Origin of the sequence: Streptomyces sp. M2CJ-2, from assembly GCF_016757295.1 — a bacterium.
In the GTDB taxonomy this organism is placed as follows: Bacteria; Actinomycetota; Actinomycetes; order Streptomycetales; family Streptomycetaceae; genus Streptomyces.
The window spans coordinates 1-56,439 of the sequence record NZ_JAESIF010000031.1 but is presented as its reverse complement, the minus strand read 5'-3'; the positions used below and the strand labels follow the sequence as shown (position 1 = coordinate 56,439).

General features: G+C 72.2%; 52 protein-coding genes, 2 pseudogenes and 1 riboswitch (1 of these 55 only partly in view). Of the genes and pseudogenes, 17 read left to right on the top strand and 37 right to left on the bottom strand.

Annotated elements, in window-relative coordinates; translation table 11 throughout:
• The 4 genes from JL475_RS22535 to JL475_RS22520 form a co-directional block, all read right to left on the bottom strand.
• Positions 1-354, bottom strand: partial view of a 2-hydroxyacid dehydrogenase gene (locus tag JL475_RS22535; RefSeq protein ID WP_202279663.1) — the 5' end (the start) only. It extends 642 nt beyond the left edge of the window; only the first 354 of its 996 coding nucleotides appear in the window; the start codon lies at positions 352-354; its stop codon lies off the left edge, out of view.
• 88 nt (positions 355-442) lie between these two features.
• Positions 443-1,141 (bottom strand): response regulator transcription factor, encoded by a 699-nt coding sequence (locus JL475_RS22530; protein WP_202279631.1) that lies wholly within the window; start codon positions 1,139-1,141, stop codon positions 443-445.
• A complete protein-coding gene (macS, locus tag JL475_RS22525) occupies positions 1,138-2,403 on the bottom strand; it encodes a MacS family sensor histidine kinase (protein ID WP_202279630.1) in 1,266 nt (421 codons plus the stop codon). The genes JL475_RS22530 and macS overlap by 4 nt, the downstream gene beginning before the upstream one ends.
• A 36-nt stretch (positions 2,404-2,439) precedes the next feature.
• Positions 2,440-3,204, bottom strand: a complete 765-nt coding sequence (locus JL475_RS22520) for a 1-acyl-sn-glycerol-3-phosphate acyltransferase (RefSeq protein ID WP_202279629.1) — start codon at positions 3,202-3,204, stop codon at positions 2,440-2,442.
• 241 nt (positions 3,205-3,445) lie between these two features.
• Here JL475_RS22520 and JL475_RS22515 point away from each other — a divergent pair, with 241 nt between their 5' ends.
• Positions 3,446-4,243 (top strand): carboxylesterase, encoded by a 798-nt coding sequence (locus JL475_RS22515; RefSeq protein ID WP_202279628.1) that lies wholly within the window; start codon positions 3,446-3,448, stop codon positions 4,241-4,243.
• Complete coding sequence (locus JL475_RS22510) at positions 4,236-4,865, top strand: hypothetical protein (protein WP_202279627.1); 630 nt, start codon at positions 4,236-4,238, stop codon at positions 4,863-4,865. The genes JL475_RS22515 and JL475_RS22510 overlap by 8 nt, the downstream gene beginning before the upstream one ends.
• Positions 4,866-4,897: 32 nt before the next feature.
• On the opposite strand, the gene JL475_RS22505 is transcribed toward JL475_RS22510, so the two are convergent.
• The 7 genes from JL475_RS22505 to JL475_RS22475 form a co-directional block, all read right to left on the bottom strand.
• On the bottom strand, positions 4,898-5,656 hold the full coding sequence (locus JL475_RS22505; RefSeq protein ID WP_202279626.1) for an endonuclease/exonuclease/phosphatase family protein: 759 nt from the start codon (positions 5,654-5,656) through the stop codon (positions 4,898-4,900).
• A 5-nt stretch (positions 5,657-5,661) separates the two neighbouring features.
• Positions 5,662-5,841 (bottom strand): hypothetical protein, encoded by a 180-nt coding sequence (locus JL475_RS22500; protein ID WP_202279625.1) that lies wholly within the window; start codon positions 5,839-5,841, stop codon positions 5,662-5,664.
• A gap of 432 nt (positions 5,842-6,273) precedes the next feature.
• Positions 6,274-7,227 carry an ROK family glucokinase gene (locus tag JL475_RS22495; RefSeq protein ID WP_202279624.1) on the bottom strand — a complete coding sequence of 318 codons (954 nt, stop codon included), beginning with the start codon at positions 7,225-7,227 and terminating at the stop codon, positions 6,274-6,276.
• Between the two features lie 101 nt (positions 7,228-7,328).
• A complete protein-coding gene (locus JL475_RS22490; protein ID WP_202279623.1) occupies positions 7,329-7,880 on the bottom strand; it encodes a DUF5304 domain-containing protein in 552 nt (183 codons plus the stop codon).
• 57 nt (positions 7,881-7,937) lie between these two features.
• Positions 7,938-9,152, bottom strand: a complete 1,215-nt coding sequence (locus JL475_RS22485) for an ArsA family ATPase (protein WP_202279622.1) — start codon at positions 9,150-9,152, stop codon at positions 7,938-7,940.
• Positions 9,153-9,209: 57 nt separating this feature from the next.
• Complete coding sequence (locus JL475_RS22480; RefSeq protein ID WP_202279621.1) at positions 9,210-9,689, bottom strand: SRPBCC family protein; 480 nt, start codon at positions 9,687-9,689, stop codon at positions 9,210-9,212.
• Positions 9,690-9,850: 161 nt separating this feature from the next.
• Positions 9,851-10,648: a metallophosphoesterase gene (locus JL475_RS22475; RefSeq protein ID WP_237407942.1), complete on the bottom strand. Its 798-nt coding sequence runs from the start codon at positions 10,646-10,648 to the stop codon at positions 9,851-9,853.
• Between the two features lie 299 nt (positions 10,649-10,947).
• Between JL475_RS22475 and JL475_RS22470 the strand changes: the two genes are divergently transcribed.
• On the top strand, positions 10,948-12,744 hold the full coding sequence (locus JL475_RS22470; RefSeq protein ID WP_202279620.1) for a long-chain fatty acid--CoA ligase: 1,797 nt from the start codon (positions 10,948-10,950) through the stop codon (positions 12,742-12,744).
• Positions 12,745-12,876: 132 nt separating this feature from the next.
• On the opposite strand, the gene JL475_RS22465 is transcribed toward JL475_RS22470, so the two are convergent.
• On the bottom strand, positions 12,877-14,019 hold the full coding sequence (locus tag JL475_RS22465; RefSeq protein ID WP_202279619.1) for a glycosyltransferase family 4 protein: 1,143 nt from the start codon (positions 14,017-14,019) through the stop codon (positions 12,877-12,879).
• A gap of 152 nt (positions 14,020-14,171) precedes the next feature.
• On the opposite strand from JL475_RS22465, the gene JL475_RS22460 reads away from it, so the two are divergent.
• Entirely contained in the window at positions 14,172-15,410 is a 1,239-nt protein-coding gene (locus JL475_RS22460; RefSeq protein WP_202279618.1) for a glycosyltransferase 87 family protein, read from the top strand.
• 56 nt (positions 15,411-15,466) lie between these two features.
• Here the strand turns inward: JL475_RS22460 and JL475_RS22455 are convergent, their stop codons facing one another.
• The 5 genes from JL475_RS22455 to JL475_RS22435 form a co-directional block, all read right to left on the bottom strand.
• Positions 15,467-16,657 carry a nuclear transport factor 2 family protein gene (locus JL475_RS22455; protein ID WP_202279617.1) on the bottom strand — a complete coding sequence of 397 codons (1,191 nt, stop codon included), beginning with the start codon at positions 16,655-16,657 and terminating at the stop codon, positions 15,467-15,469.
• Between the two features lie 33 nt (positions 16,658-16,690).
• Positions 16,691-17,698, bottom strand: a complete 1,008-nt coding sequence (locus JL475_RS22450) for an NlpC/P60 family protein (RefSeq protein WP_202279616.1) — start codon at positions 17,696-17,698, stop codon at positions 16,691-16,693.
• Positions 17,699-17,958: 260 nt separating this feature from the next.
• Positions 17,959-19,044, bottom strand: a complete 1,086-nt coding sequence (locus JL475_RS22445; protein ID WP_202279615.1) for a C40 family peptidase — start codon at positions 19,042-19,044, stop codon at positions 17,959-17,961.
• A gap of 330 nt (positions 19,045-19,374) precedes the next feature.
• Positions 19,375-20,724: an NYN domain-containing protein gene (locus tag JL475_RS22440; RefSeq protein WP_202279614.1), complete on the bottom strand. Its 1,350-nt coding sequence runs from the start codon at positions 20,722-20,724 to the stop codon at positions 19,375-19,377.
• Between the two features lie 65 nt (positions 20,725-20,789).
• Positions 20,790-21,029: a hypothetical protein gene (locus JL475_RS22435; RefSeq protein ID WP_109377913.1), complete on the bottom strand. Its 240-nt coding sequence runs from the start codon at positions 21,027-21,029 to the stop codon at positions 20,790-20,792.
• 157 nt (positions 21,030-21,186) lie between these two features.
• Here JL475_RS22435 and JL475_RS22430 point away from each other — a divergent pair, with 157 nt between their 5' ends.
• The 3 genes and pseudogenes from JL475_RS22430 to JL475_RS40180 form a co-directional block, all read left to right on the top strand.
• Positions 21,187-21,921: a rhomboid family intramembrane serine protease gene (locus JL475_RS22430; RefSeq protein WP_202279613.1), complete on the top strand. Its 735-nt coding sequence runs from the start codon at positions 21,187-21,189 to the stop codon at positions 21,919-21,921.
• A complete protein-coding gene (locus JL475_RS22425; protein ID WP_202279612.1) occupies positions 21,918-22,199 on the top strand; it encodes an Lrp/AsnC family transcriptional regulator in 282 nt (93 codons plus the stop codon). Before JL475_RS22430 ends, JL475_RS22425 begins: the two co-directional genes overlap by 4 nt.
• A gap of 16 nt (positions 22,200-22,215) precedes the next feature.
• Positions 22,216-22,498: pseudogene (locus tag JL475_RS40180) on the top strand (glycerate kinase); the annotation flags it as partial.
• On the opposite strand, the gene JL475_RS22420 reads toward JL475_RS40180, so the two are convergent.
• The 6 genes from JL475_RS22420 to JL475_RS22395 all read right to left on the bottom strand — a co-directional run bounded on the left by JL475_RS22420 (position 22,453) and on the right by JL475_RS22395 (position 29,758).
• The gene (locus tag JL475_RS22420) at positions 22,453-23,871 is read right to left on the bottom strand and encodes an aminotransferase class V-fold PLP-dependent enzyme (RefSeq protein ID WP_202279611.1); all 1,419 of its coding nucleotides are present in this window, start codon (positions 23,869-23,871) and stop codon (positions 22,453-22,455) included. The pseudogene JL475_RS40180 and the gene JL475_RS22420 overlap by 46 nt on opposite strands.
• Positions 23,872-24,093: 222 nt before the next feature.
• Positions 24,094-24,210: riboswitch (SAM riboswitch) on the bottom strand.
• A 135-nt stretch (positions 24,211-24,345) separates the two neighbouring features.
• The gene (gene trpD, locus JL475_RS22415; protein WP_202279610.1) at positions 24,346-25,410 is read right to left on the bottom strand and encodes an anthranilate phosphoribosyltransferase; all 1,065 of its coding nucleotides are present in this window, start codon (positions 25,408-25,410) and stop codon (positions 24,346-24,348) included.
• 149 nt (positions 25,411-25,559) lie between these two features.
• Positions 25,560-27,212, bottom strand: a complete 1,653-nt coding sequence (locus JL475_RS22410) for a ubiquinol-cytochrome c reductase cytochrome b subunit (protein WP_202279609.1) — start codon at positions 27,210-27,212, stop codon at positions 25,560-25,562.
• Positions 27,209-28,258: a ubiquinol-cytochrome c reductase iron-sulfur subunit gene (locus tag JL475_RS22405; RefSeq protein ID WP_202279608.1), complete on the bottom strand. Its 1,050-nt coding sequence runs from the start codon at positions 28,256-28,258 to the stop codon at positions 27,209-27,211. Before JL475_RS22405 ends, JL475_RS22410 begins: the two co-directional genes overlap by 4 nt.
• The gene (locus JL475_RS22400) at positions 28,255-29,067 is read right to left on the bottom strand and encodes a c-type cytochrome (protein ID WP_202279607.1); all 813 of its coding nucleotides are present in this window, start codon (positions 29,065-29,067) and stop codon (positions 28,255-28,257) included. The genes JL475_RS22405 and JL475_RS22400 overlap by 4 nt, the downstream gene beginning before the upstream one ends.
• A 79-nt stretch (positions 29,068-29,146) precedes the next feature.
• Positions 29,147-29,758: a heme-copper oxidase subunit III gene (locus JL475_RS22395; RefSeq protein WP_202279606.1), complete on the bottom strand. Its 612-nt coding sequence runs from the start codon at positions 29,756-29,758 to the stop codon at positions 29,147-29,149.
• A gap of 200 nt (positions 29,759-29,958) precedes the next feature.
• Between JL475_RS22395 and JL475_RS22390 the strand changes: the two genes are divergently transcribed.
• The gene (locus JL475_RS22390) at positions 29,959-30,360 is read left to right on the top strand and encodes a response regulator transcription factor (protein WP_202279605.1); all 402 of its coding nucleotides are present in this window, start codon (positions 29,959-29,961) and stop codon (positions 30,358-30,360) included.
• A gap of 56 nt (positions 30,361-30,416) precedes the next feature.
• Here JL475_RS22390 and JL475_RS22385 read toward each other — a convergent pair whose 3' ends face one another.
• From JL475_RS22385 to coxB, 4 genes are all read right to left on the bottom strand, one after another.
• Entirely contained in the window at positions 30,417-31,676 is a 1,260-nt protein-coding gene (locus JL475_RS22385) for an Ig-like domain-containing protein (RefSeq protein WP_202279604.1), read from the bottom strand.
• Between the two features lie 129 nt (positions 31,677-31,805).
• A complete protein-coding gene (locus tag JL475_RS22380; protein WP_202279603.1) occupies positions 31,806-32,204 on the bottom strand; it encodes a cytochrome c oxidase subunit 4 in 399 nt (132 codons plus the stop codon).
• Entirely contained in the window at positions 32,201-33,937 is a 1,737-nt protein-coding gene (ctaD, locus tag JL475_RS22375) for a cytochrome c oxidase subunit I (RefSeq protein WP_202279602.1), read from the bottom strand. Before ctaD ends, JL475_RS22380 begins: the two co-directional genes overlap by 4 nt.
• On the bottom strand, positions 33,934-34,851 hold the full coding sequence (coxB, locus tag JL475_RS22370) for a cytochrome c oxidase subunit II (RefSeq protein WP_202279661.1): 918 nt from the start codon (positions 34,849-34,851) through the stop codon (positions 33,934-33,936). Before coxB ends, ctaD begins: the two co-directional genes overlap by 4 nt.
• A 437-nt stretch (positions 34,852-35,288) precedes the next feature.
• Here coxB and JL475_RS22365 point away from each other — a divergent pair, with 437 nt between their 5' ends.
• Positions 35,289-36,680, top strand: a complete 1,392-nt coding sequence (locus tag JL475_RS22365; RefSeq protein WP_202279601.1) for a cysteine desulfurase/sulfurtransferase TusA family protein — start codon at positions 35,289-35,291, stop codon at positions 36,678-36,680.
• A 34-nt stretch (positions 36,681-36,714) separates the two neighbouring features.
• Here the strand turns inward: JL475_RS22365 and JL475_RS22360 are convergent, their stop codons facing one another.
• Complete coding sequence (locus JL475_RS22360; RefSeq protein WP_202279600.1) at positions 36,715-37,689, bottom strand: carbohydrate kinase family protein; 975 nt, start codon at positions 37,687-37,689, stop codon at positions 36,715-36,717.
• Positions 37,690-37,819: 130 nt separating this feature from the next.
• Here JL475_RS22360 and JL475_RS22355 point away from each other — a divergent pair, with 130 nt between their 5' ends.
• Together JL475_RS22355 and JL475_RS22350 are read left to right on the top strand one after the other, a co-directional pair.
• Positions 37,820-38,029: a hypothetical protein gene (locus JL475_RS22355; protein ID WP_202279599.1), complete on the top strand. Its 210-nt coding sequence runs from the start codon at positions 37,820-37,822 to the stop codon at positions 38,027-38,029.
• Between the two features lie 808 nt (positions 38,030-38,837).
• Positions 38,838-40,514, top strand: a complete 1,677-nt coding sequence (locus tag JL475_RS22350) for a hypothetical protein (RefSeq protein WP_307825128.1) — start codon at positions 38,838-38,840, stop codon at positions 40,512-40,514.
• Between the two features lie 116 nt (positions 40,515-40,630).
• On the opposite strand, the gene JL475_RS22345 is transcribed toward JL475_RS22350, so the two are convergent.
• Positions 40,631-40,987 (bottom strand): iron-sulfur cluster assembly accessory protein, encoded by a 357-nt coding sequence (locus JL475_RS22345; RefSeq protein ID WP_109377461.1) that lies wholly within the window; start codon positions 40,985-40,987, stop codon positions 40,631-40,633.
• A gap of 361 nt (positions 40,988-41,348) precedes the next feature.
• On the opposite strand from JL475_RS22345, the gene nadA reads away from it, so the two are divergent.
• Positions 41,349-42,533: a quinolinate synthase NadA gene (gene nadA / locus JL475_RS22340; RefSeq protein WP_202279598.1), complete on the top strand. Its 1,185-nt coding sequence runs from the start codon at positions 41,349-41,351 to the stop codon at positions 42,531-42,533.
• Positions 42,534-42,607: 74 nt separating this feature from the next.
• Here nadA and JL475_RS22335 read toward each other — a convergent pair whose 3' ends face one another.
• The 5 genes from JL475_RS22335 to JL475_RS22315 form a co-directional block, all read right to left on the bottom strand.
• Positions 42,608-45,748 (bottom strand): efflux RND transporter permease subunit, encoded by a 3,141-nt coding sequence (locus JL475_RS22335; RefSeq protein WP_202279597.1) that lies wholly within the window; start codon positions 45,746-45,748, stop codon positions 42,608-42,610.
• Between the two features lie 179 nt (positions 45,749-45,927).
• Positions 45,928-46,614: a response regulator transcription factor gene (locus JL475_RS22330; protein ID WP_202279596.1), complete on the bottom strand. Its 687-nt coding sequence runs from the start codon at positions 46,612-46,614 to the stop codon at positions 45,928-45,930.
• A gap of 24 nt (positions 46,615-46,638) precedes the next feature.
• Positions 46,639-47,862 (bottom strand): sensor histidine kinase, encoded by a 1,224-nt coding sequence (locus tag JL475_RS22325; protein ID WP_202279595.1) that lies wholly within the window; start codon positions 47,860-47,862, stop codon positions 46,639-46,641.
• 121 nt (positions 47,863-47,983) lie between these two features.
• Complete coding sequence (locus tag JL475_RS22320; protein WP_109377634.1) at positions 47,984-48,265, bottom strand: hypothetical protein; 282 nt, start codon at positions 48,263-48,265, stop codon at positions 47,984-47,986.
• A 59-nt stretch (positions 48,266-48,324) separates the two neighbouring features.
• On the bottom strand, positions 48,325-49,119 hold the full coding sequence (locus JL475_RS22315; RefSeq protein WP_202279594.1) for a PspA/IM30 family protein: 795 nt from the start codon (positions 49,117-49,119) through the stop codon (positions 48,325-48,327).
• Positions 49,120-49,311: 192 nt separating this feature from the next.
• Here JL475_RS22315 and JL475_RS22310 point away from each other — a divergent pair.
• Together JL475_RS22310 and JL475_RS22305 are read left to right on the top strand one after the other, a co-directional pair.
• A pseudogene (locus JL475_RS22310) lies at positions 49,312-50,011 on the top strand (DUF3043 domain-containing protein).
• Positions 50,012-50,148: 137 nt separating this feature from the next.
• Complete coding sequence (locus JL475_RS22305; protein ID WP_202279658.1) at positions 50,149-50,862, top strand: bifunctional 2-polyprenyl-6-hydroxyphenol methylase/3-demethylubiquinol 3-O-methyltransferase UbiG; 714 nt, start codon at positions 50,149-50,151, stop codon at positions 50,860-50,862.
• Positions 50,863-50,936: 74 nt separating this feature from the next.
• Here JL475_RS22305 and JL475_RS22300 read toward each other — a convergent pair whose 3' ends face one another.
• Positions 50,937-51,161 (bottom strand): hypothetical protein, encoded by a 225-nt coding sequence (locus JL475_RS22300; protein WP_202279593.1) that lies wholly within the window; start codon positions 51,159-51,161, stop codon positions 50,937-50,939.
• 162 nt (positions 51,162-51,323) lie between these two features.
• On the opposite strand from JL475_RS22300, the gene JL475_RS22295 reads away from it, so the two are divergent.
• Complete coding sequence (locus JL475_RS22295; RefSeq protein WP_202279592.1) at positions 51,324-52,523, top strand: bifunctional adenosylcobinamide kinase/adenosylcobinamide-phosphate guanylyltransferase; 1,200 nt, start codon at positions 51,324-51,326, stop codon at positions 52,521-52,523.
• A 14-nt stretch (positions 52,524-52,537) separates the two neighbouring features.
• Here JL475_RS22295 and JL475_RS22290 read toward each other — a convergent pair whose 3' ends face one another.
• Complete coding sequence (locus JL475_RS22290; protein WP_202279591.1) at positions 52,538-53,656, bottom strand: class I SAM-dependent methyltransferase; 1,119 nt, start codon at positions 53,654-53,656, stop codon at positions 52,538-52,540.
• A 249-nt stretch (positions 53,657-53,905) separates the two neighbouring features.
• Here JL475_RS22290 and cobT point away from each other — a divergent pair, with 249 nt between their 5' ends.
• Positions 53,906-54,973 carry a nicotinate-nucleotide--dimethylbenzimidazole phosphoribosyltransferase gene (cobT, locus tag JL475_RS22285; protein ID WP_202279590.1) on the top strand — a complete coding sequence of 356 codons (1,068 nt, stop codon included), beginning with the start codon at positions 53,906-53,908 and terminating at the stop codon, positions 54,971-54,973.
• 126 nt (positions 54,974-55,099) lie between these two features.
• On the opposite strand, the gene JL475_RS22280 is transcribed toward cobT, so the two are convergent.
• Complete coding sequence (locus JL475_RS22280) at positions 55,100-55,846, bottom strand: hypothetical protein (RefSeq protein ID WP_202279589.1); 747 nt, start codon at positions 55,844-55,846, stop codon at positions 55,100-55,102.
• Positions 55,847-55,906: 60 nt separating this feature from the next.
• Here JL475_RS22280 and JL475_RS22275 point away from each other — a divergent pair.
• Positions 55,907-56,439: adenosylcobinamide-GDP ribazoletransferase (locus tag JL475_RS22275; RefSeq protein ID WP_202279588.1), on the top strand; the 533-nt coding region annotated here is incomplete at its 3' end.

Sequence of the window (56,439 nt, the reverse complement as noted above, 5' to 3'; positions counted from 1 at the left end):
ACGGCGGTTGACCGCCATGGCGAGGGTCCAGGCGAACTCGGCGACCGAGTGGGGCGAGTAGTACGACACCCGGGCGACCGTCAGGCCGAGCCGCTCGGCGGTCTTCAGGTCGACGTTGTTGAAGCCGGTGGACCGCTGGGCGATCATCCGGGTGCCGCCGGCCGCCAGGTTCTCCAGGACCCCGGCGCCGAGGTCGCAGTTGACGCTGGTGGAGATCACCTCGTGGCCGGTCGCGATGAGGGCGGTGTCCTCGTTGAGGAAGACGTCCAGGCCGTGTACCTCGTGGTGACCTCGGAACGCCTGTTCGATCATGGGCTTCTCGTCGGACTGCACACCGAACGCGAGGATCTCCACGGGGTCCCTCCGGGGGTCGTGCCGGGATTGCTGCCGCATGCGTGAATATACGGGTCCGGAAAGGGATCGCGCTGGGGCCGGACGGGCCCTACTCGTCGTCGAGGCCGCGTTCTATGGCGTAGCGGACGAGTTCCACGCGGTTGTGCAGCTGGAGCTTGCCGAGGGTGTTCTGGACGTGGTTCTGCACCGTGCGGTGGGAGATGACGAGCCGTTCGGCGATCTGCTTGTAGCTGAGGCCCTTGGCGACCAGACGCAGCACCTCGGTCTCCCGGTCGGTCAGCCGGGGCGCCTTGGTTCCGCCGCTCTCCGGGACGGGTGCCGGATCGGAGGCCAGTCGGCGGTACTCGCCGAGGACCAGCCCGGCCAGGCCCGGGGTGAACACCGGGTCGCCGGCCGCCGTACGGCGCACCGCGTCCTGGAGCTCCTGGGTCGAGGCCGACTTCAGCAGATAGCCGGTGGCGCCCGACTTCACCGCTTCCAGGACGTCGGCGTGCTCACCGCTCGCCGAGAGCACCAGCACACGCAGGGCGGGGTTCGCGGCGACGACCTCCTTGCAGACCTGGACACCGGGCTTGCCGGGCAGGTTCAGGTCGAGGACGAGGACGTCGGGGGTGGCGGCCCTGGCGCGGCGCACGGCCTGGTCGCCGTCACCGGCGGTGGCGACCACCTCGAAGCCGGACTCGGACAGGTCGCGGGCGACGGCGTCGCGCCACATGGGGTGGTCGTCGACCACCATCACCCTGACCGGGCCCCGGCCGGGTTCCCGTTCGGCTGCCGTGTCCGTCATCGCTGCTCCGCCTTCCCCCGCGGGTCGTCCGCTTCCCTCGTGTCCTTGGGCACCCTCAGCTCGACCTCCGTGCCCTGGCCCGGCACCGAGATCAGTTCCGCGCTGCCGCCGAGGTCGCGCAGCCGTCCGCGGATCGACAGGGCCACCCCGAGCCGTCCCTCGCCCTCGGCCTGGGCGAGTCGGCCCTCGGGGATGCCGGGCCCGTCGTCGCGGACGGTGACGATCACCTCGTCCGGTTCGTCCTCGACCAGGATCCAGGCCCGGGCGTCCGGCCCGGCGTGCTTGCGCACGTTGTCCAGGGCCGCCCCGACGGCGGCGGCGACCTCCCGCGCGGCGGCCGGCGCGAGCGGCACCGGCGCCCCGGGTTCGGCGAGGTTGACCAGGGCCCCGGCGTACGGGGCGAGCAGGGCACGCAGGTCGACGGGGCCGTCCCCGGTGTCGCTCTCCGGGCCGCCCCCGGCCGCACCGGCGGTGTCGCCCACGGCGCGTACGGCCCCTCCCCCGGCCGTGTCCCGCGGGGTCCTGGGTACGGGCACCGGGCCGCCGGAGACCAGGGTGCGCAGCGCCACCTCCTGCTCGCCGGCCATCCGGCCCAGTTCGGCCGCCTCGCCGCCGATCACCGCGCCGCGCCGCTGCACCATCGCGAGCACCTGGAGCACGCCGTCGTGGATGTCCCGCGCGAGCCGCTCCCGTTCCCTCGTCGCGGCCTCGATCTCCAGGGCGCGGGCGAGGGTGCGCTCGGAGGCGCGGGCGACCTCGACGACGTAGCCGATGGCGATGGCGGCGACCCAGACGAGGATCACGTTGTGCACGGTGTCGCGGGCGGGGCTGCCACGCTCGACCAGGTTGGCGACGGCGACCAGGGTGGAGGCGAGGGCCGCCCAGCGCCAGCCGCCCTTGATGGCGAAGGCGAGCACCGAGCCGGCGGTCCAGATCGAGGGCATGGTCGGGCCGCCCGCCTGGACCCGCTCGTGGGCGTCGGCGACGGGGGTGAGCAGGATGCCGACGAGTGCGACGGTCAGGTCGGCGGTGAGGAAGGGCTTGGTGCAGCGGGCGGCGTTCGCGATCCTGGGCAGGGTGGTCAGGGTCCACACGGCCAGCACGGCGAAGTAGGCCACGGCGAGCCAGGGGCGCTCGAACTCGTCGTGGGCGGTGGCGAACAGGCCGACCGCGTAGACCATGGCGAGGACCCGGTAGCCGGTGAGCGCGCGCCACAGCGGCTGCTCGACCGACATCCTCATGACTTCCCCGCCCCTGGGCATGTCCTCCCCCACTCCCGCCCCGGACCCGCTGACGGACTACCGGGGATCGGACCGCCGCTGCTCGGCGGCCTCGTCCCGCTGTGCCTTCTGCTCCGCCTTCTGCGCCTTCTCCGCTTCCTTGTCGGCCTTGGCCACGTCCGCGAGCTGCCGCTTCATGGCGGTCGCGTAGATGTCGACGTACTCCTGGCCGGAGAGCTGCATGATTTTGTACATGACCTCGTCGGTCACCGCGCGGAGCACGAAACGGTCGTGCTCCATACCGTGGTAGCGGCTGAAGTCCAGCGGCTTGCCTATGCGGATGCCCGGCCGGATCAGCTTCGGGACGACCTTCCCGGGCGGCTGGACCTTCTCCGTGTCGATCATGGCGACGGGTATCACGGGCGCGCCGGTGGCCAGCGCCACGCGCGCGAGACCGCCGGGCTTGCCCCGGTAGAGACGCCCGTCGGGCGAGCGGGTGCCCTCGGGGTAGATGCCGAACAGCTCACCGCGTTCGACGACCTCTATACCGCTCCTGATCGCCGCCTCGCCCGCGCCGCGCGCGCCCGAGCGGTCGACCGGGAGCTGACCCACACCTTTGAAGAAGGCGGCCGTGAGCCGGCCTTTGACACCCGGGCTGGTGAAGTACTCGGCCTTGGCGATGAAGGTGACCTTGCGGTCGAGCACGGCCGGCAGGAAGAAGGAGTCGGAGAACGACAGGTGGTTGCTGGCCAGAATGGCCGGCCCGTCGGCGGGTACGTTCTCCAGGCCGTCCACCCAGGGCCTGAAGGCGAGCTTCAGCGACCCTCCGATGGTGAACTTCATCGCGCCGTACAACAACCGAGTGCCTTCCTGTGCGTGTGGGTCAGACCATATCCCGGGGCACCGTCAATGGCTCCGACGGCCCTGGTCGGTGTCAGTGCGGTCGCGTACGGTGAAGGTCCTGCAACTCGTGTGCGGGCGCGCCCCATGACACCCGTGTCCTGACCGTCATGGCGTACAGCCCCTTTGTACGACTGCTGCACGACTCCTACGACTCCTACGACTTTCAGACCGGGAGGCCAAGGTGCCGCTCCTGACCGGAGCCGAGCCGTATCGCCATGAGGGCGGGGAGACCGCGGTCCTCCTCTGCCACGGCTTCACCGGTTCGCCGCAGTCGCTGCGCCCCTGGGCGGAGCATTTCGCCGAGCACGGCCTGACCGTCTCGCTGCCCCTGCTCCCCGGGCACGGCACCCGCTGGCAGGACCTGCGGGTGACCGGCTGGCAGGACTGGTACGCGGAGGTGGACCGCGAGTTGCGGCTGCTGCGGGACCGGTGCGCGCGGGTGTTCGTGGCCGGCCTGTCCATGGGCGGCGCGCTCGCCCTGCGGCTGGCCGCGCGGCACGGCGACGCGGTGAGCGGCGTCATGGTCGTCAACCCGGCGAACAAGGTGCACGGACTGACCGCGCACGCGCTCCCCGTGGTCCGCCACCTGATCCCGACGACGAAGGGGATCGCGAGCGACATCGCGGACCCGTCGGTCACGGAGCTCGGGTACGACCGGGTGCCGCTGCACGCGGCGCACTCCCTGCGCGCCTTCCTGCGTCTGCTCGACGGCGAACTGCCCCAGGTCACCCAGCCGCTGCTGCTGCTGCGCAGCCCGCAGGACCATGTGGTGCCGCCCGCGGACTCGGCCCGGATCCTCGGCCGGGTCTCCTCGCTCGACGTGACGGAGATCCTGCTGGAACAGAGCTACCACGTGGCGACGTTGGACCATGACGCGGAGCGGATCTTCCAGGAGAGCACCGCGTTCATCGGCCGGCTCGCACCCGGCTCCGTCGACGAGCCCGGTCTCGGCAAGGAAGGGACGACCACAGGTGGCTGAGCACGACTCGGACCGCGAGGACCGCGAAGGGCGTGAGGACCGGGAAGCGCACGAGGTCGGCCCGGGCCGTGACGGCCGGGGGCCGGAGGAGCAGGCCGTTCCCTTCGACGAGGACGCCGCGTGGGCGGCGATCGTCGCCGGGTACGGGGAGGAGCCGCCGGACCCGGCGGGCGCCAAGCCGTTCAAGTCGGTCGAGGATCTGGCGCTGCTGGAGTCCGAGACCAATGACGAGGGGTCGGCGCAGGCCGAGGCCCCGGCGAAGACCGGGGAGAAGCCGGCCAAGCCGCTGGGCGGTTCCGTCGCCTTCGCGCCGGGCGTGGGCCCGCGGGACTACAGCGTGTCCGAACCATCGGACGACGACTTCGACGACGGCGACGAGGGCCATTTCGTACCGCCGGAGCCGCCGCCGCTGCCCGAGTCCGACCTCACCTCCAAGGCCGCCTGGCTGGGAGTGCTGGGCGGCCCGGTACTGCTCCTGCTGGCGATACTGCTCGGCTGGGAGATGACCTGGTGGCTGACCACGCTCTGCATCGGCGGGTTCCTGGGCGGCTTCGCCACCCTGGTGATGCGGATGCGCACCGACGACGAGGACGACGATCCCGGCCGCGGCGCGGTGGTCTGAGAGCGGCCCCTCACCCGCACGGCCCACGCGGTCTACGCGACCGCCGGCACTCTGAGGGCGGCCAGCACCGGCAGGTGGTCGGTGGCCGCCCTCAGGTCGGCCTCGCTCACCCCGGGCTGGTCGAGCGGGACACCGCAGCCCAGGACCTCGACGCCCTCCGTGGCGAACAGGGCGTCGATGCGCTGATGCGGCTCGGTGGGCGTCGAGGTGTACTCACCGCCCCAGGGCGCGGCCGCCCAGCAGTCCGTGAGGGAGTCGCCCAGCCGCCGGAAGGTGCGGCCGTCCGGCCGCTCGTTGACGTCACCGCCCGCGACCGCGTGCTCCACGCCCATCCCGGCGAGCCGGTCCAGGAGCATGCCGCCCTGCGCGTACCGCTCGTCCTTCGCCAGCGACAGATGACAGCTCAGCACCCCGAGCCGGGCACCGCCGAACCGTACGACGACGGTGGCGAAGCCCCGCCGGTGCAGCCCCGGGGTGAGTGGCAGCAGCACGTCCTCGGTGCGCTCGACGGTCGCCCGCAGGGAGCACAGGACGGCGGGCCCGGCGGCCGTGGCACCTCCGGACAGGGTGACCAGTCCGGAGGCGGAGGCGAGCCGCGCCAGCTTCTTGCGCCACCGGAAGAACCGCGGCGCCTCCTGCACGAGCACCAGGTCGGGTGCGCACGCCCCGATCACCCGGGCCAGCGCGTCGGTGTCATCCCGCATCGAACGGATGTTGTAACTCAGCACCCGGACCACGGCCGAACCGTCCGGCTCGGTACGGGAGTCGGGCAGCAGCGGAGTCGTCGCCATACGGATCAAGATACGCCGACCCGCCCGACCGGGAGGGTCACACGGGCCGCGACCGACGCGTGCGGGTGGTCGAGCCGCTCGGCGCGCTGCTCCCGGGTGAGCAGGGCACGTTCCCGGAACGTCTTCAGGCCCGCCCCGAATGCCTTGGGACTGTCGGACGACTCGAGCGTGCTGCCGTTCGCCACGGCCGACGGCCCCCTTCTCGCGCTGGTGGCACGCCTTGCAGCCGTACGACGGCCCCGCTGCCCGAAGGCGTCGTCGGCCACACCGGAGTGAGGACCCGGCCGACGGCCGCTACGGCCCGCGCGCACGCCTGGTCCGCGTCGGCGACGGACCCGGTCAGCAGGCTCGGCAGGGCGGGCCGGTCCGCACCCCGCCGCGTTCCTCACCCCCGAACACCCGGGTGACGAAGTCGACGGTCGACAGCGACGGTGGGCGGAGAACAGGCCTGCGGCCGTCCTGCGCAGCCTGCGGCCGTCCTGCACAGCCTGCGGCCGTCCTGCGCGGCCCGCGCCGTCCTGTACGGAAGGCCGCAGGCACGTGCGGTGCGGAAACGGCGGCGCCCGCCGTCCCCGAGGGGACCGGGCGGGCGCCGCCGTGCGCGTGGGAAAGGGAGATCACATGATCGGGTCGGGCTGGCGGGCCAGGTCGGCTGCGCCCACCAGGCCGGCCTTGTTGCCGAGTTCGGCGGCGCGGACCTCGGCCACCGGGCGCCAGTTGCCGCCGACCAGCCAGCGCTTGTAGGACTTGCGGATCGGGTCGAGGACCAGCTCGCCCTCCTCGGAGAGACCGCCGCCGACGATGAACGCGGACGGGTCGAAGAGGGAGGCCAGGTCCGCGAGGCCCGCGCCGACCCAGCGGGCCAGCTCGCGGTAGGAGTCGACGGCCACCGGGTCGCCCTGGCGGGCGGCCATGGAGACGTGCTTGCCCTCGATGCCCTCGGGAGTGCCGTCCCCCAGGGAGAGCAGCGTCTCCGCGTTCTCGGGGGTCGCGTTGGCGCGCTGGGTGGCGTACCGGACGAGGGCGCGGCCGGAGGCGTACTGCTCCCAGCAGCCCTGCGAGCCGCAGCCGCACAGCAGGCCGTCCGGCACCATCCGGATGTGCCCGAACTCGGCGGCCACGCCGAAGTGGCCCCGGCGCAGCTTGTTGCCGATGATGACGCCGCCGCCCAGGCCGGTGCCGAGCGTGATGCAGATGACGTTGCGGTGGCCCTTGCCGGCGCCGAACTTGTACTCGCCCCAGGCCGCGGCGTTGGCGTCGTTCTCCACGACGACGGGAAGACCCGTGCGGGCCTCGACCTTCTCCTTGAGCGGCTCGTTGCGCCAGTAGATGTTGGGGGCGAAGTACACCGTCGAACGCTGGCGGTTGACGTATCCGGCCGCACCGATGCCCACGCCGACGATCTCGTGGCCCGCGCGTGCTCCCTCCACCGCGGAGGCGATGGCGTCCACGATGCCGTCGGGCGTGCCCGGGGTCGGCACCTTGTGGACCGAGAGGATGTTGCCGTCCTCGTCGACCACGCCGGCCGCGATCTTGGTGCCGCCGATGTCGACGCCGATGGTGAGTCCCATGAATCCCTCAGTTCCGGTCGAGCCCCGCTACCGCCCACGGTACCCGAGGCCCTGCCGCCGGGTTCCCGGCACCGGCGGGACCGCCCACCGGCTCGGAGCTCTCAGTCCAGGTCGATGTGCTCTTCGCCGGGACCCGGCTCGTCGCCCCGGTCCCGGCCCGGACCGCCCTCGCCCCGGGCCTCGTCGGGGTTCCAGGGACGGGTGCCCCGGGCCGTCCAGCGGCGTTCCTGGTCCTGGACCGCGGAGCGGTAGGCCGCGAGCAGCTCGTTGCCCGCGGCGGCGAGGTGGTCGAAGACGTCCGGGTTGCGTTCGACGACCGGTTCCACGGCCGCCTTGGCCTGCTGGACGACCTGGCGCACCATCTGCTGCGCGGTCGGCCCGGCGACCGCGTCGAACAGGGGGGACTGGAGGCCTCCGGTGAACTGGTCGAACTTCTCGGCGACCGCGTCGACGAGCTTGCGCAGTTCCTCGGCCGCCGAGCCGGGCGGCGGGCCGTACTGGGCGCGGCGGCGGGCCTTCTCCGCCTCGAGGTCCTCGGCGCAGGCCGTCGCCCAGGCGTCCGCGTCGGAGGCGGTGCGCGCCTCGCCCACGGCGCGTACGTCGTCCACGGGTTCGTCCCCGGCGGCGTCGGGTGGGGGGAGCTGATCGCTCATGACGGACTCCTGACTACGGTGGGCCCCTCCGACGTTACCCGAACGGCAGCACCGGCTTCACGGGGTGCGCGGCCACAGCCGCGGATCCGGCCGGAACCGGATGCGCAGCTCCCCCTCGCGCAGGGCCGCGCCGTCCACGGTGCAGCGGCGCAGCGCGGAGGGCAGCGGGACGGTCCGCCGGAACGGCCCGGCGGTGACGGCGAGTTCGTCGCCGCGCCGGATCAGGTCCAGTTCCTCGCGCCGGGCGCCGGGCAGGGGGATGTGCCAGACCAGTACGCCGTCGTCGGCGGTGGAGGACTCCCCGCCCGGGGGGAGCCGGGAGTGGGGAGAGCCGGTGACGGGCCACTCGACCCTGCCCCGCGTCCCCTCGGCGGCCGGCATGCCGGGGACGGCGAGCGCGGCGAGGTCGTCCGGGCCCCGCGGGTCGCGCCCCAGGTGGGCGACCGGGTGGACGTCGTACGTCTCGCGCCACTCGTCCAGGGCCTTGCGCTGCTGGGCGACCAGGCCGACGAGCCGGCCGTCCTCGACGTTCTCGGGCAGGAGGCGCCCGGCGACCAGCGCGTCGGTGCGCAGTCCGCGCAGGGCGAGGCCCAGACCCGCGGTGCGTACCGCGTCGGCGCCGGCCGGTCCGGGTTCGGCGACCAGCCGTACGGCGGTGTCCCGATCGGCGAGGACGGCCTCGACCGCGGCCAGTTCGGTGTCCCAGCGGGCGGCCGTCTCGTACAGCCACTCCGCGGGCATCGAGACCCCGGCGAGGCGGCCGAGTACCGGGCGCAGGGCGCGGGCGGCCTGGCGTTCCGGCGGGAGCAGGCGGCGCAGGCAGCGGCGGAGCTCCTCGGGGAGGGCGAGGAGGGCGAGGGCCTGCGGGGTGGGCGGGAGATCGACGACGAGCAGGTCGTACGCCTGCGACAGCGCCGCGTCCCGCAGGGCGCGCAGCACGGAGAGCTCCTCGGCGCCGGGCAGCGGGCCGAGGTCCTCGGGGTCGAGCCGGGACGCGCCGAGCAGGTCGAGCACCGTGGCGGCCCGGTCCTGCAGCGCGGCCAGGTCGGCGCGGAAGTCCGCACCGGCGTCGACCCGCCGGGCGGTGAGCCCCTGCTCGACCTCGACGGGCTCGGCGCCCACGGGTGTCCCCAGTACGGCGCCCAGCGTGTCCACCCGGTCGGTGCCCAGCACCAGGACGCGGGCGCCTCCGCGGGCGGCGGCGAGCGCGGTGGCCGCCGCGACGGTGGTACGTCCGTTGCCGCCGGGGCCCGTGATCAGGAGGGTACGCATGAGGGTGAACGGTACCCGGGCCCGTGCCCGACCGGTGCCGCTCCCTCCCGGCCGGTGCTACTCCGCGACCGGCTTCCCGCCGGACCCGGCGGCCGGCTCCTCGCCCGACTCCACCCGCTTCTTCAGCCCCGCCAGGGCCCGGTCGATGATGACCTTCTCGGCCTTGCGCTTGATCATGCCGAGCATCGGGATCTTGACGTCGACGGTGAGCCGGTAGGTGACCTCGGTGGTGCCCGCGCCGGTCGGCGTCAGGAGGTACGAGCCGTCCAGGGAGCGCAGCATCTGGGACTTCACCAGCGTCCAGGAGACCTCGTGCTCACCGGTCCAGGTGTACGCAAGGGTCTGGTCGTCCTTGATCGCGCCGGCGTCCATGACGAGGCGCACCTGCTCGGCCCGGCCCCGGTCGTCGGACGTGAGGACCTCGGCCTCCTTCACCTCGCCGGTCCAGTCCGGATAGCGGGCGAAGTCGGCGATCACCCCCATGACATCGGCCGGTGCCGCCTCGATCGTGATGCTCGAGCTGGTGTGTTCCGCCATCGCCGTGGCTCCTCCAGGTGCGGGCCGGTGGTTCGGATCGCCGTGCGCGGCCCCCGCGCACGCCCGTGCAGCGGAAGGCTATCGCGCACCCGGCGGACGCCACTCATCCGACCACGACTCGTCCGACCACGACTCGTCCGACCGCGACTCGTCGGACGTCCTCACCACTCGAGGGCCCAGGGCCGGCCGCCGGCCGCGAAGTGCCCCACGTTCACGCACTCGGTGGCCCCGACCCGCATGCGCCGGACCAGCGGCTGGTGCACATGCCCGAACAGCGCGTACCGCGGCCTGGTGCGGTGGATGGCGTCCAGCAGGGCCCGGCTGCCGCGCTCGAAGCGGCGCGCGACGGTGTCGTACACCAGCTCCGGGACCTCCGGCGGGATGTGCGTGCACAGCACGTCGACCTCGCCGACGGCCTCGATCTTCGCCGCGTACTCCTCGTCGCTGATCTCGTACGGCGTTCTCATGGGCGTACGCAGACCGCCGCCGACGAAGCCGAACACCCGGCCGCCGATCTCCACCCGTTCGCCGTCGAGGACGGTGGTGCCGGGGCCGGCGTACTCCTGCCACAGGGCCGGGATGTCGACATTGCCGTAGGTGGCGTACGTGGGTGCGGGGAAGGCGGCGAACAGCTCGGCGTACTGCTTGCGCACCGCCTTCTCGATCGCCCCGGCGCGGTCCGCGCCGATGCCCGCCCACAGCCGGGACTGGAACGCGCGCGCCTCCTCGAAGCGGCGGGCGGTGCGCAGTTCCACGATCCGGTCGGCGTTCTCCACACCGAACAGGTCGGGGAAGATGCCGCGGGAGTGGTCGGCGTAGTCGAGGAAGAGCACCAGGTCGCCCAGGCAGATCAGGGCGTCCGCGCCGTCGCCGGCGCGGGCCAGGTCACGGGCGTTGCCGTGCACGTCGCTGACCACATGGATGCGCGTGCGCCGGTCCCCGTCTGGTGTGGAGGCCATGGCGATCAAGGGTAGGCGTGTCCGTCCCGTGTGAACAGTGGTGTCCGGACCTGCGGTAACTGGCTCGGCGGGGAGGCAGTGGAATACTGTGCGCGGTGGAGCACCCAGCTGTGTGACGCAGCGAACATCTCACCGGGACCCCCTGTCGTAGCATCCATACCGGCGGGTAACGTCCGGGCAGTCCACTCGTGCTCGGGTTTTCAACAGCTGAATTCTCGAGCACCCCACCGAGCCTTGGACCACACCGCCGCCACAGCGCACCACGTCGTGACGCCGGCGCCCCAAGAGGAGCAGCAGTCTTGCGCGAGTTCAGCCTTCCGGCTTTGTACGAGGTCCCCGCAGACGGCAATCTGACCGACATCGTCCGCAGAAACGCCGCGCAGCACCCCGATGTCGCCGTCATCGCCCGCAAGGTCGGCGGCGCGTGGCAGGACGTGACGGCGACCGTCTTCCTCGGCGAGGTGCGGGCGGCTGCCAAGGGGCTCATCGCCTCCGGCGTCCGGCCCGGCGACCGGGTCGGGCTGATGTCCCGCACCCGCTACGAGTGGACCCTGCTGGACTTCGCGATCTGGAGCGCCGGCGCGGTCACCGTGCCGGTGTACGAGACCAGTTCGCCGGAGCAGGTGGCCTGGATCCTCAGCGACTCCGGCGCCACCGCCTGTGTGGTGGAGAGCGACGGCCACGCGGCCACGGTGGAGTCGCTGCGCGACCGGCTGCCCGCGCTGAAGCACGTGTGGCAGATCGAGGGCGGCGCGCTCGAGGAGCTGGGACGGCTCGGTCGGGACGTCACCGACGAGACGGTCGAGGAGCGCAGCTCCGTCGCCCGGGCCGACGACCCGGCGACCATCGTCTACACCTCCGGCACCACCGGCCGCCCCAAGGGCTGCGTGCTCACCCACCGCAGCTTCTTCGCCGAGTGCGGCAACATCGTGGAGCGGCTGCGCCCGCTGTTCCGCACCGGCGAGTGCTCGGTCCTGCTCTTCCTCCCGCTCGCGCACGTCTTCGGCCGGCTGGTGCAGATCGCGCCGATGATGGCGCCGATCAAGCTGGGCTGCGTCCCGGACATCAAACAGCTCACCGACGAACTGGCCGCGTTCCGGCCGACGTTGATCCTGGGCGTGCCGCGGGTCTTCGAGAAGGTCTACAACTCGGCGCGGGCCAAGGCGCAGGCCGACGGCAAAGGCCGGATCTTCGACCAGGCGGCGGACACCGCCATCGCGTACAGCAAGGCGCTGGACACGCCGTCGGGCCCGTCCCTCGGTCTGCGGATCAAGCACAAGGTCTTCGACCGGCTCGTGTACGGCAAGCTGCGCGCGGTGCTCGGCGGGCGCGGCGAGGCCGCCATCTCCGGCGGCGCGCCGCTGGGCGAGCGCCTCGGCCACTTCTTCCGCGGCATCGGCTTCACGGTGCTGGAGGGGTACGGGCTCACCGAGTCCTGCGCGGCCACCACGTTCAACCCCTGGGACCGGCCGAAGATCGGCACGGTCGGACAGCCGCTGCCCGGCTCGGTGGTCCGCATAGCCGACGACGGCGAGGTGCTGCTGCACGGCGAGCACCTGTTCAAGGAGTACTGGAACAATCCGGGCGCGACGGAGGAGGCGCTGGCCGACGGCTGGTTCCACACCGGCGACATCGGCACCCTCGACGAGGACGGGTACCTGAGCATCACCGGGCGCAAGAAGGAGATCCTCGTGACCGCGGGCGGCAAGAACGTGGCGCCGGCCGTGATCGAGGACCGTATCCGCGCGCACGCGCTGGTCGCGGAGTGCATGGTGGTCGGCGACGGGCGGCCGTTCGTGGGCGCGCTGGTCACCGTCGACGAGGAGTTCCTGGTCCGCTGGGCGGCGGAGCACGGCAAGCCGGTGGGGGCCACGGCGGCGTCGCTGAGCGAGGACCCCGATCTGATCGCCGCGATCCAGACGGCGATCGACGACGGGAACGCGGCGGTCTCCAAGGCGGAGTCGGTGCGGAAGTTCCGGGTGCTGCCCGCTCAGTTCACGGAGGAGTCGGGGCACTTGACTCCGTCGTTGAAGCTGAAGCGGAATGTGGTGGCGAAGGACTACGCGCACGAGATCGAGGCGATCTACGCCAAGTAGTCGGTGACGGGGCGCGGTTCGGAGTGCCGGTTGGTCGCCGTCGGCGAGTGCGGGTGCGGGTGCTCTGTGGCTGGTCGCGCCCGCGCGGCGGAGCCGCATGATGTCACAGCCCCGCGCCCCTGGGGAACTGCCCTACAGCAGCGCTTTCAAGCGTTCGGCCAGAAGGTCCCAGCGCCATTTCTCCTCGACCCAGGCCCGGCCCCGCTCGCCCATCCTGCGGCGGAGTTCGGGGTCGGCGAGGAGGGTGACGATGCGGTCGGCGGACTCGGCGGGGGTGTCGCCCCGGACGACCCAGCCGGTCTCGCCGTCGAGGACCGCGTCGGGGGCGCCGCCCGAGTCGCCGGCGACGACGGGCAGGCCGGTCGCGGAGGCCTCCAGGTAGACGATGCCGAGCCCCTCCACGTCCAGTCCGCCGCGCCGGGTGCGGCAGGGCATCGCGAAGACGTCCCCGGCACCGTAGTGGGCGGGCAGCTCGGACCAGGGCACGGCGCCGGTGAAGCGGACGGAGCCGGCCACCCCGGTGTCCTGGGCGAGCCGGCGCAGGTCCTTCTCGTAGGGCCCGCCGCCGACGATCAGCAGCACGGCGTCCGGCTCGGCGGCCAGGATCGCGGGCATCGCACGGATCAGCGTGTCCTGCCCCTTGCGCGGCACCAGCCGGGAGACGCAGACGACCACCGGGCGGTCGGTCAGGCCGAGCCGGGCCCGGACCTCGTCGCCGCCGGAGCCGGGGTGGAAGGTCTTCTCGTCGACCCCGGGCGGCAACTGCACCATCCGCGAGGCCGCGCCGGGCGTGAGCGCCCCCGCGATCCGCGAGCGCGTGTACTCGCCGAGGTAGGTGATCGTGTCCGTGGACTCGCCGATCCGGCGCAGCAGTTGCCGGGCGGCGGGGAGCTGGGCCCAGCCCGCCTCGTGGCCGTGGGTGGTGGCCACGATCCGCTCGGCGCCCGCCCGGCGCAGCGCCGGTGCCATCAGCCCGAGCGGCGCCGCCGCCCCGAACCACACCGAGGTGCAGCCGTGTTCGCGCAGCAGTCCGACGGCTTGCCAGGTGGCCTGCGGGGTCGGCAGCAGCATCGTCGTACGGGCGCGCACGACGGTGAAGGGCTGCTCGGCGTCGAAGGCGGCCGTCGCCTCGACGCCCTCCCGGGTGCGCTTCCAGGTGGAGGCGTGGACGACGAGGCGCTCGGGGTCGAGCCGCAGCGCCATGTTGTGCAGGAACGCCTGGATGCCGCCGGGCCGGGGCGGGAAGTCGTTGGTCACGATCAGGGTCTTGTGCATCGTCGCCGACCCTACCGAACCGCCGGGACCCGGCACCGAACCGGCCCGGGAGGGCCGGTCGGCTCCGGGTCCCGGCGGGCCGCTGTGGCACGCTCACCGGGGTCCGCGACATCATGGCCCCTCAGGACCGCACACGGACGGGCAGGGATCACGTGGACACGATGGGCTCGCGCGGGTCCCCGGCTCGGCCGCTCGCACTCTGGGCGCTGACGAGGACCGTCCTGCTGCTGTGGGTCCTGAAGGTGGTCGTCTTCCCCGGACCGGACGTCACCAGCGACGTGTCCGGGATCTACCGGGGCTGGTACGACGTCCTGCGCACCGGGACGTTCCCGCTGGACGACGTGACCTGGCAGTACCCGCCCGCGGCGGCGCTGGCGATCCTCGCCCCCGGCCTGCTGCCGTTCCTGGAGTACACCACGGCCTTCTTCGTCCTGGTGCTCCTCGCCGACCTGGCCACCCTGGCACTGCTGCTGTACGCGGGCGGACGGCCGGGCCGGAGCCGTCGCGGCGCCTGGGTGTGGGTGGCGGGCGTGCCGCTGCTCGGGCCGACGGTGTACGCCCGCTACGACGTGATGGTGACCGCGGTGGCGGTGGCCGCGCTGCTGGCCGGTGCCCGGCGCCCCCGGCTGCTGGGGGCGCTGGCGGCCTTCGGCGCGTTGCTGAAGGTGTGGCCGGCGATGCTGCTGCTCGGTGTCCGCCGGCGTTCCGCGTGGGTGTCGGCCGCGGTGACCGGTGTCGCGGTGGCGGGCGTGTTCGCGGTGCTCATGCCGGGCGCTTTCGCGTTCCTGGGCTTTCAGCGCGACCGGGGCACGGAGGTGGAGTCGCTGGGCGCGCTGGTCTTCCACGTCGCCCGGCACCACGGCTGGGACGGCCAGGTGCTGCTCAACTACGGCTCGGTGGAGTTCCTCGGCCCCTATGTGACCTGGGTGAGCACGGGCGCCATGGTCCTGACCGGGGCGGCCCTGGCCTGGCTGGTGCTGTGGCGGCTGCTGGCCACCCGCTTCGAGCCGCACACCCTCGCCGACGCCGCGTTCGTGGCCGTGCTGATGTTCACCACCACCAGCCGGGTGATCAGCCCGCAGTACATGGTGTGGCTGGTCGGGCTCGCCGCGGTCTGCCTGTGCCACCGTGGGAGCCGGATGCGGCTGCCGGTGGCCCTGGTGCTGGTCGCGTCGTTCGTGACGGTGCTGGAGTTCCCGCTGTGGTTCGCGCACGTCGTGGCCAGTGACCCGCTCGGCGTCGCCCTGCTGTTCCTCCGCAACGGCCTGCTGGTGGCCGCCACCTTCCTCGCCGCCCGCGCCCTGTGGCGCGCGACGGTCCCCCGAGGGATCCCGCCCGCGGCACCCGCTCCCCACCCCCGGAGCGCCGCGGAAGCACCGGTCTCCTCCTGACCGGTCTCCTCCCGGTCCCGGCCCGGTCTCCCGGTGCGGCGAACGCCCGGGCCGGATCAGTGGAGCTGCTCGCGCAGGTAGTCCTGCCAGGCGATGGTGAAGGCCTCCGGTGTGGTGCCGAGGACCCGGTGCATCGCGTCCTCGACCGCTCCGTCCCGCCGCGCGTGCGCGCCCACGGCACGATAGAACGCGCCGAGGCGTTCCTCGCCCCAGCGCTCCGCGATGAGGCGGCAGGCCATCCAGCCGCTCTCGTAGGCGCGGGCGAGGCCGTCGGCGTCGCCGGAGAAGCCGAAGTCGCCGTCGTCCGGCAGCCCGGAGGGCACCTCCCCGTGACTCACCGCACGGGCGAGTTCCGGTGCCGCGTCGGCCGGGAGGTGGTCGCCGCCCCGGTAGCCGACCCAGTCCGCGAAGCCCTCGGACAGCCACAGCGGGGTCGAGGCGGTGGTGTGGGCGCGGGTGGCGACATGGGTGGTCTCGTGGGTGACCACGACCTGCCGGCCCGAGTCGCCGAGCAGCCCGAAGGCCTCCGGGTTGACGATGACCCGGTCCGCGGGTGACTTCGCGCCGGCGCCGGTCTCGCCGGTGGTGACGGCCGCGATCCCCCGGTAGGAGGAGGCGGGCGAGCCCAGCAGCCCCGCCATCTCCTCCAGGGAACCCGGGACCAGGACGACGACGCGCCGTTCCCACCGCGGGCCCCACACGTCCGACACCGACGGCACCGCGCGGTCGGCCAGTTCGGCGTAGTCGCGCAGTTTCCCGTCGGGCTGCCCGACACCGAGCACCAGGCTCCGCTCCCCGTGCACGGCACGCACCACGCCCTGGTCCCAGAGCTGTCGGCCGGCCTTCCCGGCCGGCCGGTCGGAGTCGACGGACCACCGGCCGTCGTCGTGCCGCATCAGGCGCAGGGTGCGGGCGGTGGTGACCGGGGCCCGGTCGTAGCCCGCGACGCGGTAGCCGAGGTCGGCGTCGACGGTGGCGGTGTCGCCCGTGCGGCGCACCGCGGTCACGCGGTAGGTCCAGTCGGCCAGCGGCACCTCGCGCAGGCCGGCGTACCCGGCCCGGGTGCCGGTACGGGCGTAGGCGGCGGCGTCGTGGCCGAGGAGGGCTTCGGCCCGCCGGTCGAGCAGTGCCTGCACCTCGGCGCGGGCGCCGTCGACGGCCGGCCGGTCGCCGCAGCCGACCAGGGAGACGAGCAGCAGACACAGCACCGTCACCGGCGCACCCGACACCCGCCTTCGATCAGCCACCCTTGTGAGGGTACGGACGCCGGGCCGCTCCGGTCAGACCCTGGTGACGGACGAGACCGGCATCATCCCGACCGGGTCGTAGCGCACGGGGGCGCCGGGGTAAGGGGCGTGGATCACCTGGCCGTTGCCCGCGTACATCCCGACATGGCTGGCGTCGGACCGGTAGAGCACCAGGTCGCCGGGCCGGGCCTGGGAGAGCGGGACCTGCCGGCCGGCGTGCCGCTGGGCCTGCGAGGTGCGTGGCAGGGCCACCCCGGCCTGCGCGTACGACCACTGCATCAGGCCGGAGCAGTCGAAGCCCGAGGGCCCGTTGGCGCCCCAGACGTAGGGCGAGCCGAGGGCGGAGCCGGCGGCGGCGACGGCGTCGGCCGCGCGGCCGGAGGCGGCCGCGGTGCCGAGCGGGCCGGAGCGGCCGGATCGGGCAGCCCGCTCGTAGGCGGCGCGTTCGGCGTCGGGGAGCGCGTCGAGCAGCCGCCGGGCCTCGGCGAGTTTGCGCTCCACGGTCTTCTTGTGGGCGGCGGCCGCCTTGCGGCTCCGTTCCAGCTCTTCCAGCTTGTGGGACGCCCTCGCGCGGTTCTGGTCCAGGGAGCGCCCGGCCTTCTGGAGTTCCTTCAGCCGGCCGGCCTGGCGGACGGTGAGCCGGTCGAGCACCGAGGCCCGCTCGAGGTAGTCCTCCGGGTCGTCGGAGAGGAGCAGGATGAGGGAGGCGTCGAGGCCGCCGGAGCGGTACTGCGCGCCGGCCAGCGAACCGAGCGACTCCCGCAGGGTGTTGACACGCTCCTGCTGCCGGGCGATCTCGTCCTGGACGGTGTTGATCCGCCCCCGCAGGGTGTCCGCGCGGGAGTCGGCCTCGTTGTACGCCTCGGTCGCCCGCTCGGCCTCCTCGTAGAGGCGGTCCACGTCTGCCGTCGGGTCGTCGTGCGGGACGGCCGTCGCCGGTAAGGCACCCAGGGCGGCTGCCGCCGCGGACAGGAGACCTACGGCGACGGTGGTGCCCCGGTCGAGACCGGGGGAGGGTGCAAGGCGTCGATGGGACCCCACGGGGACCGCGCTCCTTCCGCTGACGGACAGGGAAACGCGGCAGACAGTAACCCCGAGGCGGGCGGCCGACCAACGACCCGGGTGACCACGCACGGTGACGCCCCGCCTCTGACCGCAGGTCACAGGCGGGGCGTGGGGTCGGACGGCGGACCGCGGTTCCCCCGAACGGAGGCACGCGACCCTGCCGCGGCCGACAGGAGGCCGACAGGAGGCCGAGCCGGGTCCGACAGATCCTGTGGGCCGCCGCGGGTCGGCCGTTCCTAGACGCGGACGCCGAACATGAACGGGCCGCCGATGGTGTTCATCGACTCGTAGCGGACGACGGTGCCGCTGCGCGGGGCGTGGATGATCTGGCCGTTGCCCGCGTAAAGACCCACGTGGTGCAGGTCGTTGAAGAAGAAGACCAGGTCGCCGACCTGGAGCTGGCTGGCCGAGTAGATCCTGGTGCCCGCGCCGGTCTGCGCCTCGGAGGTGCGCGGGAGGCCGACGCCGGCCTGGGCGTACGCCCAGGAGGTCAGGCCCGAGCAGTCGAAGGAGGACGGGCCGGTGGCGCCGTAGACGTAAGGGGTGCCGAGCTTGCTCTGGGCGGCGGCGAAGGCGGCGCCGGCGCGGCCGGAGCCGCTCGAGACCGGGGCGGAGGTGCCGGTACCGGCGGCGGTGCCGGCGTCGGCACCGGAAGCCTTGAGGACCTCCCGCTCGCTGGCGCGGGTGGCGCGGGCCTCCTCCTCGGCGAGCTGCGCCTTCTCCTCCGCGGTCAGGCTGTTGAGCAGCTTCTGCGCGGCGCCCAGCTTGCCCTGGACTTCCTTCTTCTTCTTGCCCAGTTCGGTGCGGGTGGAGGCGAGGTCCTCGAGCTTGCCGGAGGCCTCGGAGCGCTGCTGAGCGAGCTCGCGCTGCTTCTCCTGGATCTTCTTCAGCGCGTCGACCTGCTGGGTGCTGAGCTGGTCGAGGGTGGCCGCCTTGTCGAGGTAGTCGTCCGGGTCGGCGGAGAGGAAGAGCTGGAGCGAGGGGTCCAGGCCGCCGCTGCGGTACTGGGCGCTGGCCATCGAACCGAGGCCGTCGCGCAGCTCGTTGAGCTCCTGCTGGCCCTTGGCGACGTTGTCCTGGATCGTGGAGATCTCCTTCTGGAGCTTCTCCTGCTTCTCCTTGGCGCCGTTGTACTTCTCGGTGGCCTGCTCCGCCTGCTGGTAGAGCTTGTCGACCTTGGCCTTCACCTCGCCCTTGCTCGGCTTCTCGCTGGGGGCCGCGTTGGCGGCCTGCGAGCTCAGGACGACGGCAGCTGCGGCAGCGGTGGTGAGCACAGTGACACGTGCCCGGTTCGGCTGCTTGGGACGACGGTGGGACGCCACGAAGGCGAGCTCCTTCTTCCTCCAGCCGCCTACCGACACGCCGGCGGGCGGGACCTCCGCCGTCGCCACCCCATGTGAACGATCACCCGAGCGGAGGTTCGAGGCCTGACCCTAGTGATTGTCTTGTGATCAGTTCAAATCCTCGGGCACGAAATCTACGTCACAGTGCGTTTCTCTGCCCTCAACTCACGTGCAGTGATGTCGGTCTGACGCTACGTTGCGTGAATACCGCGCCAATTCGGTCAATCGGCGGGTACGTTGCGGTTGGTACTTACGTTCCGGATGGGACGTACCGCACCGCCGTCGCCACTGGGCTTCGCGTCCTGCGCCCTACGCCCGGGAGAAGCGCTTCAGCAGGACCGCCGACGCGACCGGGCGGGCACCCGCGCGGGCGACTCCGTCGGCGACCTCGCGGTCGGTGGAGACGACGATGACCGGCCGCCCCGGCGGCTCGGCCCGGACCAGCTGGCGGATCAGCTCGTCGGCGGTGACACCGGGCTTGGAGAACAACACCCGCACCCCGCGCGGCGGCGCCAGCAGTACGGGAGCGGCCAGTTCGGCCCCGTCGAAGACGCAGGTCACCTCGGCGCCGGTCTGTGCGGCGAGCTGGGCGAGCTGGCCGAGCACCCGCAGGCGCTGCTTCTCCAGCGGCATCTGGGGATAGCCGGTCTTGGTGACGTTGTAGCCGTCGACGACGAGATGCGCCTGCGGCAGCGCCAGCAGCTGGTCGAGGACGGCCGGGTCGTCCTCGGACAGCGCCCGGGCCGCGATGTCCTTGGGGGACATGCGTCCCGGCTCGACGGCGTCCACGGTCTCGGCGGGCCGGACGGACACGGGGGGCAGCGCGAGCTCGCGCCGGAGCCCCTGGGCGGCGTCCAGCACGGTGTCCAGGAGCAGCCGCACCCGCATGTCCTCGACGCTGCGCCCCTCCCGGGCGGCCCGGCGGGCGGCCTCCAGGGCGGCCTCCGACTCGCCGAGGCGCGCCTTGAGCCGCCGGCTCTCGCTCTCGGCGGCGGACACCTGTGCCTGCCCGTCGGCGCGGACGGCGTCCAGCTCCCCCTGCAGTTTGCGCAGCGCGGCCGCACCGCGCTTGACGTCACTGAGCGCGGACCGCAGCTTGCGGTGCAGGGAATCCGCTTCTTTCCTGGCCGAGTCCAGGTCGCCGCGCAGCCGCTCGGTCTCGGACCTGGCGTGCTCACGGGCGCGGGCGAGTTCGGCGCGCAGCCGCTCCACCTCGGCCCGGTTCTCCTCGTCGGCGCGCTCGGCGTCGGCCCGCTGGGCCTCCTCGCCCGCGGCGGTCACCAGCTTCACCCAGCCGGGCGGCCGCATGACATAGGCCGCGGCCGCCACGTCCAGCGGGTCGGCGGCCGGGGGCGGGGAGCCCGACTCGAGGGCGCCGGACAGTTCCGGCTGGGCCTCTTTCAGCCGCTCCGCGATGCGCTGGCGGAACAGCGGTTCGCTCTCCAGCGCGGCGGCCATGGCGTTGCCGGCGAACTTGGCGCGGCGGTTCGGGGCGAACCGGGCGTACTGCCTGAGCTGGGCGGGCAGCTCGGCGACCGTCAGTCCGCCGAAGCCGTCGGAGACGATCTGGACGACCCGGCGGCGCACGCCGTCGGGCAGCGGACGGTCGAGCACCTCAGCGGCGCCGCCCTCCGGCTCCCCGCCCGCGGTCTCCACCATCCGTCACACCCCAATGCCTGTGCGCGACCCCGCGTGCGGGGTCTTCCGAGCGGGGCCCGCTCCCCTCAGGAGCCGGCACCCGGCCTGTCGACGAGTTCCACCTGGTCCACGGCGTTGCACCAGCGGCACCGCACCGACTCGATCGTCTCACCGAGGACCTCGCGCTCCTCGACCTTCGGCTCCCCCGCCAGGTCGAGGTGGACGTACTCGACGACCTTGGACGAGCGGGTCACGTCGAACCGGGTGAGGTTGCCGCAGAGGGTGCAGCGCCACCGTGTCGAGGCAGTCGGTTGGGGGACCGTCATCGTGGCTCTTCGCCTTTCTTCCAGTGTCCGTGACGCACCGGGCACCCCGGCGCGTGTGGCACGTAACCCTACGGCCTGGCGGGTCCTCGCCGCCCGCCCGTCCACGGCGGCGAGGCGGTCTGTACGGTTACGTCCCCTTACGTCATGCTCTGTGTTCATGATCCGTGACTGGGGGACGTCGGCTGCCAGAGCGCTGAGGCGCCCGTCGGCACCGGTGACCCACACCCTCATCGTCCTGTGCTGCGCGGTCTTCCTCATCGGGCCGGCCGCGGGGCTCGATCCGGCGTACGGGTCCGGGGAGGAGTTGCTGGCCGCACAGCGGAGCTACTTCCACCGCTGGGGCGTGGTCCCCGCAGAACTGTTCGAAGGTTCCCCCGGCGCCGCTCTCACCCCCGCCACGGCCCTGTTCGTCCACGGCGGCTGGGTGCATCTGCTCGGCAACATGCTCTTCCTCCACGTCTTCGGGACGATGGCCGAGGCACGGATGGGCCGCCTGCAGTTCCTCCTGTTCTACCTCGGCTGCGGCTACCTGGCCCTGCTCGGCTACGCCGCCGTCCACATGGACTCCGAGCAGTCCGTGGTGGGGGCCTCGGGGGCGATCTCGGCGGTCCTCGGCGCGTTTCTCCTCCTGTTCCCCCGGGCGCGGGTGACCAGTCTGCTGCCGTTCCTGTTCTTCCTGCCGGTGCGCTTCCCGGCGTGGGTCGTGCTGCCGTTCTGGGCGGTGTCGCAGTGGCTGGCGGCGATGCCCGCCTCCGACGGTCCCGGTGTGGCGTATCTGGCGCACCTGGTGGGCTTCGGGCTGGGCTTCTGCTGTGCGTGGGCGCGTTTCCAGGGGGCGACTACAGTGAGAGCCGCCCCAGCTCCGGCCCCCGAGGGAGAGAACCAGCCGTGATCACCGCGATCGTCCTCATCAAGACCAGCGTGGACCGGATCCCCGAGATCGCGGAACAGATCGCCGCGCTGGACAGCGTCAGCGAGGTCTTCTCCGTCACCGGCACCTACGACCTGATCGCCATGGTGCGGGTGAAGCTGCACGAGGACCTGGCGGAGGTCATCCCGGGCCGGATCAGCAAGATCCCGGGCGTGGAGGGGACCGACACGCACGTGGCGTTCCGCGCGTACTCGCAGCACGACCTGGAGGCCGCGTTCGCGATCGGCCTGGACAGCTGAGGCGACCACCGCGGCCGGGCGGCCGGTGCTCGCCCTGGCCGGGACGCTCGGCGAGGGCGCGCACGAGGTGCCGGGCGTGGACGCCTGCCACGGCATCCTCCCCGCCCCGATGCCCCTCGCCGAGGCGCCGGGCCCGCGGCGCCGAACTCCTCACCGACGCCACGGAACGCGCCCTGCGCATGATCGTCCTGGGCACCCGCCTGCCCGGCCCCGCCTCCGCCGGGCTTTGGCCCGTCGCCCCGGGCGGCCCGGCTCAGACGGACGTGTCCGGTACGCAGCGGCCGTCGACCGTGCGGTAGCCGCACCGGGCGCCGTCCCGCACAAGCTCCCTGACGGCGCGGACGAAGCGCTCCACGTGTTCGTCCGGGGTGCCCGCGCCGAAGCTGACACGGATCGCGTCGAGGGGCCTCTCGCCGGACGCCGCCCCGGGGGCACCGCACTCGCCCGGGGTCCGCGGGTCGCCGCCGAGCAGGGCGCGCAGCAGCGGGTGGGCGCAGAACAGCCCGTCCCGTACGCCGATGCCGTACTCGGCGGACAGGGCCGCGGCGAAGTGGGAGCTGTTCCAGCCGTCGACGACGAAGGAGAGCACGCCGACGCGCGGCGCGTCGTCCCCGAACAGGGACAGGAACCGCACCTCGGGCACGTCCGCGAGCCCGTTTCGCACCGTGCGGATCAGCCGCTCCTCGCGGGCGGCCAGCGCGTCGAACCCGGCCTCGCCGAGCGCCTCGCAGGCCGAGGCGATGGCGTGGGCTCCGATGACGTTGGGCGAGCCCGCCTCGTGCCGGGCCGCGCCGTCGTGCCACCGGACGTCCAGCGAACCGTCCTCGCGCCGGGTGACGGTGCGGCTGGCGCCGCCGCCCGCGAGATAGGGCTCGGCCCGGCGCAGCCAGTCGGCGCGGCCGGCCAGGACACCGGAGCCGAACGGCGCGTACAGCTTGTGCCCGGAGAAGGCCACCCAGTCGACGTCCAGGTCACGCACGCTCACCGCGCGGTGCGGGGCGAGCTGGGCGGCGTCCAGGACGATCCGGGCGCCGTGCGCGTGGGCGGCGGCGGCCAGCTCCCGTACGGGCCACAGCTCGCCGGTGACGTTGGAGGCGCCGGTGACGCAGACCAGGGCCGGGCCGTGGGGCTCACGGTCGACGAGGGCGCGCTCCAGGGACCGCACGGCCTGCTCCGGACTGTCCGGGGCGTCGAGGAGGGTGACGCGGGAACCGCCGCGCCAGGGCAGCAGCGAGGCGTGGTGCTCGGTCTCGAAGACGAAGACCCGGCAGTCGTCCGGGAGGGCGGAGGCGAGCAGATTGAGCGAGTCGGTGGTGGACCGGGTGAAGACCACCTGGTCTCCGGTACGGCAGTCGAGGAACTCGGCGACGGTCCGGCGGGCGTTCTCGAAGAGCTCGGTGGAGAGCCGGGAGAGGTGTCCCGCGCCCCGGTGGACGCTGCCGTAGTACGGCGCGTACGCGGCCACGGCGTCCCACACGCGCTGGAGCGCGGGGGCGCTGGCGGCGTAGTCGAGCGCGGCGTGGCCGATCTCGCCGCCGGTGACGAGCGGGACGGCGACGTCGCGCCCCAGGACCGGCAGCAGCGCACCTCCGAACCGGTCGCCGGAGACGGCGGGGGTGACGGCGGGGACGGCTGAGACGGCTGAGACGGCTGGGACAGCGGAAACGGACATGGGTGAACTCCCGTGGAGGCAGGCGGAATCACCACGCGAGCGCACACGGCTCAAGCGTGGGAGAGGCGAGAAAACGGTGAGAAGGGGCGAAAAGGGATGCGGAGGCGGGGCTCTGCGGCCTCTTCGGGGCCGTCAGAAACGCCCTAGCGCATTCGCTGGTTCACCGGGAGGCTCCCTCGAACGACCAGGACCCCTGGTGTGTCCACTCGATCGAGTGCGAGGGGTCCGCGCTTGCCGCGAGCCCTGCTGCTCGCGGCCTGGTCCTCACCCGGGGCACCCCGCCACGGACGGAGGGTTGCCGGACAGCCGGCCGGGGCCTGATGACTGTCGCTCATGACCTGGTCCACGATCCTGCCACACGGTCCGCTACGCGCGGGGCGCGGTCCGGATCCTGGACGGTTCCGGACCGCGCCCCGGTCGCGTCGGACGCGGCCGGGCGGCGGCCGAACGGGGGCCGGCCGCCGCGGCGGCGGTTCACGCGTTGCTGACCGCCACCCAGTGCTCCAGGACCCGCTTGGCGGCTCCCGAGTCGATGGAGTCGGCGGCCTCGGCCATCCCGGCCCGGATCTGCTCCGCCAGGGTCCCGGTGCCCGGCTTCAGCGCCACCAGCGCCGCCGCCGAGTTCAGCAGCACCGCGTCCCGCACCGGGCCCCGCTCGCCGTCCAGCACCCGCCGGGCGACCTCGGCGTTGTACGAGGCGTCGGCGCCGCGCAGCGCCTCCAGCGGCACGGGCTCGATGCCGACGTCCCGCGGGTCGAAGTGCTCCTCGGTCACCTTGCCGTCCCGGACCACCCACACCCGCGAGGTGCCGGTGGTCGTCAGCTCGTCGAGGCCGTCGTCACCGCGGAACACCAGCGAGGAGTGGCCGCGGTCGGCGAACACACCGGCCATGATCGGCGCCATCCTCGGGTCGGCGACCCCGACGGCCTGGGCCCGGACCCGGGCCGGGTTGGCCAGCGGGCCCAGGAAGTTGAACACCGTACGGATGCCCAGCTGTCCTCGCGCGGCGGCCACATGGCGCAGCGCCGGGTGGAACTTCACCGCGAAGCAGAAGGTGATCCCGGCCTCCTCCGCGACCTCGGCGACCCGCTGCGGGGTCAGCTCCAGGTTGACGCCGAGCTTCTCCAGGACGTCGGAGGCGCCGGAGGCGGAGGAGGCGGCCCGGCTCCCGTGCTTGACGACCTTCGCCCCGGTGCCCGCGATGACGATCGAGGACATCGTGGAGATGTTCACCGTCTTGGCGCCGTCGCCGCCGGTGCCGACGATGTCGACGGTCTCCCCCGGCACCTCGATCGCGACGGCGTGCTCGTACATCGCCCGGACGCAGCCGACGATCTCGTCGACCGTCTCGCCCTTGGCCCGCAGGGACACGGCGAACCCGGCGATCTGTGCGTCGGTGGCCTCACCGCGCATGATCAGGTCCATCGCCCAGGCGGTGTCGTCGGCGGACAGGTCGTGTCCGTCCAGCAGTCCGTTCAGCAGGACGGGCCAGGAGCGGTCCGCCGCGGTATTGCCTCCTGCGGGGGTCACAGCGCTCATCTGCCGCTCCTGGGTCATAGACAGGTGTAAAGGGGGTTCACCCCCCACCTTATCCAGCCCGGAGCACGGCGAAGGGCCCCCGTCCGGTCTGCGGACGGGGGCCCTTCGCCGTCGTGTGGCGACTTGGGTGTCGTACGGGTTTCAGGTGATCAGTGGTGGCCGTGGCCGCTCGTGATCTCCTTGTACTCCTCGACGGTCGGCTTCGAGATCTGGGACCCCTCGCCGTAGTACCCCTTGCTGAGCTTGGCGCGCAGCCTCTCGGTCGGCTTCACCTTGCGCTCGACGCCGTTCTCGTCGACCAGCGGGCCGATCTCGACCGGCTTGTACTGCTCGTGCGCCGTGAGGGTGTGCAGCTGCTCCTGGCTGAGCGGCTCGTGGACCTCGATGAACTCACCGTGCGGCAGGCGCTTGATGATGCCCGACTCGCGGCCGTGCAGCACCTTGTCCTTGTCCCGGCGCTGCAGGCCGAGGCAGATCCGCTTGGTGACGATGAACGCCACCACGGGCCCGACGAAGAACCCGATCCGGACGAACCAGGTGATCGCGTTGATCGACAGGTTGAAGTGGGTGGCCCACAGGTCGTTGCCACCGCCGACGAGGGAGATGAAGTACAGGGTGATCCACGCGACGCCGAAGGCGGTGCGCGTCGGGGCGTTGCGCGGGCGGTCCAGGATGTGGTGCTCGCGCTTGTCCCCGGTGACCCAGGACTCGATGAACGGGTAGACCGCGATGGACACCAGGACCAGCCCGAAGACCATCAGCGGGATGAACACACCCAGGGCGAGCGTGTGGCCCCAGAAGTTGATCTCCCAGCCCGGCATCACACGGACCAGGCCCTCGGAGAAGCCCATGTACCAGTCGGGCTGGGCTCCGGTGGAGACCATGTCCGGCCGGTAGGGGCCGATGTTCCAGACCGGGTTGATCGTCGCGACCGCCGAGACGACGCACAGCACACCGAAGACCAGGAAGAAGAAGCCTCCGGCCTTGGCGATGTACACCGGCAGCAGCGGCATGCCCACGACGTTCTTGTTGCTCTTGCCGGGGCCCGCGAACTGCGTGTGCTTGTGGTAGAAGACCAGGATCAGGTGCGCCACCACGAGGCCGAGCATGATGCCCGGCAACAGCAGGATGTGGATCGAGTAGAACCGGGCGATGAAGTCGTCCCCCGGGAACTCCCCGCCGAAGAGGAACATCGAGATGTACGTGCCGACGATCGGCACGGACAGGATCGCGCCCTGCGTGAAGCGGATGCCGGTGCCGGAGAGCAGGTCGTCCGGGAGCGAGTAGCCGGTGAACCCGGTGAACATGCCCAGGACGAGCAGCAGGAAGCCGAACACCCAGTTGACCTCACGCGGCTTGCGGAACGCACCGGTGAAGAACACGCGCATCATGTGCACGAACATGCCGGCCACGAAGATCAGCGCGGCCCAGTGGTGGATCTGCCGGATCAGCAGACCGCCACGGACGTCGAAGCTGATGTCCAGCGTCGACTTGTAGGCCTCACTCATCAGCTGTCCCTGCATCGGGACGTAGCTGCCGTGGTACACCACCTCGTTCATCGACGGGTGGAAGAACAGCGTCAGATACACACCCGTGAGGATGATGATGATGAAGCTGTAGAGGCAGACCTCACCCAGCATGAACGACCAGTGGTCCGGGAAGATCTTGCGCATGTTGGCCTTGGCCAGGGAGTAGATCCCCAGCCGGCTGTCCGCCCAGTCGGCGACCCGTTCGCCGGCCGGCGCCTTCCCACGGGAGCGACCCGCGCCCGATGGGTTCGTGCTGCTGGTCGTGGTACTCATCCGCGCTCCCAGAATGAAGGACCGACGGGCTCGTCGAAGTCGCCGAGCGCTTCGAGGTAGCCCTCGTCGTTCACACCGATGCGCAGCTGCGGCAGGGCGTGTCCGGCGGGACCGAAGATGACCCGGGCTCCGTCGGCAAGGTCGAAGGTGGACTGGTGGCAGGGGCACAGGGCGTGGTGCGTCTGCTGCTCGTACAGGGAGATCGGGCAACCGACGTGGGTGCAGATCTTCGAGTACGCGAGGATGCCCTGGTGCGACCACTCGAGCGACTGCTTGTCCTTGATGTCGTCCGGCTGGATGCGGACGAGCATCAGGGCGGCCTTGGCGATCTCGTTCATGAACCCGTGCTCGTCCTCCTCCAGGCCCTCGGGCTTGGCGAAGGTCAGCGAGCCCACGGCGATGTCGGACGCCCGCATCGGCTCGTTCGTGTTCATGTTGATGAGCAGCTTGCCCTTGGACCACAGGGTGTTGCGCAGCTTGTCCTCGGGCAGCGGCCCGAGGTCACGCAGCAGGACCACTCCGGAGAGCGGGAACAGGGCGAGCGCGCCGAACATCGTGTTGCGGATCAGCTTGCGCCGTCCGAGCGCCGACTCCTTGGCGCCCTGGCGGAAGTCGTCCATGACCTTCTCGCGGACCTCGGGCGGGGCCGCGATCGGGTGCCGCTCATCGGTGAGCTCGTGGTCCGACATCAGCGTGCGGGCCCAGTGGACCGCGCCGGCGCCGATGGCGAACAGGGCGACACCGAGGGTCGTACCGAGCGCGAAGTTCATCGCGCCGATCTGACCGAGCGGGAAGATGTAGACGGTCTTGTCGATCGGGATCGCCACGAACGAGACGATGAAGGCGACGGTGGCCAGCATCGACAGCGTGAACAGGAGTGCGACCGTACGCTCGGACCGCTTGGCGGCCCGCTCGTCGATGTCCTGGATCCGGGGCTCGTGCGGAGGCAGCCCGGGGTCGGCGAACGGGTTCTTCTCGTCCGCGACGCGGACCGCGCCGCCCTGCACTGCGGGCAGCTTCTCGTCGGGAGTCTCTTGGCTACTCATGACTTCCTGGCCTTTGCGGTCCGAGCGGCGACCCAGACGGCGGTCACGATCAGCCCGCCGAGTCCGAAGATCCACGCGAACAGACCCTCGGACACCGGGCCGAGCCCGCCGAGCGTCAGTCCGCCGGGGCTCGAGGTCTCCTTGCCGTTGACCGCGTTCACGTAGGCGATGACGTCCTTCTTGTTCTGCTCCGACAGCGAACCGTCGGGGAAGGAGGGCATGTTCTGCGGGCCGGTCAGCATGGCCTCGTAGATGTGCTTGGGGTCCACGTCCTCGAGGCTCGGGGCGTACTTGCCGTGCGTGAGCGCACCGCCCTGGCCGGTGAAGTTGTGGCACTGCGCGCAGTTGTTGCGGAACAGCTCACCGCCCTTGGCGATGTCGGCGCCCTCGGGGCCGTACTGCTCCTCGGTGGGAATGGCCGGACCGGCGCCCAGGGAGGCGATGAACGCCGCCAGCTGGTCGATCTCGGCCTGGTTGTAGACGGCCTTCTTCCGCGGGAGCTGCGCGCTCTGCGAGGTGGCGGCCGGCATCCGGCCGGTGGCCACCTGGAAGTCGACGGCCGCGGCGCCCACGCCCACCAGGCTGGGGCCGTCGGTGGTGCCCTGACCGCCGGTGCCGTGGCAGCTGGCGCAGCCGACGGCGTAGAGCTTCTTGCCCTCCTCGATGGCGAGGGACTGGGCGGTTTCGTCGGCCTGCGCCTTGCTCGCGGGTGCGAACACGGCGTACAGCCCCCCGGTGCATGCCAGCGCGAGGAGCAGAACGACGAGCGCCGCCAACGGGTGGCGTCGTCGTGCGGAGAGCTTTTTCACGGATTACCCCGGTGTCAGGATCTTCTGCGTCGATGCTTCTGGATGAGTGCGCTCTTCGAGCGCGCGGATTCGAGCCCGCCTACTTGATCATGTAGATCGTGGCGAAGAGCCCGATCCAGACGACATCGACGAAATGCCAGTAGTAGGACACGACGATGGCCGCCGTCGCCTGGTCATGGGTGAACCTCCGAGCCGCGTAGGTCCGGCCGAGGACCAGCAGGAAGGCGAACAGGCCGCCCAGAACGTGCAGGCCGTGGAAGCCGGTGGTCAGATAGAAGACCGAGCCGTACGGGTCGGAGGAGATGGTCAGACCGTAGTGCTTGACCAACTCGGTGTATTCCAGGACCTGACCGCCGACGAAGACCGATCCCATGATGAACGTGACGATGAACCACGCCCGGAGCTTCTTCACGTCACCGCGCTCGGCTGCGAACACGCCGAGCTGGCAGGTGAGGGAGGAGAGCACCAGGATCGTGGTGTTCGTCGCCGAGAACGGGAAGTTCAGGGTGTCGGCCTTCTCCGACCAGAAGTCGGGTCCGGTCACCGATCGCAGGGTGAAGTACATCGCGAAGAGGGCCGCGAAGAACATCAGCTCGGAACTCAGCCAGATGATGGTTCCGACGCTGGTGAGGTTCGGTCGGTTGACCGACGGGAGCGCGTGCCCGGTGTCTACTGTCGTTGCTGTCGCCACGCCGACATTATGTCGGTCGCTTATCCCGCCCTCACCCCGGGGGGTGCCGTTCGGTGTGTTCGCCCCTCCTGTAGTGCCCGGATGGCCCATCGAAGCGACGTCCGAACCAGTGTTGACAAGCTGCCGGAAGGGGTAGCATCCGCGCCATCGGCACGCGCGGTACCGCCGATGCCGAGCCCCCTCAGAAGCGTGGAGGAACAATGCAGGCGACCGCCACGGTGCTGGTCTACAGCGACAACGCCAACACCCGGGAGCAGGTGCGGCTCGCCACCGGCCGGCGGCCGGCCCCGGACGTGCCCGTCGTGGAGTTCCTGGAGTGCGCGACCGTCCCGGCCGTCCTCCGGGAGCTGGACCGGGGCGGCATCGACGTCTGCGTCCTGGACGGCGAGGCCACGCCCATGGGCGGCATGGGCCTGTGCCGGCAGATCAAGGACGAGATCTTCGAGTGCCCGCCGGTGCTGCTGCTCATGGGCCGGCCCCAGGACGCCTGGCTGGCCACCTGGAGCCGTGCGGAGGCGGCTGTGACGCTGCCGGTGGAGCCGGTGGAGTTCGCCTCGGCCCTCGCCTCCCTGCTGCGGCAGAAGAGCGCCCTGAACGTCTGACCGCACGGTCCTCACCGGCGCGGCGCTCGCGGTGGCTCTCGGCCCGTCGTTCGAGGTCAGGCCGGCTGCGGGCGCAGGCGTGCCTTCTCCTCGGGGGCGGGGCCCGCCGCGGCACCGCCCGTCAGGGCGCTGCCCGCGCGCCAGTCGGTCCAGCTGAGGTTCCAGTCGCCGAAGCCGTTGCCGAACGGCTCCATGTCGGCGCCGCCCGAGTTCACGACCGTGACCAGGTCACCCTTGCGGACGGTGCCGTAGAACCACTCGGCCTCGCCGGTGCTCATGCCGACGCAGCCGTGGCTGACGTTGGCGTACCCCTGGGAGCCGACGGACCAGGGGGCTGCGTGCAGGTACTCGCCGCTCCAGGTCACCCGGGCGGCGAAGTGGACGGGCATGTCGTAGGACTCCGCGGAGCCCTCGGCTATGCCTATGGTGCTGCTGCGCATCTGCACGGTGCGCTCCTTGCCGAGGACCACCTTGACGCCGTTGCGTGTCTCGAACCCGGGTTTGCCGGCGGTGACGGGGATCGTTTTGATCTGCTTGTCGCCCTTGTACACCGTCAGCCGGTGCGACGCGACGTCGGTGACGGCTATGACGCGCTCGCCGGTCCTGATCGTCAGCGGTTCGGTCCGGCCGCCCCGGAGGCGGTCGTTGATCCTGACGCCCTCCAGGGTGCTGCGCACCCGGACGGTGGCGTTCTCGGGCCAGTAGTCCTTCGGGCGGAAGTGGAGCTTCTTGTCGTCCACCCAGTGCCAGATGCCCGCCACCGAGGGTGTGGAGGTCACCTTCAGGCCGCGCTCCACGACGGCGCGCTGCGCGGGGTCCTTGATCGGTTCGGTCAGCTCGGCGGTGAGCGGCTGGCCGACGCCGTAGGTGCCCGCTTCGGGGCCGAAGGCGACGCCCAGGTGCTTGCTGGCGGGCTTGCCGGTGGTGAGGGCGAGGACCTTGCGGCCGGGGGCGCCGTCCACGCCCTCGGTGCTCACCCGGATCGTGTAGCTCGCGTCGGCGACGAGCGGGGAGGTGCTGTGCCAGCGGCTGCCGTCGGCGGCGAGTTCGCCCGCCACGTGGCGGCCCTTGGTGTCCACGGCCGTGACGTCGGTGATGCGCCCGTCGGAGTCCTCGGCGACGACCTCCAGGGGCGTGTCCGGGTCGGCCGTCCCGCCTTCGGCGGTGGGGCCGTTGAAGGATATCTGGTCCGCCGCGTCGTAGGGCTCGGCGGACAGCGGGTCGCCGGCGGCGGAGCAACCGGCGACGCCCGCACCCAGGGCGATCACCAGCAGCATGCGGCCGACGACGGTGCGGTTGCGCGGATCACGTCTCATGGCCTCACGCTAGGAAGCCACGTCAAGTCCGGCGCGCCGGAAGACTCGAACGAGTGACATGGAACGTGGCAGACGCAGGGCCCGGACGCTCCTGACGGAGTGTCCGGGCCCTGCGGCGCGCGGCATGTGCTACTGGGTGCGGTTCTCACCGTGGTAGTACTCGAGGACCCAGCCCAAGATGCTGAGCAGGATCAGCGGCAGCGCGAAGTACATCAGCCACCAGCCGACGGCGATGGCCAGGAAGCCGACGGCACCGCCGAGCCCGAGACCGAGCGGCTGCCAGCTGTGCGGGCTGAAGAACCCGACCTCGCCGGCGTCGTCGGCGACGTCCGCCTCCTTGTTGTCCTGCGCGCCCACGTCGACCCGCCGGGCGGTGAAGCCCAGGTAGAAGCCGACCATGATGCTCAGGCCGAAGGCCAGGAAGAGGGCGGTGGTGCCGGCCGGCTCCTTCGACCACACGCCGTAGACGACCGCCACGACGAGCAGGAAGAGGCTCAGCCACATGAACATCTTGCCCTGGATCTTCACTTGCCGGCCTCCTTGCCACCGGAGAGGACCTTCTCACCGTGACCGGCGTTCTCGAGCTGGTCGAGGGCGGCGATCTCCGGGTGGTGGAGGTCGAAGGCCGGGGATTCGGAGCGGATCCGCGGCAGGGTGAGGAAGTTGTGCCGGGGCGGCGGGCACGAGGTGGCCCACTCCAGGGAGCGGCCGTAGCCCCACGGGTCGTCGACCTCGATCTTCTTGCCGTACTTGGCCGTCTTCCAGATGTTGTAGAAGAACGGCAGCAGCGACATGCCGAGCAGGAACGAGGCGATCGTGGAGACCGTGTTCAGCGCGGTGAAGCCGTCGGCCGCCAGGTAGTCCGAGTAGCGGCGCGGCATGCCCTCGGCGCCCAGCCAGTGCTGGATCAGGAAGGTGCCGTGGAAGCCGATGAACAGCGTCCAGAAGGTGATCTTGCCGAGCCGCTCGTCGAGCATCTTGCCGGTGAACTTCGGCCACCAGAAGTGGAAGCCGGCGAACATCGCGAAGACCACGGTGCCGAACACCACGTAGTGGAAGTGCGCCACCACGAAGTACGAGTCGGTGACGTGGAAGTCCAGCGGCGGCGAGGCCAGGATGACCCCGGTCAGACCACCGAACAGGAAGGTGATCAGGAAGCCGATGGACCAGAGCATCGGGGTCTCGAAGCTCAGCGACCCCTTCCACATGGTGCCGACCCAGTTGAAGAACTTCACGCCGGTCGGGACCGCGATCAGGAAGGTCATGAAGGAGAAGAACGGCAGCAGGACACCGCCGGTGGCGTACATGTGGTGCGCCCACACCGTCACCGACAGACCCGCGATCGCGATCGTCGCGCCGACCAGACCCATGTAGCCGAAGATCGGCTTGCGGCTGAAGACCGGCACGATCTCACTGACGATGCCGAAGAACGGCAGCGCGATGATGTACACCTCGGGGTGACCGAAGAACCAGAACAGGTGCTGCCACAGCAGCGCCCCGCCGTTGGTGGCGTCGAAGATGTGCGCGCCGAACTTCCGGTCGTACTCGAGCGCGAACAGCGCGGCGGCCAGCACCGGGAAGGCGAGCAGGACCAGGACACCGGTCAGCAGCACGTTCCAGGTGAAGATCGGCAGGCGGAACATGGTCATGCCGGGAGCGCGCATGCAGATGATCGTGGTGATGAAGTTGACCGAGCCCAGGATGGTGCCGAAGCCCTGGAGGGTCAGACCCATGATCCACATGTCGGAGCCGGCACCCGCCGAGCGGACCGCGTCCGAGAGCGGGGCGTAGCCGGTCCAGCCGAAGCTGGCGGCCCCGTCCGGGGTGAGGAAACCGCCGATCGCGATCAGCGAGCCGAACAGGTAGAGCCAGTAGGCGAACATGTTCAGCCGCGGGAAGGCGACGTCGGGGGCGCCGATCTGCAGCGGCATGATCCAGTTCGCGAAGCCGACGAACAGCGGCGTCGCGAACATCAGCAGCATGATCGTGCCGTGCATCGTGAACGCCTGGTTGAACTGCTCGTTCGACATGATCTGCAGACCCGGCCGGGCGAGTTCCGCGCGCATCACCAGCGCGAGGATGCCACCGATGCAGAAGAACGCGAACGACGTCACCAGGTACATGGTGCCGATCGTCTTGTGGTCCGTGGTCGTCATCCACTTGACCATGATGTTGCCGGGCTGCTTGCGCCGTACCGGCAGCTCGTTCTCATAGGAGTCCACAGTTGCCGCGGCACCCTGGGATTCGTTGAGGATGCTCACAGTGTGCTCGTCTCCCGGTTCTTCTCGTGGCTCGTCTGCGCGATGCCGGCGGGAACGTAACCGGTCTGCCCCTTCTCCGCGAGCTCCTTGAGGTGCGCCTCGTAGCGCTCGGGGGAGACGACCTTCACGTTGAACAGCATCCGGGCGTGGTCGACACCGCAGAGCTCGGCGCACTTGCCGAGGAAGGTGCCCTCACGGTTGGGGACCACCTCGAAGGCGTTGGTGTGGCCCGGGATGACGTCCTGCTTCATCATGAACGGCACCACCCAGAAGGAGTGGATGACGTCGCGCGAGGTCAGGACGAACCGGACCCGCTTGCCCTCGGGCAGCCACAGGGTGGGGCCCGGGTTGTTCGTCTGCGGGTTCCGCGTGGAGGGGGTACCGCAGTCGTTGACACCGCCGGCGTCGGCCGGGAAGGCGTTCCTGTAGCGGTCCGGGATCGCGTCGAGTTCCTTGGAGGTCTTCGCGTCGCCGGAGGAACCCTCGACGTTCTCGATGTAGTTGAAGCACCAGCTCCACTGGAAGCCGACGACGTTCACGGTGACGTCGGGCTTGTCGAGCTTCATCAGCTCGGACTCGTCCCGTGCCGTGAAGTAGAAGAAGACCGAGACGATGATGAGCGGAACCACGGTGTACAGCGCCTCGATGGGCATGTTGTACCGGGTCTGCGGAGGTACCTCGACCTTGGTGCGGCTGCGCCGGTGGAAGAAAGCACTCCACAGGATCAGGCCCCACACGAGCCCGCCGATGGCGAGCGCGGCCGCCCACGAACCCTGCCACAGGGAGAGGATTCGCTCGGCCCCCTCTGAGGTGGGGGTGGGCATACCAAGGCGAGGGAAGTCCTCCCATGTGCAACCGGTGGCGGTCGCCAGGACCAGGCCCGCGGTCAGTGCCTGCAGCAGCTTCCGCCGCATCGGGCGCCGCGGCTTGGGGGTACCACCCACGCCCTTCAGGCCGTGGGGGAGGTCGGAGCCGTTGGGACTCACGTAGCGCCTTCCCGAGAGTCTCGCCCGCGCTGTACGGCTGCGGCCTGTCCTTCTCACCGGTCGGTCGCCGCCCTGCGTCGGGCAGGGGTTTGGATGTTTATGCGGACCAAACCCTAGCCGACGCCTTCCGGGGGGTCGCGGGGAGGGGGGCATACGCGCCGCCCGTCACCCCGAAGGGAGGGGAAGGGGACACCCTGCCGCCCGAAAGTACCGCTCGCACGGGGGACTCGGCAGTCGGGCGGGTGTGCGGTGAGAGCTCGGTGGGTATAGAGGGCCCGGTCTTTCGCCCCTCCCCGTGGCGGAACCGCCGAGGGGGGACGGCCCCCTCGCCGCTCGGCGAGGAGGCCACGCCTTACCGTTGCCGTATGGCCTACTTTGACGCCGCGTCCGCCGCCCCGCTCCACCCCGTCGGCCGTCAGGCCCTGCTGGCCGCACTGGACGAGGGGTGGGCGGATCCCGCACGGCTGTACCGGGAGGGCAGGCGGGCCCGGCTGCTGCTGGACGCGGCGCGCGAGGCGGCCGCCGAGGCGGTGGAATGCCGCCCGGACGAGCTGGTGTTCACCCCGTCCGGCACCCGGGCGGTGCACTCCGGTGTCGAGGGGGCGCTGGCCGGGCGGCGACGCGTCGGATCGCACCTGATCGTGTCCGCGGTCGAACACTCGTCGGTCCTCCATGCGGCGGAAGTACACGAGGCCGGGGGCGGTTCGGTCACCGAGGTCGCGGTGGACCGTACGGGCGCCGTGGATCCCGCGGCGTACGCACGGGCCTTGCGGCCGGACACCGCGCTGGCCTGTCTCCAGTCGGCCAACCACGAGGTGGGGACCGTGCAGCCGGTGGCCGAGGTGGCCGAGGCGTGCCGGGCGGCCGGCGTACCGCTGCTGGTGGACGCGGCCCAGTCGCTGGGCTGGGGGCCGGTGGCGGGTGACTGGTCGCTGCTCACGGCGAGCGCCCACAAGTGGGGCGGTCCGTCGGGGGTCGGGCTGCTCGTGGTGCGCAAGGGGGTGCGGTTCGCTCCCCAGGGGCCGCTGGACGAGCGGGAGTCGGGGCGGGCGGCCGGGTTCGAGAACATCCCGGCGGTGGTGGCCGCGGCGGCGTCGCTGCGGGCGGTGCGCGCCGAGGCGGCCGAGGAGGCGGCCCGGCTGCGGGATCTGACGGAGCGGATCCGGACGCGGGTGCCGGCCTCGGTGCCGGACGTGGAGGTGGTCGGCGATCCGCAGCGGCGGCTGCCGGGGATCGTCACCTTCTCGTGTCTCTTCGTCGACGGGGAGACGGTGCTGCACGAGCTGGACCGCGCGGGCTTCTCCGTGTCGTCCGGTTCCTCGTGCACGAGCAGCACGCTCACCCCGAGCCATGTGCTGAGGGCGATGGGGGTGCTCAGCGAGGGCAACGTCCGGGTCTCGCTGCCGCCGGGGACGGAGTCCGAGGACGTCGAGCGGTTCCTGACCGTCCTGCCCCGGGTGGTGGCGGAGGTGCGGGAGAAGCTGGGGGCTCCGGTGGCGGCGGGGGCCGCGGAGCACACCGCCGGGGGAAGCGGCGCCCTGGTGGTGGACGCGCTGGGCCGGCGCTGCCCGATCCCGGTGATCGAGCTGGCCAAGGTGATCGGCGACGTGCCGGTGGGCGGCACGGTCCGGGTCCTCGCGGACGACGAGGCGGCCCGGCTGGACATCCCGGCGTGGTGCGAGATGCGCGGGCAGGAGTACGTGGGCGAGGAGCCGGCGGACCACGGCTCGGCCTATGTGGTCCGCCGGCTCTCCTGAGCGGGCGCTTGCCTCGGGCCGGAACCCGGGGGCGTCAGGCCAGGTGCTTCTGCACCTCGGCCGCGGGCTCGTCGCCGTAGGCCTGCGCGAAGCGCTCCATGAAGTGGGCGCGGCGCAGCTGGTACTCCTGGGTGCCGACGGTCTCGATGACCAGGGTGGCGAGCATGCAGCCGACCTGCGCGGCGCGCTCCAGTGAGACGCCCCAGGCCAGTCCGGACAGGAACCCGGAGCGGAAGGCGTCGCCCACACCGGTCGGGTCCGTCTTGCGCTCCTCCTGGGCGCAGCCGACCTCGACCGGGTCCTCACCGGCGCGTTCGATGCGTACGCCCCGGGCGCCGAGGGTGGTGACGCGGTGGCCGACCCTGGCGAGGATCTCGGCGTCGGTCCAGCCCGTCTTGGTCTCGATGAGCCCCTTCTCGTACTCGTTGGAGAAGAGGTAGGTCGCCCCGTCCAGCAGTATGCGGATCTCCTCCCCGTCCATCCGGGCGATCTGCTGGGAGAAGTCGGCGGCGAACGGGATGCCCCGCGAGCGGCACTCCTCGGTGTGCCGGAGCATGGCCTCCGGGTCGTCGGCGCCGATGGAGACCAGGTCGAGGCCGCCCACCCGGTCGGCGACGGTCTTCAGCTCGATCAGCCGGGCCTCGCTCATCGCGCCCGTGTAGAAGGAGCCGATCTGGTTGTGCTCGGCGTCCGTGGTGCACACGAAGCGGGCGGTGTGCAGCGTCTCCGAGATGCGGACGGACTCGGTGTCGACGCCGTGCCGGTCCAGCCAGGACCGGTACTCGTCGAAGTCGGGGCCCGCGGCGCCGACGAGGATCGGCCGGGTGCCGAGCTGGCCCATGCCGAAGGCGATGTTCGCGCCCACGCCGCCCCGGCGCACGTCGAGCTGGTCGACCAGGAAGGACAGCGAGACCGTGTGCAACTGGTCCGCGACGAGTTGGTCGGAGAAGCGCCCGGGGAACGTCATGAGGTGGTCGGTGGCGATGGAGCCGGTGACTGCGATGCGCACGGCGTGGACTCTCCTGAGCGAGGGGGATTGACACCCCACGCTACCGGGTGCGAGCCGTCCACTTGAAGCCGCCAAAACTACCCGATAGTAGATCTTTCTTCGTGACCTTCGACATGCGTACGGTGCCGCTATGACGAACCTCAAGGTCCACGCCCCCACGCAGGCCGACCTCGAAGGCGACCTGGAGTCGCTGCGCGGCGACTGCGCCCGGATGGCCTCCCGCTGGACGGCGCCGGACCACGGCGACACCCGGCCGGTGCCTCCGTCCCTGATCCACGGCGTGTCCGTGCCGTCGTCCTCGGCGCGGCTGCTGGACGCGATGTCGGATTACGGCGACTGAGCCGGGCCCTCGCCGGTCAGGATCACGGCTCCCGGGGAAACGGACGGGAACCGCGCGCTCCCCCGCTGCGTCCCATCGCTGTCCCCCGTGAAGGGGATACGGGATACGACCCACCAGCAGTCCCGGTGCGACCGGGAAGGGTCTTCAGGGACAGCTGTGCAGCCGAAGGAGCGATGCGGTGAACACCGAGCGGCCCGACAACGACGACGCCGAGGCGAGGGCCTCCGGCAGCGCGCGCGACACCGGGGGCGCTTCGGCCGACGGCCCGACGAAGGACGCCCCGGAGCAGCAGGCTCCGGACGACACCTCCGCATCCGGCTCCGCCACACCCGAGGCCGACGCCGAGGCCCCCGTCGAGGCCGACGCCGGGAAGGCGCCGGAGCCGTCGGCAGACGCCCCGGAGACCACCCGGGTAGGGGAAGCCGCCGCCACGCAGGCCGGCGGCGGCGAGGGCCCGGAGAACGGCCCCGCAAAGGCCCCCCGGCCCCAGGCCGGACAGCCGGAGTCCGAAGGCCCGGACTCCGGTGACGCGAAGGCCGGCACCGCCGGGCCACAGACCCCGGAGCCCGAGGGCACGAAGCCCCCGGAAAGCGAGCCCGAGGCGCCCTCGGCGGACGGCACGGACAGCCCGGCACCGGAAGCCGCGGAGGCGGAGGCGGGCAGCAGCGAGGAGCGGGCTCCGAAGAGCGAACCCTCGACGGCCGACCAGGATCAGGACGAGAACCCGGAGACCGGGGTCTCGGAGGCCGACGACGCGAAGACCGACGCCACGCGGGCCGGCGCCGCCGGGCCGTCGGTGCCGGACCCCGTGGACGCGAAGGCCCCGGAGGGCGAGCGCGAGGCATCCGGGAGCGCACCCGGTGAGACCCGTCCGGACCGGGACGGGCAGCCGGAGTCCGTGGGCGGCGGGGCCGGGGCGCCGGAAGGTGACGCAGGAGCGCCTGAGTCCGCCGCCCCGCAGGCGGCCGTCCGCCCGGAGTCCGGGGACGGCGCCGGTCGTGACGGAGACGGCGACGGCGGTGGGGCCGGACGGCGGCGGTCGCCGGTGCTGGTCGCGTCGGTGGCCGCGGCCGTGCTGCTGGTCGGGGGCGGCGGGGCCTACCTCGCCGCCGGTGCCGTCGGCGGGTCGGGCGGCGGTACGACTCCGGGGGCGAACGGGGACGCCACTCCCCCGCCCCTCACCCTCGACGCCTACGCCGAGGGCGGGCCGCACGGCATCGCACCCGGTGAGCCCAACCCGTACGGCGCCGCCTACCGCGCCGACGGCACCCTCCCCGACGGCCCCGACTCGGCGCCGGTCTACCGCGCCCGGGGGCAGATCACCGAGGCGCAGGTGGCCGACCTGGCGAAGGCCCTCGACGTCGGCGGCAAGCCGGTGGCGGAGGGCGACTCCTGGCGGATCGGCGGCAAGGACGGCAGCGGGCCCACCCTGCGGGTGGACCGGGACGCCCCCGGCACCTGGACGTTCAGCCGGTACGCGCCGGGCACCGACGACTGCAAGGGCGAGGCGTGCCGGACGCCCTCGGCCGACGACGCCCCGGCGGTGACCGAGGAGGCCGCGAGGAAGGCCGCCGCGCCCGTGCTGAAGGCGCTCGGCCAGGACGACGCGAAGCTCGACGCGAGCCAGGTCATGGGCGTCAAGCGGGTGGTGAACGCGGAACCCGAGGTCGGCGGGCTGCCGACGCACGGCTGGACGACCGGTGTGGTCGTCGGCGCCGGGGGTGAGGTGGTCGGCGGCAGCGGCCGGCTGTCGACGCCGGTGAAGGGCGACACGTATCCCGTGGTGAGCGCCGAGAAGGCGCTGGAGCTGATGAACACGACCCCGGGCGCCGGCGGCCGTACGGAGATCGGCGGCTGCGCCACTCCCGTACCGCTGGAGGGCGAGCAGCAGGAGCAGTCGGAGCCGTGTGTCACGGCGACGACCCTGCCGGCCACGGACACGGTCACCGTCGACGAGGCGGTGTTCGGGCTGGCCGCGCACTCGGTGGACGGGCGGCAGGCGCTCGTACCGTCCTGGCTGTTCGAGACGCGGTCGACGGCCTCGCAGGACGGCGGCACGGTGACCTACCCGGCGGTCGCCCCGGAGTACCTCGCCTCCGGGGCGCGGCCCGGGGAGTCCGGCACCGGGCGGCCCACGGGGCCGGGCGACGGCGACGAGCCGACCTCGGCGCCGTCCACGCGCGGTGTCCGGGTCGAGGGGTACACCGCCGAGGGCGGCGAGCTGACGGTGACCTTCACGGGCGGGGTGTGCGCCGACTACGAGGCGACGGCGAGCGAGCGCGGTGGCCGGGTCACCGTCACCGTGACCGAGACGCCCTGGCCGGACAAGGTGTGCATCCTGATCGCCAAGCAGTACCAGCAGACGGTGCGGCTCGACGCACCGCTGGGCGCCCGTGAGGTGGTGGACGCCGACGGCGAGCCGGTGCCGGTGCACAAGGACGGCGCGCGGCTGCCCACGGCGCCCTCCTCCGGCAGGACGCGATGAAGCGCTGAGGACGTTTGGACGGCACGAAGGCGGCGGCCCCGTCGGAGGGGGCCGCCGCCTTCGTCATGCGCCGTGCCGTGCCGGCCGGGAGGGGTCCCGGACGGGAAGGGGCCGGCTCAGCTGAAGGAGTCGCCGCAGGCGCAGGAGCCGGTGGCGTTCGGGTTGTCGATGGTGAAGCCCTGCTTCTCGATGGTGTCGACGAAGTCGATGGTGGCGCCGCCCAGGTACGGGGCGCTCATCCGGTCGGTGACGACCTTCACCCCGTCGAAGTCCTTCTCCACGTCGCCGTCGAGGGAACGCTCGTCGAAGAAGAGCTGGTAGCGCAGGCCGGAGCAGCCGCCGGGCTGGACGGCGACGCGCAGGGCGAGGTCGTCGCGGCCTTCCTGGTCGAGCAGCGCCTTGACCTTCGCCGCGGCGGCGTCGGTCACGATGATGCCGTCGGTGGCGGTGGTGGTCTCGTCCGATACGGACATCTACATCTCTCCCGGGTTGTACGGAGACTGCTTGCCGACGGTTGCAACCGGCGGGGCCGCGGATTCATTCCGGGCCGGGAGCTCGTTCTCTCGGCTCCGTCCTCATGCTCGCACACGCCCCGGCGGGCGGAAAACGGTCCGTGCGGCCCGCTTCGGAATCGTTCCGGCGGGGCTCCGGGAATGAACGGCGGGGCGCCGGGATTCACGTCACATGGACGCTATGGCCGTCGTCAAACTGACGTGAACCGGATATGATAGATAGCGTCAATTCGACGAGAAGTCGTCGAACCGGTGTCCCGCTTGTCCCGCCGGGCCGTGCTTCACGGGCCCGGCGAGCCGCAGAACAGAAAGGGTGCGTGTCGTGACCACCGCCCAGACCCAGGAGCTCGACGTACAGCCGACGCCCCTCGCCCTGCTGCTCCTCGGCCGAGAGGCCGACCCGAGGAGCGAGCGCGGTGTGGAGTGTCCCGGCGACCTGCCCTCGCCGTCCGACCCGGACCTGGTGGAACGCGCCCGCGCCGCCAAGGAGAAGCTCGGGGACAAGGTCTTCGTGCTCGGCCACCACTACCAGCGCGACGAGGTCATCCAGTTCGCCGACGTCACGGGCGACTCCTTCAAGCTGGCCCGGGACGCCGCCGCGCGTCCGGAGGCCGAGTACATCGTGTTCTGCGGCGTGCACTTCATGGCCGAGTCCGCCGACATCCTCACCGGCGACGACCAGAAGGTCGTCCTGCCGGACCTCGCGGCCGGCTGCTCCATGGCGGACATGGCCACCGCCGAGCAGGTCGCGGAGTGCTGGGACGTGCTGACCGAGGCCGGCACAGCCGACCGGGTCGTGCCCGTCTCCTACATGAACTCCTCCGCCGACATCAAGGCCTTCACCGGCAGGCACGGCGGCACCATCTGCACCTCCTCCAACGCCAAGCGCGCCCTCGACTGGGCCTTCGAGCAGGGGGAGCAGGTCCTCTTCCTCCCCGACCAGCACCTCGGCCGCAACACGGCGGTGCGGGACATGGGGATGTCCCTGGAGGACTGCGTCGTCTACAACCCGCACAAGCCGAACGGCGGGCTGACGGCGGAGGAGCTGCGGGCCGCGAAGATGATCCTGTGGCGGGGCCACTGCTCGGTGCACGGCCGCTTCAGCCTGGACTCGGTCAACGACGTGCGCGAGCGCATCCCGGGTGTCAACGTGCTGGTCCACCCCGAGTGCCGGCACGAGGTCGTGGCCGCGGCCGACCACGTCGGGTCGACCGAGTACATCATCAAGGCGCTGGAGGCGGCCCCGGCCGGCTCCAAGTGGGCCATCGGCACGGAGCTGAACCTGGTCCGCCGACTGGCGAACCGTTTCGCCCCCGAGGGCAAGGAGGTCGTCTTCCTCGACAAGACGGTCTGCTTCTGCTCCACCATGAACCGCATCGACCTCCCCCACCTGGTCTGGGCCCTGGAGTCCCTCGCCGAGGGCAAGCTGGTCAACCGCATCGAGGTGGACAAGGAGACCGAGGAGTACGCCAAGCTGGCCCTGGAGCGCATGCTGGCACTGCCGTAACCACGTCGACGACGGCGAAGGGCCTGCGCGGAACCGAGGTTCCGCGCAGGCCCTTCGCCGTACGGGCGGACCGGTCAGACCTGCGCCGGCTCCGGGTCGTCCGCGGACCCGGCGGACTCCTCCGCTCCCGCGTCGCCTTCGGGTACCGCGCCCTTCTTCGCCGCCCGCTTCTTCGCCCGGCGCTCCTTGCGGAGTTCCAGCATGGCGTAGAGGGTCGGGACCAGGAGCAGGGTGAGCAGGGTCGACGTGATCAGGCCGCCGATGACCACCACCGCGAGCGGCTGGGCGATGAAGCCGCCCTCGCCGGTGACACCGAGCGCCATCGGGAGCAGGGCGAAGATCGTCGCCAGGGCCGTCATCAGGATCGGGCGCAGCCGGTGACGGCCGCCCTCCAGTACGGCCTCGACGACGCCGTAGCCGCGGTCGCGGTACTGGTTGATCAGGTCGATCAGCACGATCGCGTTGGTCACCACGATGCCGATCAGCATCAGCATGCCGATCATGGCCGGGACGCCCATCGGGGTGTCCGTGACGAGCAGCAGGCCGAGCGCGCCGGTCGCCGCGAACGGGATGGACACCAGCAGGATCAGCGGCTGGGCGAGCGACCGGAAGGTGCCGACCAGCAGCATGAAGACGATCGCGATCGCGGCCAGCATGGCCAGGCCCAGGCTGGCGAACGCCTCGTCCTGGTCCTCGGACACACCGCCGATCTCGGCCGTAGCGCCCGCCGGGAGCTTCAGCGTGTTGATCTCGGTCTGGAGTTCCGCGCTGACCGCGCCGGTGTTGTCGCCGGTGGGCCGGGCGGTGACGGTGGCCGAGCGCTGACCGTCGATCCGGGTCATGGAGACCGGGCCGTCCACCAGCTCGACGGTGGCGATGTCACCCAGCTTCACCGGGCCGAGCGGCAGCTTCTTCAGCTCGGCCAGGGTGGTGGCCGGCCGCTCCGAGCGGATGACGACGTCCCGCTCGGTGTCGTCCAGCACCACCTTGGCGGCCGGGGTGCCCCGTACCGCCTGGGCGACGGCCGCGCCGAGCGTCCGGTCGTCGAAACCGGCCGCGGCGGCACGGGAGTCGGCCTTGACCGAGATGCGCGGCACGCTCTGCGACAGGTCGCTGGTGACGTCGGTGACGTCGTCCAGGGAGGCCACGGCCTCCTGCACCTGGTCGGCCGCCTTGCGCAGCACCTGCGGGTCGGCCGCCTTGACGACGACGCTCAGGTCCTGGTTGCCGAAGCCGTCGCCGGCCGCGACGGTGGTGGTGCCGATGCCGTCGAGGTCGGCGAGGCCCTTCTCGAGGTCGGCCCGCACGTCCTCGTGGGAGGCGGAGTCCTCCAGCATCACCTGGTACGTCGCCTGGTTGGTGTCCGTACCGCCGCCGAAGGCCGCCATGAAGCCGGACGAGCCGATGGTGACCTGGTGGTCCTTGACGTCCTCGGTCTCGCCGAGCAGCTTCTCGACCTTCTCGGCCTGGGCGTCGGTCGCCGCGAGGCTGGTGCCCGGCTCCAGCTCCTGACGGAGGGTGAGGACCTTCTGCTCGCCCTGGTCGAAGAAGTTGGTCTTGAGCAGCGGCGTCATGGCGAGCGTGGCGATCAGGACGACAACCGCGATGGCCAGGCTGGCCAGCCTGCGCCGGGTGGCGAAGCGCAGCACGGAGAGGTAGCCGCGCTGCAGGCGGCTCTTCGCCTCCTTCTCCTCGGCCAGCCGGCGGGCCTCCTCGGCGTCCTCGGGGGTGCCCTTCGGGGGCCGCAGGAACCAGTACGACAGGACGGGGACGACCGTCAGTGACACCAGCAGGGACGCCAGCAGCGCGGCGGTGACGGTGAGGCTGAAGGAGCCGAACAGCTCGCCGACCATGCCGCCGACCAGGCCGATCGGCAGGAAGACGGCGACGGTGGTGAGCGTCGCGGAGGTCACCGCGCCGGCCACCTCGCGCACCGCCTTCATGATCGCCTCGTGGCGCTCCTCGCCGTAGCCGAGGTGCCGCTTGATGTTCTCCAGGACGACGATGGAGTCGTCCACGACCCGGCCGATCGCGATGGTCAGCGCGCCCAGGGTCAGCATGTTCAGCGACAGGTCGCGCGTCCACAGCACGATCAGGGCGAGGACCACGGACAGCGGGATGGAGACCGCCGTGACCAGCGTCGAGCGGATCGAGGCGAGGAAGACCAGGATCACCAGGACCGCGAAGACGAGACCGAGCGCGCCCTCGGTGGTCAGGCCCTCGATGGCCTGGGACACCGCCGGGCCCTGGTCGCTGACGACGGTGAGTTCGGCGCCCGAGCCGAGGTCCTCGCGCAGGTCGGGCAGCAGGTCGGCGACGGCGTTCGAGATGGTGACCGCGCTGCCGTCGTGGTCCATGGTGACCACCACGGCGAGGCTGGGGCTGCCGTTGGTGCGGGTGAGGGAGGTGGCCGTGGCCTCCTGCTGTTCCACGTCGGCCACCGAACCGAGGCGGACCGGCTTGCCCTTGCCGGGCTCGCCGGTGACCATCAGGTCCTCGATCTGCTGGATCGAGGTGTAGCCGCCGCCCACCTGGACGGTGCGGTTGGCGCCGTCCTCGTCGAAGGAGCCGGCCGGGACGGTCGCGCCGCCCGCCTGCAGGGCCTGGGTCAGTGCCTGGGGCGTGAGACCGGCCTTGGCCAGCTTCGCGTCGTCGGGGGTGACGGTGACCTGGAGGTCCCGTACGCCGTCCACCATGACCTGGCCGACACCGTCGACGTCCTTCAGCGCGGGCACCACGGTCCGGTCGAGCTGGTCGGCGAGGGCCTGCTGGTCCTTGTCGGAGGTGACGGCGAGGACCACGGCCGGGATGTCGTCGGTGGAACCGGCGACGACCTGCGGATCCACGGCGTCGGGCAGCATCGCGCGGGCCCGGTTGACGGCCTGCTGGACGTCGGCGACGAGCTGCTCGGTGTCGTTGCCGTAGTCGAAGGACGCCATGATCACGGCGTTGCCCTCGCTGGCCTTCGAGGTGACGCCGGAGATGCCGTCGACGGCCTCCAGGTTGGCCTCGATGGGCTCGACGACCTGCTTCTCCACCACGTCGGGGGACGCGCCCTGGTACGGGGCCACCACGGAGACCATGGGCAGTTCGATGGTGGGCAGCAGCTGCTGCTTGAGCTGAGGGATCGCGATCGCCCCGAACACGAGCGCGATGATCGACATCAGTCCGATCAGCGCCCGTTGCGCGAGGCTGAATCTGGCCAGCCAGGACATGGGTGACGGGTCTCTCTTCCGTGAGCGGTCAGGGGTACGGGACGTACCTGGAGGGGGCAGGGTCGGGCGCGAAGGGGCGTCCGTTCTCCACACTGGGGCATCGGCGAGGGCCGATCCGTAGGCCCGAGGTCCTGTTCCTCGGGCAGCGGCTACTCCCGTCGCAGTACGCGCGGTGGCGTTCACTCCACCCTCGGACGGACCAGCCCCGACTCGTAGGCGGTCACCACCAACTGGGCCCGGTCGCGGGCACCGAGCTTGGCCATGGCCCGGTTGACGTGGGTCTTCACGGTCAGCGGGCTGACCTCCAGGCGTTCGGCGATCTCGTCGTTCGAGTGGCCGCCCGCCACCTGGACCAGCACTTCGCGCTCCCGCACGGTCAGCGAGTCGAGCCGCTGCGCGCGGGCCGGGTCGCGGTCGGCGTCGTCGGCGGTGCCCTCCTGGGCGAGGAAGCGGGCGATCAGGCCCTTGGTGGCGGCCGGGGACAGCAGTGCCTCCCCCTCGGCGGCGATCCGGATGGCGTTCAGGAGTTCTTCGGGTTCGGAGCCCTTGCCGAGGAAGCCGGAGGCGCCGGCCCGCAGCGACCGCACCACGTAGTCGTCGACCTCGAAGGTCGTCAGTATGACCACGCGGACCCCGTCGAGTTCGGGGTCGGCGCTGATCAGGCGGGTGGCCGCGAGGCCGTCGGTGCCGGGCATCCGGATGTCCATGAGGACGACGTCGGCGCGCTGTTCACGGGCGAGGCGGACCGCCTCGGCGCCGTCGGACGCCTCGCCCACCACCTCCATGTCCGGCTCGGAGTCGACGAGCACGCGGAACGCGCTGCGCAGCAGCGCCTGGTCGTCGGCGAGCAGGACTCGGATCGTCATACGGACTCCCCCCGGGGGCGCTGGTCACGGGCCGTCCTGGGCTGTGGACGTGCGGGGCTCGACGGGCAGGATCGCATGGACACGGAACCCGCCGCCGAAGCGGGGGCCGGTGGTGAGGGTGCCGCGCAGGGCGGTGACGCGTTCCCGCATGCCGAGCAGGCCGTGCCCGCCGCCGTGGCCGGCGCCGTGGCCGCCGGCGCCGGTGCCGTCGTCGAGGACGGTGATCTCGATGCGGGGGCCCACCCTGACGACGCTGACCTCCGCGTTCGCCTCGCTGCCGGCGTGCTTCTGGACGTTGGTGAGGGCCTCCTGGATGACCCGGTAGGCCGCCAGGTCGACGGCGGCGGGCAGCGCGGGGCCCTGGTCCTCGCGGGCGACCAGGACCCGCAGGCCGGCACTGCGGAAGGTACCGGCGAGTTCGTCGAGGCGGTCCAGGCCGGAGGTGGGCTCGGTGGGTGCCTCGGGGTCGTCGGACTGACGCAGCAGACCGACGGTGGCGCGCAGTTCGCCCAGCGCCGAGCGGCTGGCCTCCCGTACGTGGGCGAGGGCCTCCTTGGCCTGGTCGGGCCGCTTGTCCATGACATGGGCGGCGACCCCGGCCTGGACGTTGACCAGGGCGATGTGGTGGGCGACCACGTCGTGCAGGTCGCGGGCGATGCGCAGGCGTTCCTCGGCGACGCGGCGGCGGGCCTCCTCCTCACGGGTGCGTTCGGCCCGCTCGGCGCGTTCCCGGATGGCCTGGACGAAGGCGCGGCGGCTGCGGACGGCGTCCCCGGCGGTGGCGCCGATCCCGGTCCAGGCGAGGAGCCCCAGGTTCTCCTGGGCGTACCACGGCAGCGGGCCGGCGATCACGGCGGCGCCGGTGAGGACGGTCATGGTGAGCAGGCCGACCCGCCAGGTGGTGGGGCGGTCGGTGGTGGAGGCGACGGTGTAGAGCGCGACGACCGCGCACATCGCGACCGGGGCGCGGGGATCGCCGGTGACGGATTCGACCACGGAGGCGGCGCCGGTGAGGGCGAGGACCGCGCGGGGGACGCGTCGCCGGAGGACCAGCGCGGCGGCGCCGAGGGCCATGAGGGCCAGGCTGAGCGGGTCGGGGGTGCGCAGCTCCCAGGTGACGCCGTGCGGTCCGTGCGGGTCCACGAAGGATCCGGCCACCATGCACACCAGGACGCCCGCGGCCAGGGCGGCGTCCAGGGCGAAGGGATGGGCGCGCAGCCGGCCCCGGGCGCGCTGGATGGTACTCACGACCGTTCACCGTACGGCGTCCCGGGCGCCGCCGTGACGTCCGGTACGGCGCGCGGTGCGCGGGCCGGTGGTGGGCCGCCCGTGAGGAGCCCGGCAGGCCCGGGGTTCCCGGGCCCGGGGTTCACGGGCCCGGGATCAGTCCGTCGTCGCTGAGCAGCTCCCGGACCTCCTCGATGGTGGCGTCCGGGGAGGGCAGGATGAGGTCGGAGGGTTCCAGCGCGTCGTCCGGCAGCGGTTCGCCGAGTTCGTGGACCCTGGAGAGCAGGGCGGTGAGGGTGCGGCGGAAACCGGGGCCGTCACCGGTCTCCATCTCGGTGAGGAGTTCCTCGTCCAGTTTGTTCAACTCGGCGAGGTGGCTCTCGGCCAGAGCCACCTGCCCCTCCCCCATGATCCGTACGATCATGTCGGCCTCCTGGGTCCCGGCGAGGACCTCGGTCGTCGGCACGGCTTCCCGTGCGGCGGTCACTGCTTGTCGAACCGCGGGGTGTCCTGCGGCTGCTGGGCCTGGGACTGCTCGCTGCCGCCCTCGATGGCCTGCTGCCCGGCGGAGGGGCCTCCCGCCAGCTCGGCCTTCATGCGCTGCAGCTCCAGTTCCACGTCCGTACCACCCGAGAGCCGGTCCAACTCGGCCTGGATGTCGTCCTTGTGCATGCCGGACTGGTCGTCCAGGACGCCGGAGGCGAGCAGCTCGTCGATGGCGCCGGCCCGCGCCTGGAGCTGGGCGGTCTTGTCCTCGGCACGCTGGATCGCCAGCCCGACGTCGCCCATCTCCTCGGAGATGCCGGAGAAGGCCTCGCCGATCCGGGTCTGCGCCTGGGCCGCCGTGTACGTGGCCTTGATGGTCTCCTTCTTGGTGCGGAAGGCGTCGACCTTGGCCTGGAGCCGCTGGGCCGCGAGGGTGAGCTTCTCCTCCTCGCCCTGGAGCGTGGCGTGCTGCGTCTCCAGATCGGTCACCTGCTGCTGGAGGGCGGCACGGCGGGAGAGCGCCTCTCGGGCCAGGTCCTCCCGGCCCAGCGCGAGCGCCTTGCGCCCCTGGTCCTCCAGCTTGCCCGACTGGGACTGGAGCTGGTTGAGCTGGAGCTCCAGGCGCTTGCGGCTGGTCGCCACGTCGGCGACACCGCGCCGGACCTTCTGGAGCAGCTCCAGCTGCTTCTGGTACGAGTAATCGAGGGTCTCGCGCGGATCCTCGGCCCGGTCAAGGGCCTTGTTCGCCTTCGCGCGGAAGATCATCCCCATACGCTTCATGACACCGCTCATGGGCTTCGCGCGCCCCCTTCTGACGGACTCCGGCTCACAGCTCTGCGACAGAACCCACAGTACGGGCCCCGCATCCATTACCGCACTGTTCGGGGACGGATGTGCTCATCCCCAAGGACGACTGAGTGGCCGCCCGCTCCGGCCCAGGGAGTAGGTGACCCCCGGGGCGGACGGGACAACACACCCCAAGACGTGCGCAACGCCCCCTCTGTCCTTCTACGGACGACTGGTGTTGCCGGATCGTTCCCCCCCGGGACTGGGGTCCAACCCCGCGGACCCCGTACCCTTGGGTTTTGTGTTCCGTAGCCGTGCCAAGGAAGAGAAGGCCCACGCCGACAAGGCGGCGGTGACCGACTCCAAGCAGACCCGCCACCCGGAGGCCCCCAAGGGCCGTCCCACGCCCAAGCGCAGCGTGGCCCAGACCCAGCGTCGCAGCGTGGCCAACACGTCGATGACGCGCAAGGAGGCGAGCAAGCGGCAGCGTGACGAGCGCCGAGCCGCGATGGAGCGTCAGCGCCAGGCGCTGGCCAGTGGCGACGAGCGTTACCTGCCCGCCCGTGACAAGGGGCCGGTGCGCCGCTTCGCGCGCGACTTCATCGACTCGCGGTTCCACATCGCGGAGTACTTCCTGCCGATGGCCGTGGTCATCCTGGTGCTGAGCATGGTCCGGGTCCCCCAGCTGCAGAACATCGCGCTGCTGCTGTGGCTGCTCGTGATCGTGACGATCGTGCTCGACTCCGTCGTGACCGGCTTCCGGCTGAAGAAGCGGCTGGCCGAGCGCTTCCCCACCGACAACCGGCGCGGTGCCGTCGCCTACGCCCTGATGCGTTCGCTCCAGATGCGCCGGCTGCGGCTGCCCAAGCCCCAGGTCAAGCGCGGAGAGCAGCCCTGAGCACCCTGCCGTTCGCCGAGGGCCAGGCGCCCTCGGCGGGCCCGGCACGGCCCGCGGTACCCGCGCCGGCCTCGCCGGTCGGAACCGGCGGACCGGGCGGGCCCGGTGGTTTGCGGGAGGTCGTACGGCTGGAGCTGGTGGCCCGCCAGCTGGACGAGCAGATAGTGGGGCGGTTCCCGGTCGGGCGGCGGCTGCGCGTGCTCGACGTCGGCATGGGCCGGGGCTCACAGGCACTGCGGCTGGCACGGGCCGGTCACTCGGTGACCGGTCTCGAGCGGGACGCGGAGATGCTCGCCGCCGCGCGTGCGGCGCTCGCCCGGGAGCCGGAGGGCATCCGGGAGCGGATGCAGGTCGTCGAGGGCGACGGCCGGGACACCGGTGTGCACTTCCTGCCGGGCAGCTTCGACGTGGTGCTCTGCCACGGCGTGCTCATGCACGTGGCGGAGCCGGACCCGCTGGTGGCGGGGCTGGCCCGGATGCTCGCCCCCGGCGGACTGCTGTCGCTGCTGGTGCGCAACGGTGACGCACCCGCGATGCGGTCCGGCCTGCGTGGCGACTGGGCCGGCACGCTGACCGCGTTCGACGCGACCTGCCACATGGACGAGGAGTCGGGGCTCGAAATACGGGCCGACCGGCTGAAGAAGCTGACGGCGACGCTCGCCGGGCTCGGGGCGCCGCTGCACACCTGGTACGGCGTGCGGGTCTTCACGGACACGGCGGCGGACGACACGCGCGCCCCCGGCGTCCTTGACGACCTGGCGGTCCTCCTGGAGGTCGAGGAGCGGGCCGGTCGGACGGACCCCTACCGCGGGGTGGCGTCGCTGCTGCACCTGTGCGGTGTACGGGGCTGACGCGCGGGCGCGGCCGGACGGGCCCGAAGCGGGCGAGGGCCGGAGCCCTCGCCCATGAAATCGGGCCTCGGCTCTCAGACCTCGGTGCTCGCCTGGTCCGCGTGGAGACTCATCGGCCCGTAGATCTCCGTGGTGTCCTCCAGCAGCCGCACCTGGTCGGCGCCGCCCTCCAGCAGGGCCTTCCAGTTCTCCCCGATCCAGGACTCGGCGTCCCCCTGCGTGGTGAACTCCTCCGGCTGCACCGCGGGCTCGACCTGCGTCCCGTCGGCCTTCTCGAACCGCCACGTCCATGCCGCCATGTACGCCTCCGTGGGTGTCAGCACACTGCACAACAGGAGCCGGATCTTGGTCCGGCTCGGGCAAGAGCCTAGGGCAGGACACGGGGGCCGTGCGATGGATCATGCGGGGTGGCTGCCCGGTCGGGCGCGCAGGAGCCGTGGAGACGGGTGAAAATCGGGTCCGTGGAACTCACTCTGCTCGGTACCGGTGCCCCGGCGGGGCTGCCCCGCCCCGACTGTCCCTGCGCCGCCTGCGCGTCCGCCGCCGGCCCGCACGCGCGCGCGGCGACCGCGCTGCTGGTGGACGGCTCGCTGCTGCTCGACCTCATGCCGGGCGTGGCGTTCGCGGCGGCCCGCGCGGGGCACTCGCTCGGCGGTGTGCGCCAGGTGCTGCTCTCCCATCCGCACGACGGGCCCGCGGTCGAGGTGCCGGCCGGTCTGCCGCAGCCCGGCCGGGTGCCGGACGGGCGGGAGCTGGCGCTGCTGACGGGCCACAGGGTGCGGGCGGTGGCGCTGGACTCGCCGGGCACCGGGTACGCGGTGACCGGCCCGGACGGGCAGCGGCTGCTGTATCTGCCGCCGGGCGCGGCGCCGGCCGGTCTCGAGGAGCCGGCCGAACCGTACGCCATGGTGCTGCTGGACGTCGTGGGGCGCCCCGACGCGCTGGCGCGGTTGCGGGCGGTGGGCGCGGTCGGGCCGACGACGGACGTCGTCGCCGTGCACCTGGACCACGACGTGCCGCCCGGCGCGGAGGCGCGCCGTCGGCTCGCGGCGGCCGGGGCGCGCGCCGTGCCGGACGGCACCACGCTGGAGGTGGGCGCCTACGAGGACGTGCCCGATCTGCCGCGGCGGACGCTGGTGCTGGGAGGGGCCCGGTCGGGCAAGTCGGTGGAGGCCGAGCGCCGGCTGGAGACGCTCCCGGAGGTGCTGTACGTGGCGACCGGCGGGTCCCGCAACGGGGACACCGAGTGGGCGGCCCGGGTGTCGGCCCATCAGGAGCGGCGGCCCGGGTCGTGGCGGACCGTCGAGACCTGTGATCTGGTGCCGCTGCTGGAGGACGACGGGCCGCCGCTGCTGGTGGACTGTCTGTCGCTGTGGCTGACGGACGCGATGGACTCCGTCGGGGCGTGGGACGACGCCGAGTGGGCCGACGGCGGGGAACGGGCGCTCAGGGAGCGGGTGCGTGAGCTGACGGACGCGGTGCGCGCGACCCGGCGGACCGTGGTCGCGGTCTCCAACGAGGTGGGCTCGGGCATCGTGCCCGCCACCGCGTCCGGCCGCCGTTACCGGGACGAACTCGGGCGGCTGAACGCGGCGTTCGCGCAGGAGTGCGAGCAGGTGCTGCTGGTGGTGGCGGGGCAGGCGCTGGTGCTGAAGGGGTGAGCGGGCGGGCCGGGTCAGCCCATCGGCTTTCTCGCGATGATCCGGTACGCGTTGGCGAACGGGGTGTGCCGCAGCAGCGGGGCCAGTGCTAGGTCCGTGATCGCCGCGGCGGCCACCACCGGGGTGCCCGCGCGCAGCAGGACGGTGCGCGCATGCCGCTGGAACGGGGTCGGCGGGATGGCGCGCCAGGGGGCGTCCGGGGCGGGCAGGGCGTGGGAGAGGGCCAGCGCGGTGGCACCGGCCAGGTCGTACGGAACGTGCACCGCGCGGTGCCCGGAGCCGGATCCGAACGGGGCCCTGGACCTGGTGGTGGCGATCTCGCAGCCGAGTCGCTCCAGTTCGGCGCGGAGGTTGCGCGGCGGGAGCAGGTGCAGTCGGCGGGGCTGGTCGTAGGAGAGCCACCACCGGCCGAACAGGGCGGCGAACGCGCTGCGGGGGTCCAGGGTCTCGATGAGCAGATGGCCGCCGGGGCGCAGGGCGTCGAGGGCGGCGTGGAGTTCCGCCCTCGGGTCGGTGGTGTGTTCGAGGTGGTGCAGCATGCTGACCACGTCGTAGCGACCCGCCACCCGGGCCCGCAGCCGCGGGGACGTCAGCGGGCCGATGTGGGCCTCCTCGACCCGGCCAAGGGCGCGGGCGCGTTCGACGCGCGGGGTGAGGTCGGTGCCGTCGAACGCGGTGTACGGGAAGAACTCCCGCGCGGTGTCCGGGAAGCGGGCGTGGCCGGTGCCGACGTCCAGCCAGCTCTCCGGTTCGCCGAAGCGCAGCATCGTACGGGCCGTGGCACGGCGGCGGCGCGGGGCGTCGCGCAGCGCGAGGACGGCGTCGGTGACGGCGTCCCGGGGGGCCCCGCGCAGCACCCGCCGGTGGAAGGCGAGGCCCTCGGCGGTGAGGCAGGGGTTCTGGAAGGTGTGCCCGCAGTCCCGGCAGGCGTCGACGGTGAACCGGCCCGGCCGGTGCCGCCGCAGGTCGCCGGTGCGCAGCCGGTTGCGCAGCCGTGCCGAGCCGCACCAGGGGCAGTCGGCGCGGCGCGGCTCGTGCACCCGCGCGGAGGCCTGCTGGGCGGGTACGACAACGGCGCCGGCGCCGGGCACGGCGGCCGACGGGGAGGCGATGGGTGCGTCGGGCACGGACATGGGCGGCTCCCGGTGGGTCGGACGAGCGGGCGAGTAAGGCGAGCAGGACGAGCAGGACGAGCAGGGGGGACGCAGGGGCGGGCGAGCGGAACGTCACCACACATGGATGACATTCCCTTGCAAAACGTTACGGATCGGATGGCCGTCCGAGGCGTAACGACGTCGGGGTGGCGTCACCCGGCGGGCGGGAGATCATCGACGGGACCTGGGACTCCGTGGTGCTCGATCCGGGCCGGTACTGTTCGGCGAATGAGCTCGCTTAATCTCGACGACTTCACCGATCTGATCGAGCGTCCGGACGGCGGGGTGCGCCGTGACGCGGAGGCGCGCCGTGAGCGCCGGGTCGTGCCGCCCGGGTCGCTGGGCCGCCTCGACGAACTGGGCGAGTGGCTGGCCGCCGCGCAGTCCGTGGTGCCGGTGCGGCCGGTCGAACGGCCGCGGGTCGTCCTCTTCGCCGGTGACCACAAGATCGCCGAACTGGGCGTCTCGTCGCGGGCACCGGGCAGCGCCGGGGAGCTGGTGCGCGAGGTGCTGGAGGGCGGCCGTCCGGTCTCCGTGCTGGCCCGGCGGCTCGGGGTGCCGGTGCGGGTGGTCGACATGGCCCTGGACTGCGATCCGGAGACCCTGCCCGAGGACGTCGTACGGCACAGGGTGCGGCGCGGCGGCGGGCGCATCGACATCGAGGACGCGCTGACCCTCGAGGAGGCCGAGGCGGCGTTCCGGGCCGGGGTCGCGGTGGCCGACGAGGAGGCCGACTCCGGTACGGATCTGGTGGTGCTCGGCGATGTGAGCGTGGGCGGCACCACGGCGGCGGGTGTGCTGGTGGGCGCGCTGTGCGGGACGGACGCGTCCGTGGTCACCGGGCGCGGCGGGCTGGCCATCGACGACCTGGCCTGGATGCGCAAGTGCGCGGCGATCCGCGACGCGCTGCGGCGGGCCCGGCCCGTGCTCGGCGACCAGTTGCGGCTGCTGGCGACGGTGGGCGGGGCCGATCTCACCGCGATGACGGGCTTCCTGCTCCAGGCCGCCGTACGGAAGATGCCGGTGGTGCTCGACGGCGTCGTGACGGCGGCGTGCGCGCTGGTGGGGCAGCGGATCGCGTTCCGGGCGCCGGACTGGTGGCTGGCCGCGCACGACAGCGGGGAGCCGGGGCAGGCGAAGGCACTGGACCGGATGGCGCTGGAGCCGCTCCTCGCCCACGGGGTCACCGTCGGGGAGGGCACGGGTGGTCTGCTGGCCCTTCCCCTGGTGCAGGCGGCGGCGGCGCTGGCGGCGGAGCTCCCTGAGAAGCCGGAGAAGCCGGAGAAGCCGGAGTGACCGGGGGCGCCCGCCCTTTTCCTCGCTCCCGCCGCCCCTTCCCTTCCCGTCCCCCAGGGGCGCTGCCCCCTTGACCCCGACGTGCGGGTCGGCGGGTGGTCGCTCGCGCGGTTCCCCGCGCCCCTTTCAGGGGCGGGGTGGGTCCGGTTTGCCGCCGAGCCAGTCGTCGAAGGCCCGGCGGGGGCCGGACCAGCGGCGGTCGTGGTGGTAGGCCCGCAGGAGGGCCTTGGCCCGGGCGCGGTGCCTGTGCCGGTAGAAGCGTCTGGCCCACGGGGAGCCGGGGCGGGCCAGGCGCAGCGAGCCGATCAGGGCGACGAGGGGCACGATCACGCCGAAGACGGCGGTCCTGGCCTTGCCCTTGCTCAGGGCGATCAGGGAGAAGAGGAAGTTGACCGCCACGTTCAGGGCGACGCTCGCTCGGTCCTGGAGTTCGTCCGGGGAGACGTCGTTGACGCCGAACGGCGAGAACCCGGCCAGCAGCAGCCCGACCAGGGAGGCGGTGATGACGACCACCTCGACGCTCTGGCGGCCGGCCTCGGTCCAGTAGACGTCCTGGAGGTGCAGGATCAGCGCGAACTCGTCCAGGACCAGGCCGGCGCCGATGCCGAAGACGACCGCGCTGAGCGCCGCACCGAAGCCGTGCCGGCCGCTCGCCACCGCGCCGAAGCCGCCGACGACGGTGAGGATCACGCCGGGCACGACGTGGTGGATGTGCACACCGCCCGCCTCGACGTTGCCGAAGGGGCCCTTGCCGGCCCGGATCAGCCGGGTGACGACCCGGGTGATCACGAAGGTGAGGACGAAGGCGGTGAGGGCGAGGAGCAGCGGCAGCTTGCCCGGTTCGACGATGTTCCGCTGCAACCAATGCCCCATGAGCGCACTTTATCCATGGCCGCCGGGGGCGCCCTGCTGACCGCCGGGTAATCTGCGCCGGTGCCCGCGCCCTTCCCGACCTCGCTGGCCGACGGCCTCCGTTTCGCCTTCGGCACCCTCACCGTGTTCCCCGTCGAGGTGACCCGCTGGGACCGCCCGGCCGCACGCGGCGGCATGCTGTGCGCCCCGCTGGCCGGGCTGGCGGTCGGTGCCGTGACCGCCGCCTGCGGACTGCTGCTGCTGTTCCTCGGGGCGGGCGCGCCGCTCGCCGCCGTCGCCACCGTCGCCGTGCCCGCCGCGCTCACGCGCGGGCTGCATCTCGACGGGCTCGCCGACGTCGCGGACGGGCTCGGCAGCGGAAAGCCGGCCGAGGACGCGCTGCGGATCATGAAGCAGTCGGACATCGGGCCGTTCGGCGTGCTCACCCTCGTCCTCGTGCTGCTGGCGCAGGTGGCCGCGCTGACCCAGGCATACGGCGACTCCTGGGCCCGGGGCGCGCTCGCCGCCGTGGTCGCGGCGGTCACGGCCCGGCTCGTCCTCACCCTCGCCGCCCGCGCCGGGGTGCCGCCCGCCCGGCCCGGGGGGCTGGGGGC

Excerpts from the sequence above, each read along its gene's own strand:
- JL475_RS22530 (WP_202279631.1), bottom strand. The coding sequence starts at position 1,141 with ATGACGGACACGGCAGCCGAACGGGAACCCGGCCGGGGCCCGGTCAGG.
- macS (WP_202279630.1), bottom strand. The coding sequence starts at position 2,403 with ATGCCCAGGGGCGGGGAAGTCATGAGGATGTCGGTCGAGCAGCCGCTG.
- JL475_RS22520 (WP_202279629.1), bottom strand. The coding sequence starts at position 3,204 with ATGAAGTTCACCATCGGAGGGTCGCTGAAGCTCGCCTTCAGGCCCTGG.
- JL475_RS22505 (WP_202279626.1), bottom strand. The coding sequence starts at position 5,656 with ATGGCGACGACTCCGCTGCTGCCCGACTCCCGTACCGAGCCGGACGGT.
- JL475_RS22495 (WP_202279624.1), bottom strand. The coding sequence starts at position 7,227 with ATGGGACTCACCATCGGCGTCGACATCGGCGGCACCAAGATCGCGGCC.
- JL475_RS22490 (WP_202279623.1), bottom strand. The coding sequence starts at position 7,880 with ATGAGCGATCAGCTCCCCCCACCCGACGCCGCCGGGGACGAACCCGTG.
- JL475_RS22485 (WP_202279622.1), bottom strand. The coding sequence starts at position 9,152 with ATGCGTACCCTCCTGATCACGGGCCCCGGCGGCAACGGACGTACCACC.
- JL475_RS22480 (WP_202279621.1), bottom strand. The coding sequence starts at position 9,689 with ATGGCGGAACACACCAGCTCGAGCATCACGATCGAGGCGGCACCGGCC.
- JL475_RS22475 (WP_237407942.1), bottom strand. The coding sequence starts at position 10,648 with ATGGCCTCCACACCAGACGGGGACCGGCGCACGCGCATCCATGTGGTC.
- JL475_RS22465 (WP_202279619.1), bottom strand. The coding sequence starts at position 14,019 with ATGCACAAGACCCTGATCGTGACCAACGACTTCCCGCCCCGGCCCGGC.
- JL475_RS22440 (WP_202279614.1), bottom strand. The coding sequence starts at position 20,724 with ATGGTGGAGACCGCGGGCGGGGAGCCGGAGGGCGGCGCCGCTGAGGTG.
- JL475_RS22435 (WP_109377913.1), bottom strand. The coding sequence starts at position 21,029 with ATGACGGTCCCCCAACCGACTGCCTCGACACGGTGGCGCTGCACCCTC.
- JL475_RS22430 (WP_202279613.1), top strand. The coding sequence starts at position 21,187 with ATGATCCGTGACTGGGGGACGTCGGCTGCCAGAGCGCTGAGGCGCCCG.
- JL475_RS22420 (WP_202279611.1), bottom strand. The coding sequence starts at position 23,871 with ATGTCCGTTTCCGCTGTCCCAGCCGTCTCAGCCGTCTCAGCCGTCCCC.
- trpD (WP_202279610.1), bottom strand. The coding sequence starts at position 25,410 with ATGAGCGCTGTGACCCCCGCAGGAGGCAATACCGCGGCGGACCGCTCC.
- JL475_RS22410 (WP_202279609.1), bottom strand. The coding sequence starts at position 27,212 with ATGAGTACCACGACCAGCAGCACGAACCCATCGGGCGCGGGTCGCTCC.
- JL475_RS22405 (WP_202279608.1), bottom strand. The coding sequence starts at position 28,258 with ATGAGTAGCCAAGAGACTCCCGACGAGAAGCTGCCCGCAGTGCAGGGC.
- JL475_RS22390 (WP_202279605.1), top strand. The coding sequence starts at position 29,959 with ATGCAGGCGACCGCCACGGTGCTGGTCTACAGCGACAACGCCAACACC.
- JL475_RS22385 (WP_202279604.1), bottom strand. The coding sequence starts at position 31,676 with ATGAGACGTGATCCGCGCAACCGCACCGTCGTCGGCCGCATGCTGCTG.
- coxB (WP_202279661.1), bottom strand. The coding sequence starts at position 34,851 with ATGCGGCGGAAGCTGCTGCAGGCACTGACCGCGGGCCTGGTCCTGGCG.
- JL475_RS22365 (WP_202279601.1), top strand. The coding sequence starts at position 35,289 with ATGGCCTACTTTGACGCCGCGTCCGCCGCCCCGCTCCACCCCGTCGGC.
- JL475_RS22355 (WP_202279599.1), top strand. The coding sequence starts at position 37,820 with ATGACGAACCTCAAGGTCCACGCCCCCACGCAGGCCGACCTCGAAGGC.
- JL475_RS22345 (WP_109377461.1), bottom strand. The coding sequence starts at position 40,987 with ATGTCCGTATCGGACGAGACCACCACCGCCACCGACGGCATCATCGTG.
- JL475_RS22335 (WP_202279597.1), bottom strand. The coding sequence starts at position 45,748 with ATGTCCTGGCTGGCCAGATTCAGCCTCGCGCAACGGGCGCTGATCGGA.
- JL475_RS22330 (WP_202279596.1), bottom strand. The coding sequence starts at position 46,614 with ATGACGATCCGAGTCCTGCTCGCCGACGACCAGGCGCTGCTGCGCAGC.
- JL475_RS22320 (WP_109377634.1), bottom strand. The coding sequence starts at position 48,265 with ATGATCGTACGGATCATGGGGGAGGGGCAGGTGGCTCTGGCCGAGAGC.
- JL475_RS22315 (WP_202279594.1), bottom strand. The coding sequence starts at position 49,119 with ATGAGCGGTGTCATGAAGCGTATGGGGATGATCTTCCGCGCGAAGGCG.
- JL475_RS22300 (WP_202279593.1), bottom strand. The coding sequence starts at position 51,161 with ATGGCGGCATGGACGTGGCGGTTCGAGAAGGCCGACGGGACGCAGGTC.
- JL475_RS22290 (WP_202279591.1), bottom strand. The coding sequence starts at position 53,656 with ATGTCCGTGCCCGACGCACCCATCGCCTCCCCGTCGGCCGCCGTGCCC.
- cobT (WP_202279590.1), top strand. The coding sequence starts at position 53,906 with ATGAGCTCGCTTAATCTCGACGACTTCACCGATCTGATCGAGCGTCCG.
- JL475_RS22280 (WP_202279589.1), bottom strand. The coding sequence starts at position 55,846 with ATGGGGCATTGGTTGCAGCGGAACATCGTCGAACCGGGCAAGCTGCCG.